The sequence below is a fragment of the Pseudomonas sp. ABFPK genome (genome assembly GCF_001586765.1).
Taxonomy (GTDB): Bacteria; Pseudomonadota; Gammaproteobacteria; order Pseudomonadales; family Pseudomonadaceae; genus Aquipseudomonas; species Aquipseudomonas asiatica.
In genome coordinates, this window is the sequence record NZ_LQXW01000067.1 from 115,343 (window position 1) to 170,508 (window position 55,166).

A 55,166-nucleotide genomic window follows, 5' to 3' on the forward strand; every position below is an offset into this window, starting at 1 on the left:
GCAAGCTGTTCGTCACCGACACCCAGGTGACCGGCTGGCGGGAAAAGGAAAACGGCCCGGCGACCTTCCGTTCGCCCAAGGAATTCCGCCCGTTCCTGCTGTCGTGGGGCGGCACCGAGACCTACATCGTCAATACCAAGATGGCCAGCTTCGGCTACGCCAAGTCCAAGTCGTACGGCGTGAGCATCTCGCAGTACACGCCGAACATGGCCAAGCGCATGGGCCGCCCGGAACCCACCGGCTGGATCATCGGCTCCGAGTTCAGCGACATGTGGTACGGCTTCTACTGCTACGAAACCCAGGACTTCGTGGTCAAGGACAGCACCTACCGCGACAACATCGTCTACGGCATCGACCCGCACGACCGCTCGCACCGGCTGATCATCGCCGGCAACACGGTGTACGGCACCAAGAAAAAGCACGGCATCATCGTCTCGCGTGAGGTCAACGACAGCTGGATCATCAACAACAAGAGCTTCGACAACAAGCTCTCGGGCGTGGTGATCGACCGTAACAGCGTCAACAACCTGATTGCCTACAACGAGATCTACCGCAACCACACCGACGGCATCACCCTGTACGAAAGTGGCGACAACCTGATCTGGGGCAACAAGCTGATCAACAACCGCCGCCACGGCATCCGTGTGCGTAACAGCGTGAACATCCGCCTGTACGAAAACGTCGCAATGGCCAACGGCCTGGTCGGCGTGTACGGCCACATCAAGGACCTGTCCAACACCGACCGCGACATCGCCCTCGACCCGTTCGACACCAAGGTGTCGCTGATCCTGGTCGGTGGCGAACTGGCGGCCAACGGCTCGGGCCCGCTGTCGATCGACTCGCCGCTGTCGGTCGAGCTTTACAAGGTATCCATGCTCGCCCCGCGCAAGGCCAACGGCATCAGCCTCAACGGCATCCTCGGCGAACGCCAGGACGAAATCCTCGACCTGCTGGTACGCCAGCAAAAGGCTGTGCTGATCGACCCGGTCGAACGCCAGACCGAAATGATCGATTAAGGAAGCCCAGACCATGACTCCACATCTGATGAAACTGCTGGGCCTGTCCGCCGCCCTTCTGGCGATCAGCCAGGGCGTGCGCGCCGAAGACGTCAAGGCCCCCACCTTCAGCGCCGAGCCTTGCTGCCAACTGTGCCCTGAAGCGCATGACCCAAGCCGCTACACCACCCGTTACCAGCAGAACTTCACCACGCTGGTGCAGGCCCAGGGCGACTGGCTGTTCCGTACCCGCGAAGACCTGCGCACCGAGTTCAATACCACCCCGGCCGGCTACAAGCGCCTGCAGCAAGTGCACGACGCGTTCAAGAAGCGCGGCGTGGAACTGGTGGTGGTGTACCAGCCGACCCGTGGCCTGGTGAACCGCAACATGCTCAACCCGGCGGAAAAGGCGGCCTTCGACTACCAGAAGGCCCTGGGCAACTACCAGGCCATGCTCAAGCGCTTTGCCAGCATGGGCTACAACGTGCCCGACCTGTCGCCGCTGACCAACGAACAGCTGGCCGCTGCCGACCAGGGCAAGGACTTCTACTTCCGTGGCGACCAGCACTGGACGCCTTATGGCGCCGAGCGCGCAGCCAGGATCGTGGCCGATACCGTGCACAAGATGCCGGCCTTCGAAGGCATCCCGCGCAAGGAATTCGAAACGAAAAAGTCCGGGCGCATGGGCAAGACCGGCACCCTGCATAACGTGGCCGGCCAGCTGTGCGGCACCAGCTATGCCGTCCAGTACATGGACCAGTTCGCCACCGAGCCGAAAGGTTCCACCGGCGGCGGCGACGACCTGTTCGGTGACGGCGGCAACGCGCAGATCACCCTGGTCGGCACCAGCCACAGTGGCAAGAACTACAACTTCTCCGGCTTCCTCGAGCAGTACATCGGCGCCGACGTGCTCAACGTGGCCTTCCCTGGTGGTGGCCTGGAAGGTTCGATGATCCAGTACCTGGGCAGCGAAGAATTCCAGAAGAACCCGCCGAAGATCCTGATCTGGGAATTCTCCCCGCTGTATCGCCTGGACCAGGAAACCATCTGGCGGCAAATCCTTGGCCTGCTCGACGACGGCTGCGATGACCGCCCGGCCCTGATGAGCGCCAGCGCCACCCTCAAGCCCGGCAAGAACGAGCTGATGGTCAATGGCAAGGGCGGCGTGATCAAAGACCTGATCAACCGCAACATGCAGATGGACATCAAGTTCGAAGACCCGTCGGTGAAGGTGCTGCAGGCGACCCTCTGGTACCTCAACGGCCGCCACGAGGACATCAAGCTGGAAAAACCGGAAACCTCCGACACCGACGGCCGCTTCGTCTTCCAGATGCGCGAAGACGAGGACTGGGCCAGCCAGAGCCTGCTGGCGTTCGAGGTGCAGGGACCGGAAAGCGGTACCCAGAAGGTCGAAGCCAAGCTCTGCAAACGCAACAACTTCGCCGTGCCTGCGCAGACCGCGCAGGCCGGCCAGTGAGGCGACCATGATCCCGTTCAAGCGAATTTCCCGCCCCGCCCTGCTCGCCCTGGCGTTGTGCGGCGGTGCCGCGCACGCCGCGCTGGTACCGCCCCAGGGTTACTACGAGGGGATCGAAAAGCTCAAGACCGGCGACGGCAACTTCCGCTGCGAAGCTGCCCCCAAACCGTATACCGGTGCCCTGCAGTTCCGCAGCAAGTACGAAGGCTCGGACAAGGCGCGGGCAACACTCAACGCCGACTCGGAAAAGGCCTTTCGCAAGTCCACCGAAGACATCACCACCCTTGAGAAAGGGGTGAGCAAGATGATCGGCCAGTACATGCGTGACGGCCGCCCGGCGCAGCTCGACTGCACCCTGGCCTGGCTGGGCAGCTGGGCCCGCGCCGATGCGCTGATGTCCACCGACTACAACCACACCGGCAAGTCGATGCGCAAATGGGCGCTGGGCAGCATGAGTGGTTCGTGGCTGCGCCTGAAGTTCTCCAATTCGCAGCCGCTGGCCGCGCACCAGGCCGAGGCCGAGCTGATCGAAAAATGGTTCGCCCGCCTGGCCGAGCAAACCGTGCGCGACTGGAGCGATCTGCCACTGGAGAAGATCAACAACCACAGCTACTGGGCGGCCTGGGCGGTAATGGCCACCGCCGTGGCTACCGACCGTCGCGACCTGTTCGACTGGGCCGTGAAGGAATACAGGGTTGGCGCCAACCAGGTAGACGAGCAGGGCTTCCTGCCCAACGAACTGAAGCGCAAGCAACGCGCCCTGGCCTACCACAACTACGCCCTGCCGCCGTTGACGATGATCGCCAGCTTCGCCCAGGTCAATGGCGTGGACGTGCGCGGCGAGAACAACAACGCCCTGCAGCGCCTGGCGCAGCGGGTACTGAACGGTTCGAAGGACCCAAGCGCGTTCAAGGCCCGCAATGGCGAGAAACAGGACATGAAAGACCTGAAGATCGACAGCAAGTACTCGTGGATGGAGCCCTATTGCAGCCTGTATGCGTGCAATGGCGACACCCTGCAGCGCAAGCGCGGTATGCAGCCGTTCAACAGCTTCCGGCTGGGCGGCGACCTGACCCGGGTCTATGACCCGAGCGCGGAATCGAAAAAGTAACGTAAAACCCCTGTGGGAGCGGGTTTACCCGCGAAAAGGCCAGACCTGCCATGTGCGGTGCCTGTGCCGGCCTCTTCGCGGGTAAACCCGCTCCCACAGGAATCTAGGTAGCCCGCCACGAACATGTGGGGGGTTTGGGGGGCGCTTTGCCCCGGATGCTGTGAACAAAAAGGAGAACCGGGATGGTCTTCTCGTCCAACGTGTTCCTGTTCCTGTTCTTGCCGATCTTCCTCGGCCTGTACTACTTGAGCGGGCAACGCTATCGCAACCTGCTGCTGCTGATCGCCAGCTACATCTTCTACGCCTGGTGGCGGGTCGACTTCCTCGCCCTGTTCGCCGGCGTGACCCTGTGGAACTACTGGATCGGCCTGAAAGTCGGCGCCGCCGGTGTGCGCACCAAGCCCGCGCAGCGCTGGCTGCTGCTCGGCGTCGGTGTGGACCTGGCGATTCTCGGCTACTTCAAGTACGCCAACTTCGGCGTCGACAGCCTCAACGCGATCATCTCCTCGTTCGGCCTGGAGCCGTTCATCCTCACCCACGTGCTGCTGCCGATCGGTATCTCGTTCTACATCTTCGAGTCGATCAGCTACATCATCGACGTCTACCGCGGCGACACCCCGGCCACCCGCAACCTGATCGACTTCGCGGCGTTCGTGGCGATCTTCCCGCACCTGATCGCCGGCCCCGTGCTGCGCTTCAAGGACCTGGTCGACCAGTTCAACAACCGCACCCACACCCTGGACAAGTTCTCCGAAGGCTGCACCCGCTTCATGCAGGGCTTCATCAAGAAAGTGTTCATCGCCGACACCCTGGCGGTAGTGGCCGACCACTGCTTCGCCCTGCAGAACCCGACCACCGGGGATGCCTGGCTCGGCGCTTTGGCCTACACCGCGCAGCTGTACTTCGACTTCAGCGGCTACAGCGACATGGCCATCGGCCTGGGCCTGATGATGGGCTTCCGCTTCATGGAGAACTTCAAGCAGCCGTACATCAGCCAGTCGATCACCGAGTTCTGGCGGCGCTGGCACATCAGCCTGTCGACCTGGCTGCGCGACTACCTGTACATCACCCTGGGCGGTAACCGCAAAGGCACCTTCAACACCTACCGCAACCTGTTCCTGACCATGCTGCTGGGTGGCCTGTGGCACGGCGCCAACTTCACCTACATCATCTGGGGCGCCTGGCACGGCATGTGGCTGGCCATCGAGCGCGCGCTGGGCATCGACACCAACCCCCAGCGTTTCAACCCGGTGAAGTGGGCATTCACCTTCCTGCTGGTGGTGGTCGGCTGGGTGATCTTCCGTGCCGAGAACCTGGAAGTGGCCGGTCGCATGTACGGCGCCATGTTCAGCTTCGGCGACTGGCAGCTGTCGGAACTCAACCGTGCCCAGCTCACCGGCCTGCAGGTAGCCACCCTGGTGGTCGCCTACATCACCCTGGCGTTCTTCGGCCTGCGCGACTTCTACCGCAACGCCCGGCCAACGCCCAAGGCCACCCCGGTGCAGGTCAACAGCGACGGTTCGATCGGCCTGGACTGGACCCGGGTGATGACCCGCGCCCTGGTGCTGCTGCTGTTCGTAGCCTCGATCCTCAAGCTTTCGGCGCAGAGCTACTCGCCGTTCCTCTACTTCCAGTTCTGAGGTTGATGACATGACCCGGACATTACGCATTACCTATTCGCTGTCGTTCCTCGGCCTGCTGGTGGGCATGGGCGTCTGGTCCACCGGTGGCCTGCAAAGCTTCCAGCGTACCGAGCAGATGACCCTGCTCAACGGCAAGCTGGCCAAGGCCGCCGAGACCCACTACGACGAGCAGTTCCCGATCAAGCGCCTGGGCACCAACCTTTGGGCGGCGATGGACTTCAAGCTGTTCAACGAAGGCCGCCCTGGCGTGGTGCTGGGCCGCGACCAGTGGCTGTTCAGTGACGAAGAGTTCAAGCCCACCGCAGGTGCCGAGCAGCTGATGCAGGAAAACCTGGCGCTGATCCGTGGCGTGCGTGACACCCTGCAGCAGCACGGCAGCCAGCTTGTATTGGCGATCGTGCCAGCCAAGGCGCGGGTGTACGCCGAATACCTGGGCAAGGAACTGCCGACCAGTCTGCATGACGATCTGTACAACCAGTTCCATGCCCAGGCACGCCAGGCCAACGTGTTCGCCCCGGACCTGATGGCACCCATGGAGCAGGCCAAGGCGCGCGGCCAGGTTTTCCTGCGCACCGACACCCACTGGACGCCGATGGGCGCCGAAGTGGCTGCGCAGGCACTGGCCGAAGCGGTCAGCCGCCAGAGCCTGCTCAACGGCGACCCGCAGGCGTTCATCACCGAAGCCGGCAGCACCGCGCCATACAAGGGCGACCTGACCAACTTCCTGCCACTGGACCCGCTGTTCAGCAACCTTCTGCCGGCCCCGGACAACCTGCAGCAACGCACCACTCGCCCGGTCGAGGCCGAAGGTGAAGCCGGTGACGCACTGTTCGCCGACACGCAGATCCCGGTTGCGCTGGTGGGCACCAGCTACAGCGCCAACCCGCACTGGAACTTCCTCGGCGCGCTGCAGCAGGCCCTGCGCAGCGATGTGGCCAACTACGCCGAAGACGGCCATGGCCCGCTGCTGCCGATGCTCAAGTACCTGCAAAGCGATGCCTTCAAGAACGCCGCACCCCAAGTGGTGGTGTGGGAATTCCCCGAACGTTATCTGCCAATGAAGAACGACCTCAGCAGCTTCGATCCACAGTGGATCGCCCAGCTGAAGAACACCCGTAAATCCGAAGAAAACCTGGCTTTGTCGTCCACCCGGACTAACCACTAATCAGAGGAACATACCTATGACTACCAAGACTTCCATTGCCAAAGCCCTCACCCTCGCTGCCGGCCTGTCCCTGGCCTCCATGCAGGCCTTCGCCGGCGCCGACGCCGCGCTGTATGGCCCGAGCGCGCCGAAAGGCTCGACCTTCGTGCGCCTTTACAACGCTTCCAGCGCACCGGCGGCAGCTTCGGTCGGCAACACCCAGATCAAACAGGTTGGTGCACAGGGCAGCAGTGACTTCAGCTTCCTGCCAGGGGGTGACTACACCGCTCAGGTCGGTGGCAAGAGCGTGCCGGTCAAGCTGGCTGCGGACAAGTACTACACCCTGGTCAACAGCGCCAGCGGCAACCCGCAGCTGATCGAAGAGCCGCCGTTCAAGAACAAGCAGAAAGCCCTGGTTCGCGTGCAGAACCTGAGTGACCAGCAACTGACCCTGAAGACCGCCGACGGCAAGACCGAAGTGGTCAAGCCGGTGGCCGCCAACGGCCGCGGCGAACGCGAAATCAACCCGGTCAAGGTCAACCTGGCGCTGTTCCAAGGAGACAAGAAAGTGGGTGACGTCAAACCCGTCGCCCTGGAGCGCGGCGAAGCCGCAGTGCTGTACGTAACGGGTTCCGGCAACGCCTTGTCGCCGGTGTGGGTAACTCGCCCCGTGGCTAGCAACTGATTCCCCTGCCTCTCAACGACTATTGGAGAAACATGATGATCCCGGTAATTCTTTCTGGTGGTAGCGGTTCCCGTCTGTGGCCTCTGTCGCGAAAGCAGTTCCCCAAGCAGTTCCTGGCCCTGACCGGTGAACACACACTGTTCCAGCAAACCCTGGAACGCCTGGTGTTCGAAGGCATGGACACGCCGATCGTGGTCTGTAACAAGGACCACAAGTTCATCGTCCAGGAGCAACTGGCCGCGCTGAAGCTGGAAACCCAAGGCATCCTGATGGAACCGTTCGGCCGCAATACCGCGCCGGCCGTGGCCATGGCTGCCATGAAACTGGTCAACGAAGGCCGCGACGAGCTGATGCTGGTGCTGCCCGCCGACCACGTGATCGATGACCAGAAGGCCCTGCAACGCGCCCTGGCCCTGGCCACCGTGGCCGCCGAGCGTGGCGAGATGGTGCTGTTCGGCGTGCCGGCGACCAAGCCGGAAACCGGCTACGGCTACATCCGTTCCAGCCAGGACGCCCTGCTGCCTGAAGGCGTGGCGCGCGTGGCGCAGTTCGTCGAGAAGCCCGACGAAAAACGCGCCGCCGAGTTCGTCCAGGCCGGCGGCTACTTCTGGAACAGCGGCATGTTCCTGTTCCGTGCCAGCCGCTTCCTCGAAGAGCTGAAAAAGCACGACGGCGACATCTACGACACCTGCGTGCTGGCCCTGGAGCGCAGCCAGGAAGACGGTGATGTGCTGAGCATCGACGAAGCCACCTTCGCCTGCTGCCCGGACAACTCCATCGACTACGCGGTGATGGAAAAGACCCAGCGCGCCTGCGTGGTGCCGATGTCGGCTGGCTGGAGCGACGTGGGCTGCTGGTCGTCGCTGTGGGAAGTGCACGAGAAGGACGACAACGGCAACGTCACCAAGGGCGATGTGGTGGTGCAGGACAGCCACAACTGCATGATCCACGGCAACGGCAAGCTGGTGTCGGTGATCGGCCTGGAGAACATCGTGGTGGTCGAGACCAAGGACGCCATGATGATTGCCCACAAGGACAAGGTCCAGGGCGTCAAGCAGATGGTCAAGACCCTCGACGAGCAGGGCCGCAGCGAAACCCAGAACCACCTGGAAGTGTATCGCCCGTGGGGCTCGTACGACTCGGTGGACATGGGCGGCCGCTTCCAGGTCAAGCACATCACCGTCAAGCCGGGCGCCAGCCTGTCGCTGCAGATGCACCACCACCGTGCCGAGCACTGGATCGTGGTGTCCGGCACCGCCGAGGTGACCTGTGACGAGAACGTGTTCCTGCTGACCGAGAACCAGTCCACCTACATCCCGATCGCATCGGTGCACCGCCTGCGCAACCCGGGCAAGATCCCGCTGGAGATCATCGAAGTGCAGTCCGGCAGCTACCTCGGCGAGGATGACATCGAGCGCTTCGAGGATGTTTACGGGCGTACCTCCACTCCGATCGAACGGGGTGTTTCGGTGAAGACCATCGCGCAGTAATGCAACCCTGGGGCCGCTTTGCGGCCCCGCTTTTTGAGCCACTCTCCATTTCGGGCTACGATGGTCAGACCCCGCGCAATCAAGGTCTGCACGTCCCATGATCATCGGTGCCTTCCTCATCCTCACCTGGCTGGTGCTGCTGTTGCGCTACCCGGCCAAGGCCCTGCCGATCTCGCTGGCTGCCGTTTGTGGCCTGGGCCTGGTGGCCCTGTTCGTCGTCTGGCAGGACACCCGCGAAACCTCGCAACTGGCCCGCCTGGACCTGCGCCTGACCTACGCCCCCGAACACTGCCCCGCCGACCGCGCCCTGCAGGTACGCATGAAGAATGGCAATGACGTGCCGCTGACCGAGTTGCGCTGGCGGGTGGCGGCGTATGCGCCGGGCGATACCGTGAACCTGGCGGAGAACACCTACAACGCCCCGCGCTACCGTGGGCCGGGTGAGCTGCAGCCAGGGGCCGAGTGGAAGGACTGCCTACCACTGCCGCCACTGCGCTCCGGGTACAGGCCGCAGACCCTGGAGTTTCGTGCAGAGCATCTGCAAGGTACGTTTGCCAACTAATGTATCGCCTGTGCCGGCCTCTTCGCGGGTAAACCCGCTCCCACACGGACTACACAGGTCTCAAATTCTGTGGGGTACCTGTGGGAGCGGGTTTACCCGCGAAGAGGCCGGCACAGGAAAAACCAATCCTCACTGACAACAGGCCCCAACCATGCCCACCGTCCTGATCACCGGTTGTTCCAGCGGCATCGGCCGCGCCTTGGCCGACGCCTTCCGCGATGCCGGCCACCACGTCTGGGCTACCGCCCGCAAACCTGAGGATGTCGAGCAACTGAACGCCGCCGGCTTCACCGCCCGGCAACTTGATGTGAACGACAGCGAGGCGCTGGCCCGCCTGGCCGAGGAACTGGTAAACCTCGATATCCTGATCAACAACGCCGGCTACGGCGCCATGGGCCCGCTGCTCGATGGTGGTGTGGATGCCCTGCGCCAGCAGTTCGAAACCAATGTATTCGCCGTGGTCGGCGTTACCCGCGCATTGTTCCCCCAGCTACGCCGCTCACGGGGCCTGGTGGTGAACATCGGCAGCGTATCAGGCGTGCTGGTCACGCCATTCGCCGGCGCCTACTGCGCCTCGAAAGCCGCCGTGCATGCCCTGAGCGATGCCTTGCGCCTGGAGCTGGCGCCGTTTGGTGTGCAGGTTATGGAAGTGCAGCCAGGGGCGATTGCCTCGCAGTTCGCCAGCAATGCCCAGCGCCAGGCCGAGCAGGTGCTGGCGACGGATTCGGCGTGGTGGCCGTTGCGCGAGCATGTGCAGGCACGGGCACGGGCTTCGCAGGACAAGCCCACCTCGGCGGCGGTGTTTGCCCAGGGCGTGTTGGCAGCGGTCGGGAAGTCGCCGGTGCCGGCGGTGGTGCGGTTGGGGAACGGCAGTACGGCGTTGCCGTTGATGGCCCGGTTACTGCCGCGGCGGGTGCTGGATTGGGCGTTGCGCAAGCGGTTTGGCCTGCTGCGCCCGCTCTGATCGAATGGTTACCTGTGCTGGCCTCTTCGCGGGTAAACCCGCTCCCACAGGTACCCCACAGAATTTGAGTCCTGTGCGATACCTGTGGGAGCGGGTTTACCCGCGAATAGGCCGGTACAGGCAAAACAGATCAGGCAATGGAACGCAGCACCCCGCCATCTACCCGCAAGGCAGCCCCGGTAGTGGCACTGGCCTGCATCGATGCCAGGTACACCACCATGTTCGCCACCTCCTCCACCGTCGCCAGCCGCTTGATCAGCGAGGTCGGCCGGTGCTCGGCAAGGAAGTTGGCTTCCAGCTCTTCAGTCGACACCCCCTGCTCCTCGGCCAGCTTGGCAAAGAAATCGCCCACGCCTTCCGAACGCGTAGGCCCCGGCAACACCGAGTTCACCGTCACCCCAGTGCCAGCCAGGGTCTCGGCCAGCCCACGCGACACCGCCAGCAACGCAGTCTTGGTCATGCCGTAATGAATCATCTCGGTCGGGATCTGCAGCGCCGACTCACTGGACAGGAACACCACCCGCCCCCATTTGCGCTCGGCCATGCCTTGGGCATAGTGGCGCGACAGGCGAACGGCGCTGAGCACATTGACGTCGAAGAAACGCTGCCAGTCCTCATCCCCGATCTCGAAGAACGGCTTGGGCTCGAAGATGCCCAGGTTGTTGACCAGGATGTCGGTGTGCGGCACCTGGTTGAACAACTTCTGCGCACCGGCCTGGGTGCCCAGGTCGGCAGCGATGCCGATGATGCGCGCCTGCGGCAGGCGTTCGCGCACAACTTTGAGAGCTTCGTCGACCCGGGCCTGGGTGCGACCGTTGAGGACCACTTCGGCCCCCGCCTCGGCCAGGCCGATGGCGATGGCCAGGCCGATGCCGGCGGTGGAGCCGCTGACGATGGCGCGCTTGCCGTTCAGGGAAATGTGCATCTGTGCCTCCTCGGTAATCAGGACAATTGCCGGGGCTGCTTTGCAGCCCATCGCGACACAAGGCCGCTCCTACATGCGGACGCGATCTCCTGTAGGAGCGGCCTTGTGTCGCGATGGGCCGCAAAGCGGCCCCAAAAAATCACACTTTCTTCACAGGCTGCTCATCAAACGCCTGCCAGCCACCACCCAGGGCCTTGTACAGCCCCACCAGCGCCTGCGACACCGCCGCAGAACTGTCGATCCACTGCTCCTCGCTGGCCAGCAAAGCCCCCTGCACCGTCAGCACATTGAGAAAGTCCACCGCCCCTTCCACATACTGGCGCTGGGCAGTTTCCAGGGCGATACGGTTCTGCCGCACCGCCTCGGCCAAGTGGTCGCGGCGCAGCTGGCTGGCGTTGTACAGGCGTAGCACATCGTCGATTTCATGCCAGGCACCCAGCACCACCTTGCGGTAGTTCAGCGCCGCTTCCTGCTGCTGTGCCTCGCGCAGCTCCAAGGTGCCCTTGAGCCGGCCACCCTCGAAGATCGGCAGCGACAGCTGCGGCCCGAAGGCGAAGCGGCGTGAATCCCAGGCGCCGAAATCGGACAGCTGCATGGCCTGGAACCCGACACTGCCCGACAGCCGGATGCTGGGGTAGAAGTCGGCCTTGGCCACGCCAATGCTGGCGGTGGCGGCATGCAGGCGGGCCTCGGCCTGGCGAATGTCCGGGCGGCGTTCGGCCAGTTCGGACGGCAGGCCAATGGCGAACTTCTGCTGCGGCGTAGGCAGTTCGCCGCCCTGCAGCAACTCGGCCTGTAGGCTGCGCGGCGGTTCGGCGGCGAGCAGGCTGAGAGCGTTGATCAGGTCATCGCGCCGCGCTTCCAGGCTTGGCAGGCGCGACTCGATCGAGGCGACCTGGGCACTGGCCTGAGCCACGTCCAGGCGCGTGGCGACACCTTCGGCCTGGCGGTTTTCGGACAATTTCAGGCTGTGCTGGGCGACCTTGAGGTTGTCGCGGGTCACATCGATGGTGTGCTGCACGGCGCGCAGCTGGATGTAGTTGCCGGCGGTTTCCGAAAGCAATGCCAGCAGCACGCCGCGGCGGTCGTTCTCGGCCACTTCTACCGTGGCATCGGCAGCCTCGACCTGGCGCCGCACACGGCCCCACAGGTCCAGCTCCCAACCGGCCACCAGGTCGCCCTGCCAGAGGTTGAAGGCTTCCTTGCCCGCCTTGCCGGACGGGTCACTCAGGCCTTCGGCACTGTTGCGCGAGCGGCTGTAGCCGGCGTTCACGTCCACTGACGGTACTTCGTCGGCAGCTACGGTGCTGCGCAGGGCGCGGCTTTGCAGCAGACGGGCGCTGGCCATCTGCAGGTCGAGATTGCGCTCGGCAACGCGTTGGATCAAGGCACTCAGGCGGGCGTCGTGGAAGCTCTCCCACCAGCGCAGTTCCAGCGGTTCGGCCTGCGGCTGGCTGGCCGCCGCCTCGCCTTGCAGCGGCGCCCACTGTTGCGGGGCCTGGCTGTCAGGGCGCTGGAAGTCAGGGCCCATGGTGCAGCCGGCCATCAGTACGGCCAGCAGCAACGGGCTCAAGCGTAATGCCGCTTTCATCGTGCACTTACCTCTTTGCCGTCCAGCTTGTCACCACGGGTGTCGATGGTCGCTTCCACCGACATGCCCACGCGCAGGCGGGCAAGCAGCGGCTGGCCGTCATCGAAAACGATCTTCACCGGGATGCGCTGCACCACCTTGGTGAAGTTGCCGGTAGCGTTGTCCGGCTTGACCGCAGCGAAGGTCACGCCGGTGGCCGGGGCGATGCTTTCCACATGGCCTTGCAGCTTCTCACCGGCAAAGGTGTCGACGCTGATGCTCACGGCCTGGCCAGGCTGTACGTGGGTCAGCTGGGTTTCCTGGAAGTTGCCGACCACGTAGGCCTGCTGCAACGGCACCACCGACAGCAGGCGGGCGCCCGGGTTGACGTAGGCACCGACACGCAAGGCGCGCTCGCCGACCATGCCGTCCACCGGCGCGGTGATGCGTGTGTAGGACAGATCGAGCTGGGCCTTTTCCAGCCCTGCCTCGGCCCGCTTAAGCTGGCCGTCGGCACTGGCCACCTGGGCGGTAAGGATATCCACCTGCTTGCGCGCCGCTACCAGTGCCGCCTGGGCATTGGCCAGGCGTGCGCGGGCCTGGTCGACCCCGCTGCGTGCCTGCTGGGCGTTCTGCACGGTGCCGGCACCTTGCTCGGCCAGGCGGCTGTAGCGGTTGACCTCATGGTCGGCGAACGCAGCTTCGGCCTGGGCCGCTTTCACTGCGGCCTCAGCCTGGGCAATCAGTGACGCCTGGCGCTCGAGCGTGGCACGGGCATCGGCGCTTTGCGCCTGAGCCACCAGCAACTGCGCCTGCGCAGCATCCAGCGCGGCCTGGTAGTCACGGGCATCGATGGTAGCCAGCAACTGGCCGGCCTTGACCTGCTGGTTGTCCTCCACCAGCACGTCCTTGATGAAGCCGGCGATCTTGGGCGCGACCACGGTGTAGTCGGCGACAACATACGCGTCATTGGTGCTCTGGCGATGGTCGCTGCCAAACATCCACGGGCCGACGATGGCAGCCAGGACGGCCACGGCAAGCACCGAGCCGATGAACAGGGTTTTGCGGTTGTTGGTCATTTAAGTGGTTCTCGAATTCATCCAGGGTTCAGGCCACCGCGCGCGGCGGATAGACCCGGGTAGGCACGAAAGGAATCAGGCAGATCAGGGCCACGGCAATGCAGGCCATGACCAGGTAGAGGTCGGCGGAGGTCAGCACCAGCGCCTGGTCGTGGATGCGCCTGGCCAAGCCGGGTGCGTTACCGTCGACCAGCGGGGCGTTGCCCAGGCTGTCCACCAGGTGGTTGGAATGAAAGTGCCGGCGCAGGGTGCCCAAGGCGTCCAGCAGGCCACCGGCGATCACTGCGGCCAGGCCTTTGACAGTGTTGAACCAGCTGGAGGCGAACGGGCCTTCCTGTGGGGTCATGCCGTTGGTGGACAGCATCAGCAGCGGCAGCACTGCCATTGGCTGGCCGAACACCTGCAGCAGGTAGAACGGGTAGAAGTCACCACGGATCCACTCGCTGGTCAGCAGGCTGCTGCCGACACAGGACACCGCCAGCATCGCCAGGCCGATCCCCAGCACCCAGCGGCAGTCCACTGCGCGGATATTGCACAGCGCCGCCGTCAACGGCAGGGCGACCAGCTGCGGCATGGCCACCAGCATCATCAGCGGGCTGGTCTGCGCCGGGCGGTAGCCCTGAATCTGCGCCAGATAGGCCGACGGAATGCTGCCAACGCCCGAGAGCACGATCAGCACACCGGCCAGGGTCACCAGGGCGAAACTCAGGTTGCGCCGCGACAGCATGCGCAACTGGAAGAATGGCAACGGCTCGGACCATTCGTTGTACATGAACAGCACCAGCAACAGCAGGCCACCGCCGAGCAGCCAGCAGATCAGCGGCGAATCGAACCAGCCCCAGCGGTCACCCAGCGACAGGCCCAGCACGATGCAGCTGATGGCGGGCAGGCCGAGCAGCACGCCGCGCCAGTCGAACTGCTTGAAGCGCTCCAGGCGCAGCGGGTCCTGCGGCAGGCCCCAACCGACGCAGAACATGGCCAGCGCCGAGGGCAGGATGATCTGCCAGAACGCCCACTGCCAACCGACGTATTCAGTCCACAGCCCTGCCAGCGGCGTGCCGAGGTTGGGGCCGAAGGTGGCGGTGAGGGCATAGCAGGCCAGGCCATAGACCTTGATGCCCGGTGGCAGGAAGCGCAGGGCCACGCTCATCAACATCGGCGGCAAGGCGCCAGAGGCAAAGCCCTGGAGCACACGCAGCAGCATCAGGCTGTGCAGGTTGGGGGCGAACGGTTGCAGCAGGCCGAGCACGGCGAACAGGCCGATGGCGCTCATGGTGAAGCGCCGCAGCGAGAACGTGGTGGCCAGCCATGGCGCGAAGGCCATGGCCGAAACCGAGGCGGCGCTGTAGACCGCCAGCAGCCAGGCGCCTTCGTCGGCACCGATGCCCATGGCCCCACGGATATCGGCCAGGGAGATCTTGGTCACCGACTCGTTGAGGCCCGCGCACAACACGGCCAGCAGCACACCGAACAGCCCGACCACTACCTGCAGGCCGAACGCAGTCTGCGCAGGCGCGGCCGGCGCGGGGGCGGCGGCAATCGCGGCAGACGGGGCGGACAGGGAACTCATGGGCAGACATCTCCAGCAACAAATTTGCGACTGGAGCAAGTCTAAGAAGGTCGAATGCTGACGAAAACTGACTTATCGGTAGGTTTATGTTGCGTCAGGCGCAATCCACTTCAAAACCGAGTCGCCTGCTTCGCGGGTGAACCCGCTCCCACAGGAACATCACAACCCTTGAGAGATGTGTTGTACCTGTGGGAGCGGGTTCACCCGCGAAAAGGCCGGCCCAGGCAGTACATCACTCAAGGGTCGACACTGCAGCAAGCCTTCAGGGTCTGCCGCAACCACCGATGCGCGGGGTCATTGTGAAACCGTGGGTGCCATGCCTGCAGCACGGTCACTCGCTCCAGCGGCACCGGGATCTCGAACGAGCGAAGCGGCAGCCCGAGCTTGTGCACGCTGTTGAGAATGTTGGCCGGCATCGGCAGGATCAGGTCGGAATCCGGCAGCGAGAAAAGCGCCGAGTGAAAACTCGGGGTAATCAGTGCCACCCGCCGCTGCACCTTGAAGTTGGCCAGCTCCACATCGATCGGCCCATTGGCCCGTCCACGGCGGGACACGCTGATCTGTGGATAACTGGCAAAACTGTGCGCCGTGATCGGCTGCTCGAAGATCGGGTGGTCGCGCCGCGCCAGGCCCACATAGTAGGTCTGGAACAGGCTCTGTACCTTGATCTCCGGCCCCAGGTCCACGGTCGAGCTGATGATCAGGTCGGTACGCCCGTCGCGCAGCACGCTGTCGTCATCGCCGCCGGGGCTTTCCGGCACGAAGCGCAGCACCGTGCGAGGTGCCTGTTCGTGCATGCGCCGCAGCAACTGGGCGCCGTACAGGGCGATGAACAGGTCGTTGGTGCGGATGTTGAAGGCCCGGTCAAGCTTGGGCAGGTCGACCTCGTCGCCACTGCGGAACACCTCGCCGGCCTGCTCCACCAACGCCGCTACCTGCTCGCGCAGGGCCAGCGCCCGCGGCGTCGGCACCAGGCCGCGACCGGCGCGCACCAGGATCGGGTCACCCAACGCATCGCGGATACGCCCCAGGGTCCGGCTCATCGCCGCCGGGCTGAGGTTCATGCGCTGCGCTGCGCCGACCACGCTGCCTTCGTCGAGCAGGGCATCGAGGGCGACGAGCAGGTTCATGTCCGGGAGTTGCATGGCCGTTTTCCGTTACAGCTGTGGGGAATGGCGATGGTAGCAGGTTGCTGGATTGCACCAGACGCAATGCGCTCGTGCGTGGTGGGGCATTTATCCTAAGGGTGGATTGAGCCAAGAATGAGGAATGGCAGGTTCGGCCTCTTCGCGGGTAAACCCGCTCCCATAGTGACTGCACAGGCTTTGAATACTGTGGCGCACCCGTGGGAGCGGGTTTACCCGCGAAGAGGCCAGAACAGACAACCCCTTAGCCAGCCTGAAACAAGGATTCCGCATGCCCAGCCCCGTCCTGATCGCCATCGACGCCTCCCCTGCATCCACTGCCCTGCTCACCCTCGCCCGCCGCTACTGCAGCCCCGGCGAGCACGAACTGCATGTGCTGCTGGCCATCGACTCGACCTTCGCCGTCCACGACCAACCCGCGCCTTACACCGCAGAAGAACTGGAAGAATACCCCGCCGCCTGCGAAGAGCAGCACCAGGCCGACCAGGCCGTGGCCGAGGCGGTGCGCGAGTTGCAGCAAGCCGGCTTCGCCAGCCGGGGCTGCATGGTGGCCGGGCAGCCGGTCGAGGCGATCGTGGCCAAGGCGCAGGAACTGGATTGTGAACTGATCATCATGGGCCACCGCCACCTGTCGCGGCTGGGGCGGATGCTGGACCCGTCGATCAGCGCGAAGGTGATTGATCGGGTGATGGTACCAGTGTTGGTGGGGGCAGCGAGCTAACTGCGCCGCTCCCACAGGATTTGCGCCAGCCCCAAGAGCAGCGCACCACTTGTGGGAGCGGGCAAGCCCGCGAAGAGGCCAGTAGCTGCACCACCTCACCCCGGCTCAGCCCTCACTCGGCTTCACCACCACCGTACAAGTCGTACCCGCCGCCAGCAAAAACCCGTCCGGCACTTCATCGATATGAATGCGCACCGGCACCCGCTGCGCCAGCCGCACCCAGTTGAAGGTCGGGTTCACATCGGCGATCAACTCGCGGCTCTGTGGGTTGTCGCGGTCGTAGATGCCGCGGGCGATGCTCTCCACGTGGCCCTTGATGCGCTCGCCGCTCATCATCTGCAGCTCGGCCTGGTCACCCACCTTCACATGCGGCAGCTTGGTCTCCTCGAAGAACCCGTATACCCAGAACGAATTCTCGTCGACCACCGCCATCACCGCTTCACCGGTACGCGCATAGTCACCCTTGTGGATATTCAGGTTGGTCACGTAGCCGTCCACCGTGGCCACGATATGGGTGCGCTTGAGGTCCAGTTCGGCGGCAGCCAGCTCGGCAAGGGCCTGCTGGTAGTCCGCCTGGGCGGAGTTGGCGATGTTGCTGGCGTCGTCGCGGTTTTCCTTGGAGATCACCAGGTTGTCCATGTCGGCACGGCGCTTGGCGTTGACCTTGCGCATCTCCCAGGTGGCCTTGCGCGATGCAACCTGCGCCTTGGCCTGGTCGACCGCCAGCTGGTAGTGCTCAGGGTCGATCTGGATCAGCAGGTCGCCCTTCTTCACCCGCTGGTTGTCCTTGACCGGCACGTCCACCACATAGCCAGGCACGTCGGCAGCGACGTTGATGATGTCGGCACGCACACGGCCGTCGCGGGTCCATGGCGTGGTCATGTAATGCAGCCACAACTGGCGACCGATCACCACGGCAGCGGCAAGCACCAACAGGGTGGCGATCAGGCTGAAGAACTTTTTCATCGAAGGATTCTCACCAGTAGAGCGACAGCGCCAGGGCGCCGAACAGGCAGACGAACAGGCTCAGGCGCAGCAGCGCCGGGTGCCAGAAGAAGCGGTAGCCATCATGGCTGGCGATGTACCGGTCCAGGCCCCAGGCCAGGCCCAGGGCGAACAGGAACATCAAGGTCATGGTGGGCATGTACACGCCATGGAAGGCGATTTCACGGGGCATGGTTTCACGGAGCATCGTGCAGTCCTTTCGCCGGTGCCAACGGCGACTGTGGGTCGAGCAGGGAAGATCGGATGAAGTGCAGGTAGCTTTGCGCGCGGCGCAGCACCGAAGTGTCGAAGTGGCGGGCGAAGGGCTCGTCGGTGGCCTGCACGCGGGCGATGGCGTGGTCCACTGCCACCAGCGCGCGTTCGTGGTTGCTGGCGCTGGGCTGCAGGAACAACCGGGCCAGGGCACGGCCCATCACGCGGATCGCCTGGCGCCAGGGCTGCGACTCGGCGTAGGCCGGGTGCACCGGCGCGCGGGCCTGCTCCTTGCGCAGCTCGATGATGGCATGGCCGATTTCCAGCACGGTGAACATCCAGCCCATCAACTGGCTCTGTACCTGCGGCTTGCCGGCTGCCAGGCCATAGGCCTGGTGCAGCAGGTCACGGGTGCGGCTTTCGAAGGCTGAACCCAGGCCGCGCAGGCGCCCGCTGATGGCGAACAGCACCTGCTCGCGCAGTTCCTGCTCCAGGCGGCTCCACAGCCAGCGGCTGTTGGGCGGCAGGATGATCGCCCCGGCAGCGGCACAGACGAACATGCCGATGACCATGCCGATGTAGTCGTTGATGAAGGTGTACGGGTCATACACGGTGAGGTTGTTCGGCACCGAGCCGATGGCGAAGAACACCAGCAGGCCGATGCCGTAGCCGGCATACGCCGGCCGAGACGAAAGGAACGCGCCCAGCACGAACACCGGCGCCAGGACCATGCAAAGCAGTGGGAAACCGTCGATCCAGGGGAACACGAAGAAGGTTTCGAAGAAGCCGACGAAGGCACCAATCGCCGTGCCGCAGGCCATCTGGAACGACATGCGCTTGGGGTTCGGCGAGGCCGCAGACAGGCCCACGGTGACGGTGGCGATCAGGGTCATCATGGCGCCGCTGGGCCAGTCGCTGAACAGCCAGTAGCTGCCCAGCAACAACAGCACCGCCGAGGCGCGCACACCGGCGGCCAACGATACCAGCCAGCTGGTCTGCGCCACGTAGGGCTCATCCCACTGCTCGCGTTCGTGCCGGTGCGCTGCCAGCGAGGCATGGGTTTCGGCATAACTGTACATCTCGTCGACGAAGCGGTAGAGCAGCTCGAAGGCAGTATGGAAGTCGAGCAGGTCGGACTCGCTCGGCTCGGTTGCCAGGTACTCGGCGCGCAAGCCGCGCACCTGTGCCTGCAAGCCTTCCTTGTAGGCGGCCAGCTCCAGGGTCAGGCGCAGCGCATCGGCGTCGGTCAGCGCCCGGCCCACGTAAGGCTGCAACAGCTCCACCAGGGTGTTCAGGCCTGGCTCGATGGCGCCGACGATCTGCAGCGGGCCGCGGGCGCGAAGGCGTTCCAGCAAACGGTGCAGGGCATTGAAGCGCGTGGTGATGGCCATGAACTCGCTGTTCATGCGCACCAGGCGACCAGAGCGCCGGCGCATGTGCGGGTCTTCGAAGGCGGTGACGTTGCGCAGGCTCTCGAGGCCCACTGCTTCAGCGACGAAGCGCACGTTGCTGCTCTCGAAGCGGTCCCGCTGGCTCTCACCGCGCAGGGCCTCGACCACCACCCCTGCGAAAACGCCAAAGCGCTGGTACAGGGCGTTGCGCATGGCGGCACTGGCCGACTGCGGCAGGATCGCGGCGCTGACGAAGGTCGACACCAGAATGCCCAGGGCAATTTCCAGCACCCGCCATACCGCCGCCATGAACGCCTGGTCAGGGTGCTCAAGCACCGGCAGGCCAATCATGGCCGCGGTGTAGCCAGCCAGCACGAAGCCATAGGCGCGGAAGGTGCGGTAGCGCATGGCACCGGCCGAGCACAGGCCTACCCACAGGGCCAGGCTGGGCAGGAACAGCTCGGTGTTCTGCGGGAATATGGCGATCAGCGCCACCATCATCGCCGAGCCGGCCAGGGTGCCGAGCACCCGGTAGAAGCTCTTGGCGAACACATGCCCGCTTTGCGGCTGCATGACGATGAACACGGTGATCATCGCCGTGCGCGGTTGTGGCAACTCCAGGCGCATGGCCAGCCACAGGGTGATGAACGCAGCGGCCAGCACCTTGAAGATGTACACCCAGGTCACCCCGTCGGTGCGCGCCCAGGCAAAGAAGCCCCGGCGCCATTCCAGGCTCTGCAGCCAGCGCACGGGCACACTGGAAGTGCTCATTCGGCGTTATCCGGCTTCTTGTCGAGAATGGCCAGGGTGGCCGGGGTTTTCGGTGCGGCCTGGCGCTCCTCTTTCGGCACATCCTGACCAGCCTGCAAGCCACCGCCCAGGGCGGTGACCAGCTCGGCATGGGCAATCAGGCGGGCAGCCTGCACCTGCTGTTGCACCTGCTGCTGGCGGAACAGCAAGGTCTGGGCGTTGAGCACGTTGAGGTAGTCCGTAAGGCCACGCTGGAAGGCGACCATGGCGATGTCGTAGGTTTTCTGCGCGGCCGCTACCGACTCGGCGGCGAAGTGCGACTGCTCTTTCATCGACTCACGGCGAATCAGCTGGTCGGAGATGTTCTTCAGCGCACCGACCACGGTCTGGTTGTAGCGCGCCACGGCCACGTCATAGCCCGCCGAGGCCACGCCCAGCTGCGAGCGCAGGCGGCCACCGTCGAAGATCGGCAGGCTGATGGCCGGGCCGACGTTGTAGTTGAACTTGCGCCCGGTGAGGAATTCCAGCGGGCCACCACCGGTTGCCATGAAGCCAAGGCTGCCGACCAGGTCGACGTTGGGGAAGAAGCCGGCGTGGGCGACATCGATGCCCCGCGCCTGGGCGGCCACCTGCCAACGGCTGGCGACCACGTCGGGGCGCTGGCCGACCAGTTCGGCCGGCAGGTTCGACGGCAGCTTCAGCGGCGCGGCCAGGGCCAGGCTCGGGCGCTGCAACTGCGCACCCTCCCCCGGGCCCTTGCCGGCCAGGGCGGCCAGCTGGTTGCGGGCCAGGGCAATTTCTTCGTCCAGGCTGTCGAGCTGGCGGTGGGTTTCCGGCAACGGTGCTTCGGCCTGGCTGACTTCGAAGTGAGTGCCGATGCCGGCATCCAGGCGGCGCTTGGCCAGGGCCAGGATCTGCTCCTGCTGTTCCAGCTCAGCCTTGACGATATCGCGCTGGGCGAAGTGCAGGCTCAGCTGGATGTAGGCGCGCACCACGTTGTTCTGCAGCTCCAGCTGCGCCTGGCGGGCTTCGGCCACGCTCATGTGCGCCTGGTCCACGGCCTGCTCGCTGGCGTTGCGTTCGCGGCCCCACAGGTCGAGTGCATAGCTGAAGCCAATGGCGGCGTTGTTGTCCCAGGTATTGGCGCCGGATAGCGCGCCCGGGCCATAGAACTGGTCTTCAGGCCAGTTGTGGCGCTTGAGCGTGGCCTGGCCGTTGGCCTGGAGCTTTTCCGCCGATTCGACCACGCCGGCCATGGCCTTGGCTTCGCGTACCCGCGCAGCAGCCATGGCCAAGCTCGGGCTGCCGGCCACGGCCAGGGCAACCCAGCGGTCCAGCTGTGGGTCGCCATAGGCGTGCCACCACTGCTGGTCGGGCCAGTGGGCGTCGGTCGCGGCTTCGCGTATGGCCGCGTCGGTGGTCAGGGTATTGGCTTGCAGCGTCTTGCTTTGCGGGGCAATGCCCCAGGTTCCGATACAGCCGCTCAAGGTGAGGGCAAGGGCACAGGCACTGAACGCATTGAGCGTTCTGATGATGCGACGCGGCACAGCTGCGATTTCCCGAGGAAGAGGTGAAGGGGCCGGGCAATTCTAGGGGGCTCCAGCACTGGCGATAAGCGTGGATTCCTGCGAATCTTTGTTACCAAAACAGCGATAATCCGCCTTTGGTCGAAGGCAACTTTTCATCTCTTTTACGTTACTTCGTGACACAATTTTGTCCTCTACATCGAGAGTGACCCATGGACACCCTGCAAAACATGCGTGCTTTCAGTTGCGTAGCCCAACTCGGCAGCTTTACCGCTGCCGCCGGGCAACTGGATACAACCACCGCGAACGTGTCGCGGGCGGTATCCAACCTGGAAGCCCATCTGCAAACAAGGCTGCTCAACCGTACAACCCGCCGCATTGCGCTGACCGAAGCCGGCAAGCGCTACCTGATGCGTTGCGAACAGATTCTTACCTATGTCGAAGAAGCCGAAGCCGAGGCCAGCGACGCCCATGCCCGCCCGGCCGGGCAGTTGAAGGTGCACTCGATGACCGGGGTCGGTCAGCACTTCGTGGTCGACGCCATCGCCCGCTACCGCGAATCGCACCCGGACGTGACCTTCGACCTGACCATGGCCAACCGCGTGCCCGACCTGCTCGACGAGGGCTATGACGTGTCCATCGTGCTGGCCACCGAACTGCCCGACTCGGGGTTCGTGTCCCAGCGCCTGGGCATTACCTACAGCATCGTCTGCGCCTCGCCCGCCTACATTGCCCGCCACGGCGTTGCGCACAAGCCTGCCGACCTACTCAAGCACGCCTGCCTGCGCATGGTCAGCCCGGTGATCCCGTTGGAGAAATGGCTGTTCGACGGGCCGGAAGGCCAGGAGATGGTCAACATCACCAGCTCGCCGTTCATGGTCAATACTGCCGATGCCATGAAGACCGCCATCCGCAGCGGCATGGGCGTGGGCGTGCTGCCAATCTATTCGGCCATCGACGGCCTGCGCGATGGCAGCCTGGTACGGGTGCTGCCCGAGTACCGGCTGCAGGAGCTGAACCTGTACGCCATCTACCCGTCGCGGCAGTACCTGGATGCCAAGATCAAGACCTGGGTGGAGTACCTGCGCAACTCGCTGCCGGAGATTCTGGCAGCCCATGAGGCAGACCTGAAAACCCATCAGGTGATGATTGCCAACTAAAAAGCTGCTGCATTGCGGGGGCGGACAATGGTAGGTTGCTAACCATTGTTTCCAGCGCCAGGCCCCTGGGAGGGCTCCGCCCTCCATTCGCAGCACAAGGCTGCTCCTACAGAAGGCCCAGCGCCTGTCCTTGTAGGAGCAGCCTTGTGCTGCGAATGACCGCATCGCGGTCAACTGCCCGGCATTTCCCTAGCCTTGCAGAGAAGAAGTTGCCGATGAAAAAGACCGTCCTGGCCTTCAGCCGTATCACCCCGGCCATGGCCGAACGCCTGCAGCAAGACTTCAACGTGATCGTGCCGACCCCCAAGCTCGGCGACATCAATGCCCAGTTCAATGAAGCCCTGCCCGAGGCCCATGGCCTGATCGGCGTTGGCCGCAAGCTCGGCCGGGCGCAACTCGAAGGGGCGGCCAGGCTGGAGGTGGTATCCAGCGTGTCGGTCGGTTACGACAACTACGACCTGGACTACTTCAACGAACGCGGCATCGCCCTGACCAACACCCCAGACGTGCTGACCGAAAGCACCGCCGACCTGGGCTTCTCGCTGATCATGGGCTGCGCCCGCCGCACCGCCGAGCTGGATGCCTGGACCAAGGCCGGCAACTGGCAAGCTACCGTAGGCCCGGCCCACTTCGGCAGCGATGTGCACGGCAAGACCCTGGGTATCGTCGGCATGGGCAACATCGGTGCCGCCATTGCCCGTCGCGGCCGGTTCGGTTTCAACATGCCGGTCATCTATTCCGGCAACAGCCGCAAGACCGCGCTGGAGCAAGAGCTGGGGGCGCAGTTCCGCAGCCTGGAGCAACTGCTGGCCGAAGCCGATTTCGTCTGCATCGTGGTGCCGTTGTCCGATGCCACCCGCAAGTTGATCGGTGCGCGTGAGTTGCAACTGATGAAGCCAAGCGCATTCCTGATCAACATCGCCCGCGGGCCGGTGGTGGACGAGGCGGCGCTGATCGAGGCACTGCAGAACGGCACCATTCGCGGTGCGGGTCTGGATGTGTACGAAAAAGAACCGCTGAGCGACTCGCCGCTGTTCAAACTGCCCAATGCCCTGACCTTGCCACACGTTGGCTCGGCTACTGCCGAAACCCGCGAGGCCATGGCCAACCGGGCAATCGACAACCTGCGTGCGGCGCTGCTGGGTGAACGGCCGCGGGACCTCGTGAACCCGCAGGTGTGGAGGAGTTGATCGCTTCCCCACATCTGTTGAAACGGGCCACCTAACTTTTACGGCGCGCTCTGTGTGTGTGTACGGAGCGCGCCACGAATAAGATTCAAAGCCATACGCGACAGGAACGTATCTGAAGCTGTTCCGCAACTGATAAAACTGCCAGTTCATCTTCTAGCGAACCGCAGCAACAATAACACCTCAAAAATTGGAGGTGTATGATGGAATCTAATCTTGGCACTATCAGACCAGACATTAGCTTTGTAAGCCCGCAATACGAAATCAGCCTCTTTTCATCCTTGAAGAACCCAGAATGGGTTCTAGAAGGAGAGAAGCTAGGGACACTGCTGGGAAAGGACGGAGGAGCTGCCACTTACACCGCCCCAGATAGTATTGCAAAGGGAGATAGCTCCGATATCATTTCGTTTTTCAAAAAGGACATTGTGACGGCTTTCGAAGATGGAAAATATTACAATGCGACCATACTAATATCCAACCTCCCTCGACCGGTCAGTTACAAGCTTGAGCTAAAGACCGACAACGACCAGAAACGGCTGGAATTTCTCGTAAACATCTTCGATAGCGGATGGACGAAAGTCCCAGAAGAACATACAGCTTGGTATACACTGGCCGGTAATGGCCGAATGAAGCAGAACGGCGATTACTATAGTTCCGGCGACCAGCCTACACCTACAGCCATTCTTGCATTCGACAAACGCCACGATAAAATTCCGGGGTTTGCAGTAATCATCCTTGACGCTGACTAGATATTCCCGCGGCAGAGCTGCTTATGGCTCGAGGCCCCGGAGTCAAGAACAATCTCTTTTGAGAACTTCCTGCACTAGGCACCTCTTGGCAAGCTCAAGAGGTGCCCGGTGCAAGCTATGTACGCTTCACTTCGCTAGCCCAGCGGCCTTAATGACTCGGCTCTTGGGCTTGCGAAACACCAGCACATTCCCCGCCATCACCGCCACAAATCCAAACAAGGCCGGTGCCGTCCACTGATACCCCTCGGCCACCGCCGACACGTTCAACGCCACCAACGGGAACAGCACCGTGCAGTACGCTGCCCGCTCCGGCCCCATGCGCCCGACCAGGGTCAGGTAGGCGGTAAAGGCGATCACCGAGCCCGGCACCACCAGGTACAGCAACGAGCCGATGTACCGCACGTTCCACTCCATGCTGAATGGCACACCGCTGACCATGCAGAACACCGCCAGCATCACCGCCCCGTAGACCATGCCCCAGGCATTGGTGGTCATGGGTTTGAGCCCGGCCTTCTGCTGCATGCTCGACAGCATGTTGCCGGCCGAGAAGCACAGCGTGCCGAGCAGGGCCAGGCCAAGGCCGTACAGGGTTTCGCGGCTGGCCGCGTGGTGGGACAGCTCGGGCCAGAACAGCAGCCCCAGGCCAAGGAGCCCCAAGGCGCCGCCGCCGAGGACGTTGCTGGCGATCTTCTGGCCGAAGAAGATCCGCGCGTTGAGTGCATTCCACAGGGTGGCGGTGGAGAACACCACGGCGATCAGGCCGCTGGCAATCCACTGGCTGGCGCTGAGGAAGCAGATGAAGTTTACGCAGAACAGGCACAGGCCCTGGGCCAGACAGATCTGGTGGCCACGCCGGTTCATTGGCTGCAGGCGGCGGGTGAGCAGCAGGAAGGCGAACAGGATCAGCCCGGCCAGGGCGAAGCGGTAGACGATCGAGACCGGAATGGCGACCACGCCCAGCTGGAGTTTAAGGGCGATCCAGGTGGTGCCCCAGATCAGGACGGTTAGCAGGTAGAGTGACAGGTTCATGGCGGCGGTTCCTTGGGCCTTTCAGGATCGGTGCCCGGCGCTTCGCGGCTAAAGCCGCTCCCACAAGGACCGCGCTGCTCTCGAGGCTGGCGCGGTCCCTGTGGGAGCGGGTTCACCCGCGAATCGAGGGCGCAGCCCTCGCCGAGGCATTTCAGTGTTCTCCTGTCGAACACCCACGCGCTTGCACAAACTTGCGCATTTGTCCCGCGGGTAGCTGTAAGCCTGGCCAAGGCGCAGTAGGATGGCTGGCAAGAGGAACCGCCCATGACGCCACTCACCCAGCTGCAAGTGTTCAACGCCATGCACGCTTCGCCCCACGCCCGGCTGGAGCTGAGCGCGCACCTGGGCGACGGGCTGGCGGCGGCGTTGTGGAGCAACCGCGACGATGCCCGCGATACCAGGCACCGAGCCATCACACCCTGTCGTGCTACATCGCCGACGGCACCGGCACCTTTCGCCGCCAGCGCCCCGGCGACAAAGGGGCGCCCGACAAGCTGTGCGTGATGCCAGCCGGGCAGGAATCGAACTGGGTGGTCAATGGCTCGATCCGCCTGGCGCACCTGTATGTCAGCGAGGCGCAATTCGCCCTGGGCTGCGTGCGCCTGCTCGACCGTGAACCGCGTGAGCTGCAACTGCAGGAAGCGACCTTTCTCGATGACCCGCAGCAGGCCAAGCGCTTTCGCCAACTGATAACCCTGGACTGGGATGAACCTGGCGAACGCTTGCTGGCCAGCAGCCTGGCGCACGAGATCGTCGACCATGCGCTGCTCAACCAGGTCGGGCTGCGCCAGGGCCTGCGGCTGAAAGGCGGGCTGGCACCGAGCCTGCGCCGGCAAATGGTCGACTACATCGAAGCGCACCTCGACCAGCCCATCACCCTGGGTGAACTGGCCTTGCGCTGCAACCTGTCCGAATACCACTTTGCGCGCATGTTCCGCGCCAGTTTCGGGCTGCCGCCGCACCAGTACCTGCTGGCCCGGCGGCTGCACCGGGCCTGCCAGCTGTTGCGGCTGGGGTTGATGCCTTTGGGGGAGATTGCCCTGTTGTGCGGGTTTGCCAGTGCCAGCCATTTCAGCAACCGGTTCCGCCAGGCGGTCGGTGCAACGCCAGGCGAATACCGTTCGGCCATTCGCGGCTAAAGCCGCTCCCACAGGGACCGCGCCACCCTCAAGGGCAGTGCAGTACCTGTGGGAGCGGCTTTAGCCGCGAAGAGGCCGGTACAGGCTGGCCTAGAACTCGAAGGTACTGGACAAGCTCACCTGCCGCGCATCGCCAATGGCCACAAAGTACTGGTTCACCGCCGAGCTGTAGTAAACCTTGTCGAACAGGTTCTTCACGTTCAGTTGCAACAGCACCTTGTGCTCGTCGAGCCTGGTCTCGTAGCTGGCAAAGGCATCGGCCAAGGTATAGGACGGCAGGTCGAAGGTGTTGGTCGGGTTGCCAGCGCGCTCGCCCACGTATCGGGCCCCCGCGCCAATGCGCAGGCGATCGCCGCCGAACAGGCTGCCATAGTCATACACCGCCGACAGCGAACCACTGTGGCGGGCCACGTTCTGCAGGCGGTTGCCCTTGAGGTCCGGGTCCTTGGTCACTTGCGCATCGGTGAAGGCGTAGCTGCCGATCAGGCTCCAGCGCTCGCTCAACTGACCGGTCAGGTCCAGCTCGACACCCCGTGAGCTGACCTCTCCAGCATTGCTGTACACCGTTTCGCGCGTACTGGCATCAAAATTGGAAACCAGCACGTTGCGCTTGGTGATGTCGAACAACGCCAGGGTTCCGGTAAGGCGGCCTGGCATGTCGAGCTTGGCGCCCAGCTCCCACGATTTGCCCTCCTCCGGCGCCACCGACGAGTCAAGCACCACATTGCCGACCAGCGGCGCGATGGTGGAGTTGGGCTTGAACGACTCGCTATAGCTGCCATAAAACGACAGCTGCTCGTCCACCTTGTAGACGATACCTGCATGCGGCACCCACGCCTGGCCATTGATGTCTGTGTTGGCCTTGAACGGGCGGCCGCGGCCGGCGTATTGGTCGAACTGCTGGAAGCGTGCACCGGCCACCAGGATCCAGTGATCATCCAGGTGCAGCGCGTCCTGCACGAACAACGCGTCGGTGCGTAGCTTGTCGGTCTGGTCGCTGTCACTGGCTTTGACGGTGGTGCCCTCCACTTCCTGCCCGTAGATCGGGTTCATGTAGCTGAAGGTAGATTGGGCGCTCTGCCGGATCAGGTCCCCACGAAAGACCTTGCGGTCTTCATGATCGACACCGAACAGCAGGTCGTTCTGCATCCCGGCCAGTTGCACATTGCCGGCCAGGCTCAGGGTGGCGAACTGGTCACGGCTCATGGCGTTGTGGGTGCCGTCGATGCTGCGCGACAGCGTGCCGCTATTTTCATTCACGCCGGTCACCCGCACCTGGCTGGCATCATAGGTTTCGCGGTTGAAGCTGTAGCCGAAGTGCAGCTTCCAGTCATCGGCCAGCTGGTGGTCGACTTCCAGACGGTACAGGTCGGAGCGCCCTTCCATGTCGTTGAAGGGCTCGTCCAGGCGCCGCGTGGCTGGGATGTCCAGCGGGTGGCCGTTGTTGCCGAACGCCGTGCCACGGTCGAAGGGGTAGAGAAACTCGCGATGCTCGTAGGCCAGCACCACCTGGGTATCCTCGCCCAGCCAGGCCAGCGATGGCGCTACCAGCGACTCACGGTGCACGCCGTAGTTGCGCCAGTAGTCCTCATCTTCGTGGTCGACGATCAGCCGATAGGCGAAGTTGCTGTCGCCCAGTGCGCCGGTACTGTCGAACCCGCCACCGCTGCCGTTCTTGCCGCTGCCGTAGGTAGAACCGCGCACGGTCAGGGCGTTGTACTGCTCGAGTTGCGGGCGCTTGCTGACCACGTTGATGACCCCGCCCGGGTCCTGGATGCCGTACAGCAGCGAGGCCGGGCCCTTGAGCACTTCGACCCGCTCGGTGCTGGCGTTGAGGCTGCGGCCCTGCACGATGGGCATGCCATCGCGCATGATCGAGCCGTCGCGGTTGTCGCCGAAGCCGCGCTTCATCACGGTATCGGAGGTGCCACCGAAATTGTTGCCCTGGGTGATGCCGCTGACATTGGCCAGAGCGTCATCAAGGTTGCGTGGGGCCTGGTCACGGATGACCTGGGCCGGTACCACATTGATGGCCTGGGGGATGTCCTGGCTCGGGCCCTGCCCGCGCATGATCGAGGCGGTAGCGGGGGGCTGATAGCTGTAGTCGTCCAGTTGCGAGGTCACGGTGATGGCCTGCAGGTTGAGGGCGCCGGAAGTGTCCACCGCTTCGAGGGTGAGCGTGCGCGAATCGACGCGGCGCCAGGCCAGCCCGGTAGTGCCCAGCAACTGTTGCAGGGCCTGTTCGGCGCTGAACCTGCCGTTCAATGCCGACGCCTGCACACCTGGCAGTTCCAGGGTGTAGACCACGCTCTGGCCGGTGGTGCGGCTGAAGGCGCTGAGTGCCTGGGCAAGGGGTTGCGCCGGCTGCGCGAAGGTATACGCCTGCTGCTGCTCGGCGGCACAGGCCAGGGGGGCGACAGCGAATGCCGGGAGCGCGGAAAGGCCGAGCCAGAGAGGGACGCAACGCGGGGTGAACTTCATGGACGCTGACCTGTGAGAGGGATATGACTGCGAATGAATCGCACTTCCACTCATTACACGGATGCCACGTCCTGTTACCTCACCCGCTATCTGAAAATTTTTTTGCCTGTGCGGGCCTCTTCGCGGGTGAACCCGCTCCCACAGGTACTGCACAGGATTTGAAACTTGCGCCCTTCCTGTGGGAGCGGGTTCACCCGCGAAGAGGTCCGCACAGGCGACTACCGGATCAGGGTCAACCGCCCCAGCACTGTCTGCCGCGAAAAGCCCATCACCTTGCCCAGCGAATCCAGCGCCAGCAACGGCTCGGCCACGGGGAAACTGCCACTGACCTTGCGCTGCCCCAACTCATAATCGAGCAACAGGATGCGCCCCGGGTAATAGCGCCCCAGGTCTTCGACCACCTGCGCCAGCGGCACCTGGTAGTAATTCAGCCAGCCCTGGCGCCAGGCCAGGCGGTTGTCGCTGTCCACCGCCAGGGTGTCGCCGACTTGGCCGGCAGCGTAGGCCGCCTGCTGGTTGGCCGTCAGTTCACGCGCTGCTGCGCCCGGCGCCGGGCTCACCGCCACCCGCCCGCTGCTCACAGTGACCTGGGCTCCCTCGTCCTGCTCGCGCACTTCGAACTGGGTGCCAAGCACGCGCACCTCGCCACCGGCAGCTTCCACTACGAACGGCGTGCCGGTATGCGTGACCTGGAAAAACGCCGCGCCATGCAACAACCGCACGCGGCGCTCGCCCTGCACAAAATCGACTGCAATCGCGCTCCCCGCATCCAGCGTCACCTGCGACTGGTCGGCCAAGGTCACCTGGCGAACTTGACCAGCACTGCTGTAGTCGGCCTGCAGGTCCTGCAGCCACAGGGCCGGGTGCCAACCACCGGCAACGCCCACGGCCAGTACCAGGCACGCAGCCACCGCCAGCGCCGCGGCCCGCTGCCGCCAGGGGTGCCTGACCGGTGGCCTGGCCATCGCATCCAGGTAACGTTGCAGGCTTGCCTGTTCTTCAGCGGCCAGGCGCGCCGCCGGGGCGGCGCTGTTCTGCCACAGCGCCTGGGCCTGGGCGTAAGCCTCACGGTGCCCAGGTTCGGCCAGCAGCCAGCGCTTGAACGCCGCGCCCTCGGCTTGCGCAGGCTGCTCGTTGATGCGGCTGAGCCATTGAAGTGCAGCCCGGGACTGCGCCTCGGTGATCGGCGGTAAACGGCTCATCGACGGGCACTCCCTGGCCGGCGTGGGGTGGACGCGGGCTCGGCAACACTCGCCTTGCACGCTTCGAGGGCGCGCATCATATGCTTTTCCACAGCACTCTGGGACAGTTGCATGGCCTTGGCGATTTCGCCGTACTTGCAGCCGTGGATACGGTTGAGCAGGAAGATCTGCCGGGTGCGCTCGGGCAAGGCGCGCAAGGCAGCGTCGATGCGCTGCAAGTCGTGATCGACCTCCACGGCCTGTTCCGGGGCCTGGGCCATGGCCGCTTCAACCTGCGGCAGCACAGCTTCGGCTGCGCGCTCGCGGCTGCCTTCGCTGCGCAGGTGGTCGATGGCGAGGTTCCCGGCGCAACGCAGCAGGTAGGTATCCAGTGCCTCGACCTTGACCTCAGGGCGACGCCAGAAGCGCAGGAACAACTCCTGGACCAGGTCCGATGCCGTCGCCCGGCAGCCGACCCGGCGGCTCACCAGGGCCTCCATGCGTGCCCGCTGGGCCTGGAACACCTGGACGAAACGCGCACGCCCGCCGCCGCTTTCGGCATCCGCCTCGATCATGTCGCCCGGCTCGCTCACCTGGTCACTCGGCGAACACGGCCAGCAACGGCCCCAGCACCACGCTGGCGGCGGCCAGGCCCAGCAACAGGCGGGGCTGGTATGGCAGGCCGAACACCCACAGGGTCACCCCGGCCATCATCACTGCGGTCCATTCCACCAAGCCATGGGCCCAGCCCCGCAGGTGCACGCTGAGCACCAGCGACAGCACCAGCAACAGCCAACCGGCACTGCGCAACAGGCGCAACTGCCCGGGGCGCGGCTTGCGCCCGAGCAGGTCGACGAAGTGCTTCTCCATGGCCAGGCACAGGGCAACGAAGCCGGCGTAAGCGATCAGTGCATTACCCAGCATCAGCTCGCCTCCGCCGTCTCAGTGCTTGGCTCCCTTGCCGCACGAGGGGCCCGCATGGCCACAGCCTTCGGGCTGTGTAACATCTTGCCGGCCAACCAGGCCAGGAACAGGCCGGTGCCCAGCGCTGTCAGGTCGAAACCAGCCATGGCCCAGTCACCCGCAGGTAGCGAATGGTTCAGGCCCTGGCCGGTGGTCAGGCCGTTGAGCAGCGGCAGCAAGGCGAAGGCCAGCGCGCCCAGTGCCAGTTGCTCGCCCCATGCCCGCCGCCCGCTACGCAGCACAGCGTGCACCAGTGACAGGCCCCAGGCGGTGAAGAAGGCGTTGACCTCCCAGTCGGCCCGGTCTGCGACACCCATCGGGATCAGGCGGTTGGCCCAGAAGAAGCCCGCCACGGCCAGCAACAGGCCGCTCATGCTGGCGATATTGAGCACCTCGACCAGGCGCAGTTCGCCCGGCAGGCGTTCGCTCCTGGCATGCTTGAGCTGGCGCTTGCCCAGCCACATCACCAGGCCGGTGCCAATCACCGCAGTACCGGCCACGCCAAAGAAGAAGTACAGCCAGCGCAGCCAGGGCCCGGCGAAATTGCCCATGTGCAGGCCGGCAAAGCTGAAGGCGGTCATCATTGCCCCACTCTCCGGTTTGCCCTGGCCCAGCAGGGCACCGCTGACGCCATCGAAGGTCCAGTTGGCGCTGCGCCGATAGGCTACATGGTCGGCCGCAGATTGGGTGAAGGTAACGCGGGCATTGCTGTCGCCGGCATTTTCCACCTGGATACGGCCGATACGCGCGCCCGGTTGCAGGGCCTGCACCTTGGCGTACAGGCTCGGCAACGGTACCAGCGGCGCGGCCACATGGGCCGCCTTGGGCGCATTGTTACGGCCGAACAGTTCGTTGAAGTACTTGCCGGTGTCATTGCCGTAGCTGGCCATGATGCCCGCCGGCATCACCATGTACATGAACAACACCAGGCTGCTGTAGCTGATCATCAGGTGGAAGGGCAGCACCAGCACGCCAATGGCGTTGTGCCCGTCCAGCCAGGAGCGCTGGCCCTTGCCGGGGCGGAAGGTGAAAAACTCCTTGAAGATCTTCTTGTGGGTGATGATGCCGGTGACCAGCCCCAACAGCATGATGAAGGCGCACAACGTCGATAGCCATCGGCCGAAAGGGTGTGGCATCTGCAACTGGAAGTGGAAACGGTAGAAGAACTCGCCTCCGCGACTGTCGCGTGCCGCCACCGGCTGCCCGGTCTGGGTATCAAGGGTCTTGGTGACGAAACCGCGTGGCCCGCCATTCGGGTCGCGATAACCCACGTTCAAGGCGGCCTCGCGTGCGTTGGGCATACGAATCAGCCAGGTGCCCGAATGCCCTGCATTGTCCTGCAGATAACGCTGGGCCACCTCCAGGCTATGGCTCGGGTCCAGCGCATGGCTTCGTACTTCTGGTTGCGTCCAGTGGGTGATTTCTTCCTTGAAATACGACAGCGTGCCGGTGAGGAAGATGGCGAACAACAGCCAGCCGAAGATCAGGCCGGTCCAGGTGTGCAGCCAGGCCATGGCCTGGCGGAAGCCTTCTTTCATGGGTTTTTCATCCAGTATGCCAACCCGCTGATCACCCCCAGCAGCACGCTTGGCGCCAGTACGCCCAGCCAGGCGCGCAAAGCGCTGCGGCAGGCAAAGCACCAGATGAACGCCAGCAGGTAGAAAACGAATGACAGCAGCAGGCCGGTGAGCGTGGCATCGACCCGTGGCAGCGGCGCTACCAGGGAAATGCAGACGCTGGCCACGGACGCCAGCAGGTAGCCACCCAGCAGCGCGGCAAGGCTGCGTGACGTCACGGCCAGGCGATAGCTGAGCGAGAGACCGGCGGTTTTGCGCGTCATGGCGATGGTCCGGGCGTTTTCGGGGCTGCAATAATAATGATTTCAATTCTCATAAGCAAAGGCCATGCGATGAGCCGCCTGCTGCCTTGAATGCAACAAGAAATTTATTTTCAAAAAGGGCTTGAATTCGTTTCGCCGTTGCCTGACCTTAGAGTCAAGAGACGCAGAAATACCAAGGGTCTCAGAGGCCTAGGCGCGTCTCCATGCGAGCAAGCTGAATAAGGATTGAATCATGCAAATCCAGGTCAACAGCAGCAACCATTTCGAAGGCAACGCCCGGCTCGACCAGTGGGTCCGCAGCACACTGCAGAACTCGCTGGAACGTTACGAAGACGACCTCACCCGCATCGAGGTCCACCTGCGCGACGAGAACGGCGCCAAGCCCGGACCGCATGACAAACGCTGCCAGATGGAGGCTCGCCCCAAAGGCCATCAACCGATTTCCGTGACCCACACCGCCACTTCGCTGGACCAGGCGGTCGATGGTGCCGCCACCAAGCTCAACCACGCGCTGGAACACTTCTACGGCAAACTGCGCAGCAAGCGCGGCGCCCTGGAACTGAGTGACCCAGACGCCTGATCGGTAACGCAAGACGCCCGGCCTGATGCCGGGCGTTTTCGTTTGTATCGATCGATGGCGCTGAACCAACAGGTAATTTCCCCGGTCAACTTCTGCATTCATTCAGCGCAGAAGCATGACCATGAACAACCCATTCGAACGAATCAGTGCTGCATTCGCCCCCGAATACCGGGTCAACCTGAGCATTGCAAACCTCGACGGCAGCATCATGCTGACCCTGTCCGACGACGCTGGCGTGGTCGCCAAGCGCCTCATCACCCAGGCCCAGCGCAATGACCCGGTGCGCCTGCAGCGGGTGATCGACAGCATCCGCCTGGGCCTGGCCATCGAGCACAACCAGAACCCCCTTCAGGTGCTGGCCGCGCTGACCCGTGACGCCCGCCACGAGCCGCGCCATTTCATCGCCAACTGAGGGCTACTTGCCCTCCTCCACTTCCTTGCCGCTGGCATCCAGTACCTTGGTCGAGGGGTAGCGGTACGAGGCGTAGCGCACCACCAGGATCGCGAACGCCAGCAACAGGATGCCGCCGCACAGGTACAACAGCCCTACGTCCGGCGCCTTGTGGTGCGAGACGTCGCCGATCAGCAGGCGGGTCAGCGCGGTGATGGCCACGTACAGCAGGAAGCGGATCGGCATGTGGTTGGTCTTGAAGTAGATGCCGACCATCGCCCCCAGCTCCAGGTAGATGAACAGCAGCAGGATGTCATCGACACTGACCCCGCCCTTGCCGAGCATGTCGAGGAACGTCATCACCGCCGCATAGGCCGTGATCGCGCCAATGCCGAACAGCGCCAGGTAATGGAATGCCTCGACGCACAGGTTTCCCAGCGAGTCGGCCGAGCCGTGCAGACCCTTTCGCAGCTTTTCTGCCCATTTGATGTTCACGATGTTCCATTCCCCGATACGTCTTGAAGGATGATGCGTCACCGGTGTGACGCTTGTGCCATGCAGTTAAAGGGCCAGGCCCCTGCCTTGGAAGGCGACCGATTGCCGCAAGGCACCTTGAGGCGTGGCAAGTTGCATGAGCTGGAGACGTTGCGGGCTTTGCTTGAGTCGGCACTGGTTCAGGTGCAGATGCCCGCTGGGCCTCGGACTTTGCACTGAGATTTGAGTGTTGCGTTGTCTGGGCTGGCCTCTTCGCGGGTAAACCCGCTCTCACAGGATCTCCACAGGCCTTGAGGTAGATGCCGTACCTGTGGGAGCGGGTTCACCCGCGAAAGGGCCCGGATGGCCAAGGCGCTGATGGATGATGCTGAGTTGGGCATGAAGCAGTAAGCCCTCTGCACCACGCTACAATTTCTGCTTGCGAAGCAATCAGCATTGCCATTACTGTATATAGATACAGTAAATCGAAACACAACCAGCAAAAGGCATAGAGGTGATGAATGGCCGTCGAAGTGGTGTACCGCAGCAGCCGCGACCCGGAGCGCTTGTTCATGGATAAGGCCGAAGCAGACCGTCACGACAAGATGCTCGAACTGGCCGAGCGCCTGGCCGAAGTACTGCACAAGGCAGTGCCCTCGCTGAGCGAGAAACAGGTCGAGGAAGCCGGTATCTACATGGCCAAGAACCGCGATGTATTCGCCCGGGCGTTCAAGAGCCAGCCGGATGCGCTGGCCGAGTTGCTCGAAGCGCCAGCGGCCGAGTAATTGCCTGCACTGGCCTCATCGCCAGCAAGCTCCACGGGGGGTACATGGCTTGCTCCATTGCTCAGGTCACCTCATTACCCTGTAGGAGCAGCCTTGTGCTGCGAAGAGGGTAGTTGAGCAACAGATATTCTTCGGCAGTAATGGCCTCTTCGCAGCGCAAGGCTGCTCCTACAAGTCGGCGCGCCAGGGGTGGGCGCTGGCTTGCCGGCGAGAGGGCCAATGCAAGAACACAAATTACATCAGCCGTAGAGCAACCGCTCCGCCAGCATCTGCGCCACCCGCGCCGGCGAGCGCTTCTCTGCCTGTGCATGGCCAAACACTTCGGTCAGCCGTGAAGGTATCCGCGCCAGGTGCGCAGTGATGGTGCCCAGGTCTTCGCCACGATGGGTAAGTGCCACGTAGATCAACCCACCGGCATTGATCACGTAATCGGGCGCATACAGTATCCCGCGCGACTCCAGCTGGTCGGCTACCTGCAAGGTGGTCAGCTGGTTGTTCGCCGCCCCCGCCACGGCCGCACAACGCAACTGCATCACGCTCTGCCCGTTCAACACCGGCCCCACACCGCAAGGGGCAAAGATGTCGCAAGGGGTACTGATCAACGCATCGTTGGTCACCGGATGGGCATTGAACTGCTCCACCGCCAGCCGCACTCGTCCAGGGTCCAGATCGCTCACCAGCAGGTCCGCCCCTGCCGCATGCAGTTGCTCCGCCAGCGCATAACCGACATTGCCCAGCCCTTGCACCGCAACCCGAAGCCCTTGCAGGTCATCACTGCCAAGGCGGAACGAAGTGGTGGCACGAATGCCGGCAAAAACCCCCATCGCCGCATGCGGTGAGGGATCACCCGAGGCCGTGGTGCTGGTCACATGCGGTGTGCTCTGGGCAATGCAGTCCATGTCCAGGGTCGAGGTGCCGCTGTCCACGGCGATGATGAAGCGCCCTTGCAAGGTGTCGATGAAGCGGCCAAAGGCCTCGAACAGCGCGGCACGGTTTTCCACATGCGGGTTGCGCATGATCACCGCCTTGCCGCCCCCCAATGGCAGGCCAGCCAGCGCCGCCTTGTAGCTCATACCCTGGGCAAGGCGAATGGCGTCTGTCATGGCGCTTTCATCATCGGCATAAGGCAGGTAGCGGCAACCGCCCATGGCGGGGCCCAACTGCTCGCTGTGGATCACCACCACAGCCTTCAGGCCGGTAGGCGGATCGGTGAACAAGTGCAACGACTGGGTACGGGTGCTTTGCATCAGCGCGAACATCGACAGGCTCCCCTACGAGGTGCTCTTTCCAGTATAGGCACGGCCCTTGGGCTGGTAGCGCCGCCGGACCACTGGACGAAACCGCGCACCACGGCTAATACTCAAGCGTGTGTGGAGAAGCCCCATGAAGCCACGTCAAGCCTGCCTGGCCTGCCTGGAACGCGAGCCCGTCGCCCTGCTGGAAGCCGCATTATGGATTGCTGCCGAGCACGACCGAAGCGTCGAGCCCGCGGCCAGCCTTGCCAAGCTGCATGACCTGCAGCGTGAGATAAGCACCAATCTGCCGATGCTGCCGCTGTGCGAACTGGCACAGCCATTGTTGCGCCAACTCAATGCCCTGGGCTTCCAGCAGGATGAATATCACCCGCTGCGCCCGCATGCCGCGATGATGGACAAGGTGCTGCAACGCCGCCGTGGCCAACCGCTGACACTTGCCATCCTCGCCCTGGAACTGGCCCGGCGTCTGTCCATACCCCTTGAGGGCGTAGGCTTCCCTGGCCATTTCCTGCTGCGCGTGCCGGGTGCCGATCACCTGCTTGACCCCTGTGGCGGCCGGCGTCTCTACCCCAACGACTGCCGTGAGCTGCTGGCTCGCCAGTTCGGCCCGCATGTAGCGCTGACTGCCGAGCACATGCGCAGTGCCAGCCCGCTGCAGATGCTGCAACGCCTGTCACGCAACCTGCGCCAGTTGCATATAAGCAACGACAACCACCTGGCGGCACTGACTGATGCCGAGCGGGTCATGCAACTGGGCCCGGTGCAGGTCAGCGACTATGTGACTCGCGCTTCGCTATACCAGCATCTGGATTGCCCGCAGGCCGAGCGCTTTGATCTGGAGCATGCGTTATTGCTGACAGAGGACCCGGTCCAGCGCCTGAAGCTTTCCGAACGTATCGGCAAGCTTCCGGCGGCGAACCGTTCCATTCACTGAGCCGGGCTGTCCGGCTGCCGGGCGGGGTGGGCCTGGGCGAACGCCGCGTGTTCGGCCGCAAGGGCGGCAACCCGAAGGATGCGCGGGAAGCTGTCGAGGTCGACGTTGAAACGTTCGGCCGCGTACAACTGCGGGATCAGATAGACATCCGCCAGGCCCGGCTCATCGCCGAAGCAGAAGCCATGATCGCCTATCAGTTGCTCAACTGCCGCCAACCCTTGGCTGATCCAGTGACCAATCCACTGGTTGACCTGGCTTTCGTCCTGGCCGGCCTGGCGCAGTCGGTTGAGCACGCTGACGTTGTGCAGCGGGTGGATGTCGCAGCCGATGATCGCCGCCACACCCCGCACCTTGGCACGCGCCTCAGCCGTGGCCGGTAACAGCGCAGGTTGTGGATAAACCTCTTCCAGGTACTCGATGATCGCCGGCGACTGCACCAGCAGCTCACCGCCATCGGTACGCAACGCCGGAACGCGCCCCTGCGGGTTGACCGCGACATAACCCGCGCCGCTCTGTTCGCCCTGCAGCAGGTTGACCGGAAGGGACTGGTAACCCAGCCCCTTCAGTGCCAAAGCAATGCGTACCCGGTAGGACGAGGTGGAACGGTAATAGGTGTACAGCTCCATGCCCCTGCCTCCTCAGTTGGCCGCGACGACCTTACCGCGGCATTCGCCGAAACCGATGCTGGCCACGCCATCACGCACGCAGCGGGCACGCAGGATGATCTCGTCGCCGTCTTCGAGGAACTTGCGCACCTCGCCACTGGCCAGTTCCACCGGGTGCTTGCCACCTTCGGTTATCTCCAGCAGGCTGCCGAACGAACCTGGCGTGGCGCCCGACAGCGTGCCCGAACCGAACAGGTCGCCCGGTTGCAGCTGGCAGCCGTTGACGCTGTGGTGCGCGACCAGCTGCGCCACGGTCCAGTACATGCTGCGGGTGTTGCTCAGGGTCAGGCGGTGCGGGGCGAGGCCCTGCTCGCGCATTTGCTCGGTCAGCAGCAATACCTCAAGCTCGATATCGAATGCACCTGCGGCCTGGTCGCGCTTGTCCAGCAGGTACGACAGTGGCTGCGGGTCGCCCTCCGGGCGTGCCGGCTGGGCACAGCGGAACGGCTCAAGCGCTTCGGCGGTAACTACCCAAGGCGAGATGGTGGTGATGAAGCTCTTGGACAGGAACGGCCCCAGCGGCTGGTATTCCCAGGCCTGGATATCGCGCGCCGACCAGTCGTTGAGCAGACACAGGCCAGCCACGTGCTCGGCGGCATCGCCTACCGGGATCGCCTGGCCAATGTCGTTGCCCTGGCCGATCCAGATACCCAGTTCCAGCTCGTAGTCCAGGCGCGCGCAGGGGCCGAAGCTTGGCTCGGTGTGCCCGGCCGGCAGAGTCTGGCCCTTGGGCCGGCGCACATCGGTGCCGGATGGGCGGATGGTCGAGGCGCGGCCGTGATAACCGATCGGCACGTACTTGTAGTTGGGCAGCAGCGGGTTGTCGGGGCGGAACAGCTTGCCCACGTTCTTGGCGTGCTCGATGCCCACGTAGAAGTCGGTGTAGTCACCGATCTGCGCCGGTACATGCAGCTGGCAGGCGCTTGCCGGGTACAGGGCGGCCTGCAGCGCCGCCTGGTGTTCGCTGTGCTCGCCCAGCAGCACCAGCAGGCGCTCGCGCAGGGCAACGCGGGCATTGCGGCCGAGGGCGAAGAATGCGTTCAAGGCCCCACCACGGGTGGCCTCGACAGCGGCCTTGGCGGCACCATCGAACAGGCCGGCGGCCAGCACCGCCTCCAGGTCGAGGATCGCGTCGCCGATGGCCACGCCACAGCGCTTGGCTTCACCCGGCCGGCTGAAGATGCCCAACGGCAGGTTCTGCAGCGGGAAGTCGCTGTGCCCGTTGGCGTGCTCGACCCAGCTACGGGCAATGGCGGTCTGATTCATGGGTTATCTCCGGTTCGGGTTGAAGGTGCTCGGCAAGGTGGCCCAGCAACTATCGTAGTCGGCCTGCAACTGCGGGCATTCAAGGGCTTGCAGGCTCGGGCGCAGCACCTGGCTGGTCTCGAACATGAAGGCCATGGTGTTGTCGATCTTGTGCGGTGCCAGGTCGGCAGCAATAGCCTTTTCGCAGGTTTCGGCGTCGGGGCCATGGGCGCTCATAACCCCGTGCAGCGAGGCGCCACCCGGCAGGAAGCCCTCGGCCTTGGCGTCGTAGGCACCATTGATCAGGCCCATGAACTCGTTCATCAGGTTGCGGTGGAACCATGGTGGACGGAAGGTGTTCTCGGCCACCATCCAGCGTGGCGGGAAGATCACGAAGTCCATGTTGGCCATGCCATGCACGCTGGTCGGCGAGGTCAGCACAGTGAAGATCGACGGGTCCGGGTGGTCGAAGCTGACCGTGCCGATGGTGTTGAAGCGACGCAGGTCGTACTTGTACGGCACGTTGCTGCCGTGCCAGGCGACCACGTCCAGTGGCGAGTGCTGCAGTTCGCAGGCCCAATGTTCGCCCAGGAACTTCTGCACCAGCTGCACCGGGCCATCGGCCTCTTCGTAGTGCGCCACCGGGGTGAGGAAGTCGCGCGGGTTGGCCAGGCCGTTGCTGCCAATCGGGCCCAGGTCCGGGATGCGCAGCGGCGCGCCGTGGTTTTCGGCGATGTAGCCGCGGGCCTCGCCGTCGAGCAGTTCGACGCGGAACTTCATGCCACGCGGGATGACCGCGATTTCCAGCGGCTCGACTTCCATCACCCCCAGTTCGGTGGCAATGCGCAGGCGGCCCTGTTGCGGCACCAGCAGCAGTTCACCGTCGGCGTTGAAGAACACCCGCTCCATCGACCGGTTGGCGCGGTAGATGTAGATGCTCACGCCGGCCGGTTTTTCCGCAGCGGCGTTGGCCACCATGGGCAGCCAGCCCTCGATGAAATCGGTCGGTTCGACGGGGATCGGCTGGGGGTTCCAGCGCAGGCGGTTGGGAGTGATGGGCCCCAGCGGGCCGGTCAGCGGCTGACGCGCCAGGCGTTCGAAACGCGGGTGCAAGGCAGACGGACGAATACGATACAGCCAGGTGCGGCGCAGCTCGCTGCGGGTCATGGTGAACGCCGTGCCCGAGAGCAGCTCGGCATACAGCCCATAGGGCGCCTTCTGCGGCGAGTTCTGCCCGACCGGCAAGGCCCCTGGCAGCGCTTCGCTGGCAAACTCGTTGCCGAAGCCGCTGAGGTAGTGAAGGTCGGGTGACGTATCGCGATTCATCGATGCCTCCGGGCTCTGGCCGAGCCGTTGCGGGCAGCTGGCTGCTGGCCCAGGGCGGGGTGGCAGCGCGTCTGCATTGTTTTTATCGTAATCAGATTACGAATAACGTAATTTGCTACGGGCAATGCGTCAAGCTATAAAGGCGCGACTCGACGAATCCGGAAGAAGATGTCCATGGCAAAAGCCAGCTCCCCCGCCGACAACGGCAAGCAGAAAGTCCGCTCGGCGGAGGTCGGCACCGACATCCTCAAGGCCCTTGCCGAGCTCTCCCCGTCCACCTCCCTGTCACGTCTCGCGGAACATGTGCAGATGCCGGCGAGCAAGGTGCACCGTTACCTGCAGGCGTTGATCGCCAGCGGTTTTGCCGAGCAGGATGCGGCCACCAACCATTACGGCTTGGGGCGCGAGGCACTGCGGGTGGGGCTGGCGGCGCTGGGCAGTATCGATGTGCTGAAGATTGCCGCGCTGCCGTTGTCTCAACTGCGCGATGAGCTGAACGAGAGCTGCTTCGTTGCCGTATGGGGCAACCAGGGCGCGACAGTGGTCAGCATCGAGCCGGCAGTACGCGCGGTCACGGTGGTAACGCAGATCGGCTCGGTACTGCCGCTGCTCACTTCGTCCACCGGGCTGGTGTTCGCCGCCTATCTTCCCGAGCGCGAGACCGTGGAGTTGCGTGACCGGGAACTGGCCGCCCTGCAGCACAGCGCCGCCGACTACCAGGCAGTACTGGCGGGCATTCGTGAACGTGGCCTGCACCATGTGCACGGGCTGTTGATGCCGGGCGTGGATGCGCTGTCGGCCCCGGTGTTCAATGCCATGGGGCAGATCGCCGCGGTGATGACGGTGGTCGGGCCGACCTCGATCTTCCATGCCGACGAGCATGGTCCGGCGGCGCAACGGTTGCTGGCAGCAGCACGGGAAACCAGCTGGCGCATGGGCTATTCGCCCGCCGACTGAGCGCCTTCGGCACTATTGCCCGATACGTAAAGGTGAATGTCATAAGCGGCTATTTTTCCTGCAGGATCAGGCGCTTATTCTTACCTCACTGGCCGGCATGAAGGGCTCTCCCCCCCGCCTTTCAGGCCTGCGAGGTTCACCGACGTAGATTTTGAAGCTCCTTGATCTGACGTCTCGATTGGCCGCTGCGGCTTGCAGCGGCCTTTTTTATCTGCCCTGAAAATTTCCGTCGCCTGTGCTGGCCTCTTCGCGGGTAAACCCGCTCCCACAGAGATATCACTACCCCAGGGGCTTGTGGTGTACCTGTGGGAGCGGGTTTACCCGCGAAGAGGTCAGCACAGGCATACAAGTTTCAGCCCAGCGGATACTTCTGCAAGTTCGCCATCATCTGCTGCAACGCCTGCAAGCTGTCCTGTGGGTGCACTGCCCCGTCGAAGTCGCCAATCCGTGCCCAGTTCTCCGCCACCTGCTCCGGAGTAAAGCCTTCACGCGGATCGAAGCCTACCCCCAGGCTGCGCTCCCAACGCACCTTGCCCACCCAACCGCCACCCACTTCGAACAACTCACCACTGCCCTGGCACTGCTCGCTGCCCAGGTACACAACCAGCGGGCTGACCAGCTCAGGCTTGAGCCGCTCGAACACCTGGGGCGGGATCAACCCTTCGGTCATGCGGGTGCCACCCGTGGGGGCGATGGCGTTGACCAGGATGCCATGCTTGCGCCCTTCGATCGCCAGGGTACGTGTCAGCCCATACAGGCCCAGCTTGGCCATGCCGTAATTGGCCTGGCCGAAGTTGCCGTAGATGCCGGACGTGGAAGCGGTGAAGATCACCCGCCCCCAGTTCTGCTCGCGCAGGTGCGGCCAGGCGGCGCGGGTGACCTTGTAAGCCCCCTCGACATGCACCTGATACACCTGCTCCCAGTCGCTGTCTTCCATCTTGTGGAAGGTTTTGTCACGCAGGATGCCGGCATTGTTCACCAGCACATCGACCCGACCGAAGCTGTCCAGGGCCTGCTCGACAATACGCGCGCCTTGGCTGACCGAATCATGGTTGGCAATGGCACTGCCACCAGCGGCGCGGATCTCCGCTACAACTCGGTCGGCGGCGGAGGCGCTGGCACCTTCACCGTGGGTGGACCCGCCGAGGTCGTTGACCACCACCCGCGCACCACGGGCAGCGAACAGCAACGCATGGGCACGGCCCAGGCCGCCCCCGGCTCCGGTGACTATCACCACGCGATCTTGCAGACAGACAGGCTCGCTCATGCTCATGGCTCCAGGCAGGTTCAGGTAGGCCGAGTGTCCGCCGCCAGCAGCGGGCGGACAATCAAGCTCACGCAGGCTGAATGCCTGGCAATAACGCAGCACGATGGTTATGGGGCCGCTGTACGGCCCATCGCCGGCAAGCCAGTTCCCACACCAACCGCGCCGGCCTCCAGGCCTGCGCTGTATCTGTGGGAGCAGGCTTGCCGGCGATGAGGACCTGTCAGGACCACGCCACTTTCTGCTGGAAACAGCTCAGCGGTTGTTCTCGAAAGGCCAGGTAATGGCGCAGCACCTGCACCGGCGCTTCGGTATGCGGGTAATGGCCGATGCCCTGCAACTGCACGGTGTCCGGCTCCGGCACCAGTTGCCGGTAGCGCTCCACCATATGTGCGCCGGAAAGCGGGTCGACCACGCCATTGATGAAACGCAGCGGCACGCCTTCGTGCTGCATCGCGCCAACCCAGCGGTCCCGGTGCAACCTGCGCTCTGGCATGTAACCCACCAGCTTGTGCAGGATGCGCGTGCCACGGTTGGCGGCTATCAGGCTCCAGAAGTCATCCAGCGCACTTTCACTCGGGTGGGTGCAAGGGCCGTAGACCTGGGTCACGTTGCGCACCAGGTCGTCGCGACCGAACGAGCGCCCTACCAGCCAGCCCAGGCGGCTGAGCAACAGCTTCTGTACCAGCAGCATGCGGCAGCTTTCGGGGAACAGCCCGCTGTTCAGGAACACGCAGCTGGCAATGCTGGCGCGCTGTTCATGATGCCGCGCCAGCATTTCCTGGGCCACACTGCCGCCGTAGTCATGGGCCAGCAGATGCACCGGCTGGTCGACCTTCAGCTCGGCGAGCAAAGCCTGCTGCAGGTCGGCCTGCTCCATCAGGCTATACACGTGATCGACCGGTTTGGCCGAATCGCCAAAGCCGAGCATGTCGCAGGCGATCACCCGGAAGCGCTGGGCCAAAGGCCCCCACAGGTAGTGCCAATCCCAGCTGGCAGTGGGGAAGCCGTGCAAAAGAAGCAGGGGCTCTCCTTGCCCTGCGGTCCAGTAGCGGATGCTCTGGCCCCGGAAGCTGAAACTCTGTCCCCGGGTACGCCAGACGCACAATGGAATTTCGGCCATGGGCATCAGAACGGTCCCGGTGAAGTGGTGTTGGCGGAATAGAGCAAGGCTGCGGTCATTGCATGTCACCTCGGCACTTACATGTGCTCTCTATGTCGAGGCTGAGTCTAGCCAGCAGCCCATCGGCTGGAACTTGCGTTGCCAGCCAGCTTGATGACTTGGCGAGTCAGTGGCACGAACGGTCAGAGGAGCACAGCCAGCAGCGGTGCCGCGAACAGGTTCAGCAGCCCGGTCAGGACCATGACCAGGCCGGCCACCGAACCCTCCTCCCGGCCTACCTCCTGTGCCCGGCTGACACCGGCACCATGGGCGCCCACACCGAACAGCGCGCCCCGCGCCAGCGGCGTGCGCAACGGCAACCAGCGCAGTAGCACGCCGCCGAGCATGGCGCCCAGTACGCCGGTGAACATCACGAACACCGCCGTGAGCTCCGGTACGCCACCCAGGTCATGGGCCAGTGGCATGGCAAAGGGCGTGGTGATCGAACGCGGCACCAGCGACAGGCTGGTCGCGCTGTCCAGCGCCAACATATGAGCCAACCCCCAGGAACTGGCGATCGAAGCGCTGCTGCCGGCGACCATGCCCACCATCAGTGCCGGCCAGTGGCGCGCCAGCATGGCCCGTTGCTGCCAGATCGGCACCGCGAATGCCACGGTCACCGGGCCAAGCACACTCATCAGCCAGTGGGTGTTGCGGGCATACTCGGCATAAGCGGTGTGCAGCGGCACGGCCACCGCCAGCAACAGTACCGGCACCAGGATCAGCGGCGACAGCAGGTAGCGCCCGCTGCGCCGGTACAACCAGCGGCTGCCCAGATACGCCAGCAAGGTCAGGGCCAGCCAGAACAGCGGCATGGGTTCAAGGCTCATGGCGCAACCTCCAGCGGCACACCAGTTCCACGGTCAACGCGGTCACCACCATTACCGTCAGGGTGCTCACGGCAATCACCAGCAGGATGCGCCAGCCCTCGTCACGGATCAGAGCGCCATAATCGAGCAGGCTCATCAGCGCCGGAATGAAGAACAGCAGCATCTCAGCCATCAGCCAGCCGGCGCCCAGTTGCAGCATGGCTGGCTTGAGCACACCTGAGGCAAACAGCAACAGCAGCAATGCCAAGCCCATCACGCCGCCAGGAATCGGCCAGCCCAGCCAAGTGGCAAGCTGGCCACCGAGCAGGAACAGAGCACAGAGGATCGCCAGCTCGACGAGCAGGCGCAGGGCTTTTTTCAACAACGCGGGTTTCATGGGGGGTTCCTCTACAGGCCCTCATTTTAAGTTTTGGCTGCCTAGGCCAGAAGCGAATTGTTAGACTGAACACCATTCCAGAATGGAATTGTGATCATGGAATTCAAACAGCTGCGCAGCTTTATCGAAGTGGTCCACCGCGGCGGTTTTACCCAGGCCGCGCAGACCCTGCACATCAGCCAGTCGGCGGTGAGCAAGCAGGTGGCTCAGTTGGAGCAAGATGTGGGCCAGCCGCTGCTGGAGCGCCAGGCCTCGCAGTTGCACCTGACCGCTGCCGGGCGCATCGTCCTGGAGCGCGGCGAAGCCTTGTTGCGCCAGCGTCAGGCATTGCTCGGCGAACTGGACGACCTAAGCCAGATGGGCCGCGGCGAACTGCGGCTGGGCCTGCCGATGCTGGGCAGCGACGCGCTGTTCGCCGGGTTGTTCGCCGAATATCGGCGGCGTCACCCGAACATTACGATCCACTTGCTCGAAGGTGGCAGTCGCAGCATCGAACAGGCGGTCAGGAGTGGCGAACTGGAACTGGGGGGCAGCCTGACGCCCAGTGACGAGGCGTTCGACTACCAGCCGTTCTGCAACGAGCCAATGGATGCACTGTTGCCTGCCGGGCACGAGCTGGCAGGCCAGGAAGTGGTAGATCTGCGGCAGCTGGCCGATACCCCGTTCCTGCTTTACCAGCGCAGTTTCGTGCTCAATGACCGGTTGCTGAAGGCGTGCCAGCAGCAGGGCTTTACCCCCAAGGAAGGCGGGCGCAGTGGCCAGGCGGACTTCCTCGCGGCGCTGGCGGCAGCGGGCCAGGGCGTGGTGCTGCTGCCCCGTGTGGTGGCGAAAGCGCTGGAGCGCCCCGGTGTGGTGCGCCTGCCCCTTCGCTCGCCGGCGGATTTGCGTTGGGATATCGCGTTCATCTGGCGGCGCGGGGCGTATCTGTCACGGGCGGCGCAGGCGTGGTTGGCGCTGGTGAGCGAGTGGCCGGTGCTCGGCAGCAAGGGATGAGTTGCCCTTGCCGGCCTCTTCGCGGGTAAACCCGCTCCCACAGGAACACCACAGCCTCTGAAATCTGTGCAGTACCTGTGGGAGCGGGTTCACCCGCGAAGAGGCCGGTACAGGCGAAAAATACCCGTCAGGCTTTAAGTGTACTCACCAACTCAGCCAACCAAGGCTCTGCATCCGCCTCCGGAGTCACCGTCTCGCTGGCATCCAGGCGCAACATCGGCTGCACTTCGCGCACGCCCAGTTCGGCAAACAGTTCGCGCATCTGCTCGCCTCCACCGCAATAGGTATCGCCATAACTGCTGTCGCCCAAGGCAATCACCGCACCCGGCAGGCCACGCCAGGCCGCAGGCAGGGTATCGCGAATGCTGCAATACAACGGCATGAGGTTGTCCGGCAGTTCGCCCATGCCAGTGGTCGAGGTCACGGCCAGCAAGGCGTCGGGGGCGAAACCTTCAAGGTCCTGCAAGGTGGCGCGCGCCGCATGCCAGGCCTCCAGGCCAGCAGCCTTGAGCAGCGATTCAGCGTGACGGGCGACTTCTTCGGCGGTGCCATAGACCGATCCGGAAATAATGGCGACTTTCATCGGGTAGAGGATTCCGAAACTGAGTGAAAACGTAGGATACTAGCATCCGGCGCTGGCAAAAGGCCGCCTCTACCAAAGTCACCATCCTCAACCCTGCTTCGCACCTTTGTTCACTCAATGGCCCGAACATGATCAATGCGCAACTACTGCAATCCATGGTCGATGCGTCCAACGACGGCATCGTGGTCGCCGAACAGGAAGGCGACGACACCATCCTCATCTACGTGAACGCGGCCTTCGAACGCCTGACCGGCTACGGCCGTGACGAAATCCTCTATCAGGATTGCCGCTTCCTGCAGGCCGACGACCGCGACCAGCTTGGCCGCGCCCGCATCCGCAAGGCCCTGGCCGAAGGCCGCCCGTGCCGCGAAGTGCTGCGCAACTACCGCAAGGATGGCAGCCCTTTCTGGAACGAACTGTCGATCACCCCGGTAAGGCACGATGCCGAACAGCGCACTTACTTCATCGGCATTCAGAAAGACGTTACTCGCCAGGTCGAACTGGAGCGGGAACTGGCGCAACTGCGCGTTCGTCAGAAACCCGACGAACGCACCTGAACCAAGTTCGCCACGCACGGTCAATCCCGTTGAAGAAATCGCCATCGAGTTCGATCATGCAAGCAGAAGCGCTCCTGACCCAGGACGAGCTGGACTTCATACAGAACATGCAGCATTCGCCGCAGTTGAACCTGGCCGACCCCATGTCGAGCCTGCTGGTCAATGGCGACCATCGCATCCAGAGCTTGCTCACCCGCTTGGTGGCCAACGAGCAGGTAACCCTGCAGGCCCAGTTCAACAACCAGCAAATCAGCTTCCCGCTGCAACTGGTGGAAGACGAGTTCCACGCCCTGCACCTGCAACTGGGCTCACCGGAAATCTACGAGGACGGCCCCATGCTGCGCCCCTGGCGCCTGTCGATGGAGAAGCCGAGCGCACTGCTCGATGCCCATGGGCAGGAAACTGGCCTGTGGGTTCGCGAGATCTCGTTCAAGGGTACATTGCTGGAAGTCCGTGGCCTGCCAGCGGCACCAGCCCACTTCGAATTGCGTTTCGCCCCTGATGGCATCCCCCCCATCGAACTGCATGGCGTGCTGGGCCGGCGCATCGGCCCGGACCTGGCAGCCTACGACCTCAGCCAAAGCCCGGCCGAAGAGATCGAACGCCTGCGCGACTACATCCTCCAGGCCCATCGCCGGGCCCACCCCGAGCTACACACTCAGGTATCGAACTGACCGGCCAGAAACTGCCGCAAACGCTGGCGCATCACGCTACCCTGCGCACCCAGGCAAGCGATCGGGCTGCCAGCCAGGCTGTCCTGTGCCAGTTCCGCCGCTTCACCCGCCAGTAACAACGGGCACTCCAGCCCTGCCACCAGGCGCGTCAGCCGCCGTGTGAGCTCCGCCGTGGGCGGCTGATGGGAAAACAGCACCAGGGCATCCGGTTTCAGGCGTTCGCAGACCAGTGCCAGTTCTGCCAGCGGCTGCCCGCTCGCCAGTGGCGTCACGCCAACTTCATCGCTGCCCAAGGTCAGGCTGGTCACCAGCAAATCCAACTCGTGGCACTGCCCCGGCAATGGCGCCAGCAGCACCATGCGGCTGCGCGGCGCACGGGCGAGTTGCAAGCGGGTATACACCCGTCCACGCAGGAACTGATCGAGGAACAGCCACTCGCTGGCCTGCCCGTAGCCGCCCTGACCGGCCGCCAGGTCATGCCACACCGGCATGAACACTTCACTGAATACCTGGTCCAGGGTGCAGGCGGCAAATACCTCGTCGAACAGGCGGTCCAGGCCGACAAGGTCAAAACGTTGTAACGCCTGACGAATCTGCTGCTGCCAGCGCCCCCAGGCGCCCGTCGCGCCACCTGCCTGCCCGGCACGGGCATGGTCGCGCGCGAGGATGCTGGCAACCTTGCTTACCGCCACGCCGCGCTCCAGCCAGCCAAGGATGCGGCGGATGTCATCGATGTCGGCCTGGGAATAAAGGCGGTGGCCGCTTTCGGTGCGGGTTGGCTGGATCAGACCGTGGCGGCGCTCCCAGGCGCGCAAGGTCACGGCATTGACGCCGGTCAGGCGGGAAACCTCACGGATCGGAAACAGGTCCTGCGCGAGGCCCGCATCGATTACCGGATTCAGTCCCTGTTCGTTCATCTGCACGGGGTTCCCTGTGTGTCCAAGTTGAACACCTAGTCTACTACGGCAATACCAGACGCTGGGGCGCAACCGTTTGCCGGCTTACAGTTGCCGAAGATCGCAGATGGGCGATAATCCGCGCCCGATTCTTGCATGCATGCCTGTGTCGCCCACCACCCCGGGCCACTCAGCCAAAGGGGCCGGCTACCCGCCAGCCCCGTTGCCAGGAGATACACGATGTCTACCCCACCCGTCACCTTGATGGTGTCGCGCCGCGCCGCCCATGGCCGCTACCAGGACTTGCTGGCCTGGCTGCATGAAGGCGAGCAGCTGGCCACCGACTTCCCCGGCTACCTTGGCTCGGGCATCCTCGCGCCCCCCCGCGACAGCGACGAATTCCAGATCATCTTCCGTTTCAGCGACGAGCCGACTCTGCATGCCTGGGAACATTCCGCCTCGCGTCGGGCCTGGTTGCAACGCGGCAACGGGCTCTTCGAACGCCCCAAGGAAGCGCGCGTGAGTGGCATCGACGACTGGTTTGGCACCAACATGGTGCAAAAACCACCACGCTGGAAGCAGGCTGTGGCCATCTGGCTGGCCTTCTTCCCGGTCTCGCTGGTGTTCAACCTGGTGTTCGGCCACTGGCTCGCTGCGCTGGACCTGGTACCACGGGTACTGCTCAGCACCCTTGGCCTGACGCCGGTGATGGTCTACCTGTTCATCCCCCTGTCCACCCGTTTGCTGGCCGGCTGGCTGCATGCGTCCCCCGCCCCTGCCGGCGCCCTGCGCAGCCGCTGAGGCCAGGCCGTACACGCGGTAGACAGTTCGGGTATGCTGGGCGGCAACCAAAGGACAGACAAGTTGACCGCCCCGAACATGAACAGCCCCATTCTCGTTACCGGAGCCAGCCAGCGCGTCGGGCTGGCCCTGGCCCTTGAACTGGCACAGGCCGGCCATACGGTGGTCAGTGCCAGCCGCAGCGTCCAGCCACAGGCGGCCCACCCGAACATCGTGCAGTTCCAGGCCGACCTGTGCCAGCTGGCCGATCGACAGGCCCTGATCGACTACTTGCACAACCATTACGACGGCCTGCGCGCGATCATCCACAACGCCTCGTTGTGGCTCGACGATGGCCTCGACAACCTCGAGACCATGTTCCGCCTTCACGTCGAAGCGCCCTACCACCTCAACCTGGCCTTGGGCGACCTGCTGGCCAAGGTGGAAAAGGCCGACATCATCCACATTTGCGACGAAACCTCTTCGCGCGGCAGCAAAAGCCACATCGGCTACGCCGCGACCAAGGCCGCGTTGCAGAACATGGTGCTGTCTTTCGCCGAAAAATATGCGCCCAAGGTGCGTGTGAACGGTATCCTGCCCGGGCTGCTGATCCTCAAGGAAGGGGGTGACGAAACCTACCGCCAGCAGACCTTGAAAAAGGCCCTGCTGGAGTTCGAACCCGGCGCCGGCCCGCTGATCGAGACGGTCAGGTACCTGCTCGCCAGCCAGTACAGCACCGGCAGCCAGGTGGTCATCAACGGTGGCCGCCACCTGAAGAACCGCATGACCTGAGAGAAGCCCATGACCCCACAGCAACAGCTCGAACTCGAGGCCGCCGCGTTCCGGCGCCTGGTCGAACACCTGCAGAAGCGCACCGACGTGCAGAACATCGACCTGATGAACCTGTCCGGCTTCTGCCGCAACTGCCTGTCCAAGTGGTACAAGGCCGCGGCTGACGAGCGCCAGCTCGACCTGAGCCTGGATGATGCCCGCGAAGCGGTGTACGGCATGCCTTACGCCGAGTGGAAAGCCCAATACCAGAAAGAAGCCAGCGCCGACCAACAAGCGGCGTTCGAAAAAGGAAAACCCCGTGACTGACCTGAACACCCTGCGCGCCAGCCTGGCCAGCGGCCAACACGTGTTTGCCGACACCCTGGCGTTCATTGCCGACAACTACAGCTACCAGCCACAGGCCTTCGACAATGGCGGCGTGGCAAATGCGGCCGGGCAGAACGAAGGTTCGTGCAAGACCCTGGGCCTGGCGCTGCTGGAAGGGCTGAGCGACCAGGAAGCGCTGCTGGCCTTTGGCGAGCACTACCGTGACGTGGTGGCCACGCCCGAGGGCAGCGACCATGGCAATATCCGTGCGCTGATCAAGCATGGGCTGGCGGGCGTCAAGTTCGCCGAGCTGCCGCTTGCGCGCAAGGCTTGAGATTTTGGGGCCGCTCCGCGGCCCTTTCGCCGGCGCAGACAGCATCAACCCATGATCCTTCCTGGGACCTCACCCGCCAACCCACCCTGCTGCAACCACTGCAAGGCCACCGGCCACAAACTTTCGCGAAAGCGGTCATGGAAGAACGCGAAATGGCCAATTTCATCGACCGAGATATCCACAGGCGCAATACGCAGGTGCTGGCGCTCGGCGCCCTGCAGATAACCCAGCAAACGCTCGGTCGCCGCCACGGTACCAAAGGGATCATCGGTCAGGCTGATGGCCAGCGTCGCCGCCCGCACCTGAGCGAACGGTAGTGCCTCCAGTGCACGCCCGCTGGGTCGGTGCTCATAGCGCGGGGTACGGGTGGTCCAATCGTGCACCACGCCGGATGGCGTGTCCTCCAGCCAACCCAGACGCTTGCCGGGAAAGTAACCGAACACGCGGGTGAGCAGCGGCATTACCACATGCCACTTGCAGAACAGCTGCCAACGCTGGTCAGCCGCATAATCACGCCAGTAGGCGAATTGCGCGCCAACCATCACCACCCGGCGAACCTTGCTCGCCGACGGTGCCAGCCCCACTGCGCACCCGCCAAAACTGTGCCCCACCACGTCCACCGGCTGACCGGGGAAATGTTCTGCTGCATGCACCAGCATGGCTTCGAAATCCAGCCGGCCCCAGTCGCTCCAGGATGCCTGAAAGCCACGCAGCGAGGCCGGGCGGGATTCGCCAATGCCACGGTAATCGTAGGTCAGCACATCGCACCCCTGGGCAAACAGGTGGTCGGCGAAACGCGAGTAGTAACGGCAGCGTACCGAGGTGGCAGCATTGATGATCACCAGCGGGCGCTGGCGGTCAGGTCGGGCGTGGCGCCAGCGAAAACCGCCGAGGCTGTAGCCGTCGGCTGCGGTATGGCGAAAGGCAGTGGCGGGTTGGGTGAGGCTGCTCATGGCACATTCCCTGTCATTGTGCGCCAAAGCTAGCAAAGATTTTATAGCCTGTACCGGCCTCTTCGCGGGTAAACCCGCTCCTACAGGTACTCCATTCCCCTCAAGTTAGAAGTGATCCCTGTGGGAGCGGGTTTACCCGCGAAAGGGCCGGTACAGGCCGACAGCGATTACAGCTCGATGCAGTCGAACTTCACATCGGTAGCCACGTCTTCGTCATAGTTGACGTCAGCGCGCTCGAAGCCGAACAGGTTGAGGAACTGCTTCTTGTAACCGGCATAGTCGGTCAGCTCGAACAGGTTCTCGGTGGTCACCTGTGGCCACAGCGCCTTGCAAGCGTCCTGCACGTCATCACGCAGTTCCCAGTCGTCCAGGCGCAGGCGGCCCTTCTCGTCGACCTCGGCCGGCGCGCCGTCGGCACGGTACATGCGGTCGCGGTACATGCGGTCCAGCTGGTCCTGGGTGCCTTCGTGAACACCCTTCTCCTGCATGATCTTGAACACCATCGACAGGTACAGCGGCATCACCGGGATGGCCGAGCTGGCCTGGGTAACCACCGACTTCAGCACCGCCACGTTGGCGCCGCCCTTCACTTCATCGGCCAGCTTCTTGTCCAGGCGCAGGGCGGTTTCGTCCAGGTCCTGCTTGGCCTGGCCCAGCGCACCGTGCCAGTAGATCGGCCAGGTGATGTCGCTGCCGATGTAGCTGAAGGCCACGGTGCGGGCGCCTTCGGCCAGCACGTTGGCACCAGCCAGGGCGTCGATCCACAACTGCCAGTCCTGGCCACCCATGACGGTGACGGTGTCGGCGATTTCCTGCTCGGTAGCCGGCTCGATGCTGGCCTCGATGATGGTGTCCTTGTTGGTGTCGATGGCGGTCGACTTGTACGGCTGGCCGATCGGCTTCAGGGCCGAACGCACCAGTTCACCGGTCTGCGGCAGCTTGCGCACTGGCGAGGCCAGCGAGTAGATGACCAGGTCGACCTTGCCGCCCATTTCGTTCTTGATCAGCTCGATGACCTTGGCACGGGCTTCGTCGGAGAAGGCGTCACCATTGATCGACTTGCTGTACAGGCCCTCGGCCTTGGCGAACTTGTCGAAGGCTGCAGCGTTGTACCAACCAGCGGTACCGGCCTTGGTCTCGGTGCCTGGTTTTTCGAAGAACACGCCCAGGGTGTCGGCCTTGAAGCCGAACGCCGCGGTGATGCGGGCTGCCAGGCCGTAGCCGCTGGAAGCACCGATGACCAGGACCTTCTTCGGGCCATCCTCGCGCACGCCCAGCTTGCGGGTGGCTTCGATCTGGTCACGGACGTTGAGCTCGCAGCCCTTCGGGTGAGTCGTGGTGCAGATGAAACCGCGGACCTTAGGATGAATGATGGCCAATGTCTGTACCTCGTCAGGTTTATGCCGGGGGAAGCGCCGCCATGGGCGATTCCGGTTGATCAGAGGGTGAGACTACCCCCGCAGGTTATCCGACACATATTACGGGGTGATCTTGGGGATGCAAAACGGTGGATTACCTGTACCGGCCCTATCGCCGGCAAGCCAGCTCCCACAAAGACGGCGCAAAACTTGAGCCCTGTGAGGGACCTGTGGGAGCTGGCTTGCCGGCGATAGGGCCTGTGCAGGCAACATCAATCTGACAAGAGAGCCTCTTTCAGCCATTCCAGGAACTGCCGGGCCAGCAGATCATCCTGGCTGTCCCGATGCACCAGGCAAGCCCACGCCGGCCCACGCACGCGCTGCGCCGACAAAGCCTGCAAACGCCCCTCCTCCACCGCCCGCCGCGCCAGCAACTGGCTGACCAGGGCCACCCCCAACCCCTCGCTCGCCGCATCCAGCAGCAGCCCGGGGTCGGAAAAGTTCAGCCCCTTGCCCTGCTGCCCCACATCCTCGCCACCCTCCAGCTGCCAGTGGCTCCAGTCCATTTCGCGCTCGCCATGCAAGGTGGTGCGCCGCGACATCGGCGTTTGCAGCAACGCCGGGTGGCAGGCCGGGTACAGCTGGTCCTGGTGCAGCACGTTGAAGCTGCACTCGGCCTGGGCACTGAGGTCATCGCGGATGGCCAGGTCAATGGTCTCGGTCGCCATGTCCGGCACTTCGAAACTGGTGAACAGCCACAAGTCGACATCCGGGCAGCGCTGGTGAAAGTCGGCCAGCCGCGGCAGCAGCCAGTGCCTGGCAAAGGCCGGGCTGGTGTTGACCACCAGTTGATTGGGCTTGCGGTACTGGTCGAGCCGGCGAATGCCCACCGCCAGGTGCTGCAGCAGCGACTGCGTGGTGCTGAGCAGGTCGTGCCCGGCGTCGGTCAGGCTCACGCTGCGGCCACTGCGGTGGAACAGCGGCTGCTCCAGGTAGGTTTCCAGGCTGCGAATCTGCTGGC

General features: G+C 63.9%; 55 protein-coding genes and 1 pseudogene (2 of these 56 running past the window's edge). 26 read left to right on the forward strand and 30 right to left on the reverse strand.

Features of this window, described 5'->3' with window-relative positions:
• The 9 genes from algG to WM94_RS26160 all read left to right on the forward strand — a co-directional run.
• On the forward strand, positions 1–1,016 hold the 3' portion of the coding sequence (gene algG / locus WM94_RS26120; protein ID WP_061552455.1) for a mannuronan 5-epimerase AlgG. Its footprint begins 544 nt before the window's first position; only the last 1,016 of its 1,560 coding nucleotides appear in the window; the start codon falls outside the window, past its left edge; it ends in the stop codon at positions 1,014–1,016.
• Between the two features lie 13 nt (positions 1,017–1,029).
• Positions 1,030–2,472, forward strand: coding sequence for an alginate O-acetyltransferase (locus WM94_RS26125; RefSeq protein ID WP_039613018.1), 1,443 nt, complete (start codon positions 1,030–1,032; stop codon positions 2,470–2,472).
• Positions 2,473–2,479: 7 nt separating this feature from the next.
• Positions 2,480–3,583, forward strand: coding sequence for a mannuronate-specific alginate lyase (locus WM94_RS26130; RefSeq protein ID WP_061552456.1), 1,104 nt, complete (start codon positions 2,480–2,482; stop codon positions 3,581–3,583).
• 182 nt (positions 3,584–3,765) lie between these two features.
• Entirely contained in the window at positions 3,766–5,223 is a 1,458-nt protein-coding gene (locus tag WM94_RS26135; RefSeq protein ID WP_061552457.1) for an MBOAT family protein, read from the forward strand.
• Between the two features lie 10 nt (positions 5,224–5,233).
• On the forward strand, positions 5,234–6,391 hold the full coding sequence (locus tag WM94_RS26140) for an alginate O-acetyltransferase (RefSeq protein ID WP_023660658.1): 1,158 nt from the start codon (positions 5,234–5,236) through the stop codon (positions 6,389–6,391).
• Between the two features lie 16 nt (positions 6,392–6,407).
• Positions 6,408–7,055 (forward strand): alginate O-acetyltransferase AlgF, encoded by a 648-nt coding sequence (locus tag WM94_RS26145; RefSeq protein ID WP_013974158.1) that lies wholly within the window; start codon positions 6,408–6,410, stop codon positions 7,053–7,055.
• A 35-nt stretch (positions 7,056–7,090) separates the two neighbouring features.
• On the forward strand, positions 7,091–8,545 hold the full coding sequence (locus WM94_RS26150) for a mannose-1-phosphate guanylyltransferase/mannose-6-phosphate isomerase (RefSeq protein WP_024087718.1): 1,455 nt from the start codon (positions 7,091–7,093) through the stop codon (positions 8,543–8,545).
• 97 nt (positions 8,546–8,642) lie between these two features.
• Positions 8,643–9,107: a hypothetical protein gene (locus WM94_RS26155; RefSeq protein ID WP_015271749.1), complete on the forward strand. Its 465-nt coding sequence runs from the start codon at positions 8,643–8,645 to the stop codon at positions 9,105–9,107.
• A gap of 151 nt (positions 9,108–9,258) precedes the next feature.
• Entirely contained in the window at positions 9,259–10,071 is an 813-nt protein-coding gene (locus WM94_RS26160; protein ID WP_061552458.1) for an SDR family oxidoreductase, read from the forward strand.
• 130 nt (positions 10,072–10,201) lie between these two features.
• Here the strand turns inward: WM94_RS26160 and WM94_RS26165 are convergent, their stop codons facing one another.
• The 5 genes from WM94_RS26165 to WM94_RS26185 form a co-directional block, all read right to left on the reverse strand.
• A complete protein-coding gene (locus tag WM94_RS26165) occupies positions 10,202–10,996 on the reverse strand; it encodes an SDR family NAD(P)-dependent oxidoreductase (protein ID WP_025340590.1) in 795 nt (264 codons plus the stop codon).
• A 139-nt stretch (positions 10,997–11,135) separates the two neighbouring features.
• Positions 11,136–12,587 (reverse strand): efflux transporter outer membrane subunit, encoded by a 1,452-nt coding sequence (locus WM94_RS26170; RefSeq protein WP_061552459.1) that lies wholly within the window; start codon positions 12,585–12,587, stop codon positions 11,136–11,138.
• Entirely contained in the window at positions 12,584–13,645 is a 1,062-nt protein-coding gene (locus tag WM94_RS26175) for an HlyD family secretion protein (protein WP_013974164.1), read from the reverse strand. The genes WM94_RS26170 and WM94_RS26175 overlap by 4 nt, the downstream gene beginning before the upstream one ends.
• A gap of 28 nt (positions 13,646–13,673) precedes the next feature.
• A complete protein-coding gene (locus WM94_RS26180; RefSeq protein ID WP_061552460.1) occupies positions 13,674–15,215 on the reverse strand; it encodes an MFS transporter in 1,542 nt (513 codons plus the stop codon).
• 236 nt (positions 15,216–15,451) lie between these two features.
• On the reverse strand, positions 15,452–16,360 hold the full coding sequence (locus WM94_RS26185; protein ID WP_015271755.1) for a LysR family transcriptional regulator: 909 nt from the start codon (positions 16,358–16,360) through the stop codon (positions 15,452–15,454).
• A 271-nt stretch (positions 16,361–16,631) separates the two neighbouring features.
• Between WM94_RS26185 and WM94_RS26190 the strand changes: the two genes are divergently transcribed.
• A complete protein-coding gene (locus WM94_RS26190) occupies positions 16,632–17,081 on the forward strand; it encodes a universal stress protein (RefSeq protein ID WP_061552461.1) in 450 nt (149 codons plus the stop codon).
• A gap of 105 nt (positions 17,082–17,186) precedes the next feature.
• Here the strand turns inward: WM94_RS26190 and WM94_RS26195 are convergent, their stop codons facing one another.
• From WM94_RS26195 to WM94_RS26210, 4 genes are read right to left on the reverse strand one after another with little or no spacing between them, the layout of a single operon-like run.
• Positions 17,187–18,047 carry an HlyD family secretion protein gene (locus tag WM94_RS26195; RefSeq protein ID WP_061552462.1) on the reverse strand — a complete coding sequence of 287 codons (861 nt, stop codon included), beginning with the start codon at positions 18,045–18,047 and terminating at the stop codon, positions 17,187–17,189.
• Between the two features lie 10 nt (positions 18,048–18,057).
• Positions 18,058–18,258 carry a DUF1656 domain-containing protein gene (locus WM94_RS26200; RefSeq protein WP_003257154.1) on the reverse strand — a complete coding sequence of 67 codons (201 nt, stop codon included), beginning with the start codon at positions 18,256–18,258 and terminating at the stop codon, positions 18,058–18,060.
• 4 nt (positions 18,259–18,262) lie between these two features.
• Positions 18,263–20,440, reverse strand: coding sequence for an FUSC family protein (locus WM94_RS26205; RefSeq protein WP_061552463.1), 2,178 nt, complete (start codon positions 20,438–20,440; stop codon positions 18,263–18,265).
• Positions 20,437–21,966 (reverse strand): efflux transporter outer membrane subunit, encoded by a 1,530-nt coding sequence (locus WM94_RS26210; protein WP_039613028.1) that lies wholly within the window; start codon positions 21,964–21,966, stop codon positions 20,437–20,439. Before WM94_RS26210 ends, WM94_RS26205 begins: the two co-directional genes overlap by 4 nt.
• 191 nt (positions 21,967–22,157) lie before the next feature.
• Between WM94_RS26210 and WM94_RS26215 the strand changes: the two genes are divergently transcribed.
• The 3 genes from WM94_RS26215 to WM94_RS26225 all read left to right on the forward strand — a co-directional run bounded on the left by WM94_RS26215 (position 22,158) and on the right by WM94_RS26225 (position 25,041).
• Positions 22,158–23,105, forward strand: a complete 948-nt coding sequence (locus WM94_RS26215) for a LysR family transcriptional regulator (RefSeq protein WP_013974172.1) — start codon at positions 22,158–22,160, stop codon at positions 23,103–23,105.
• A gap of 215 nt (positions 23,106–23,320) precedes the next feature.
• On the forward strand, positions 23,321–24,295 hold the full coding sequence (locus WM94_RS26220; RefSeq protein WP_061552464.1) for a D-glycerate dehydrogenase: 975 nt from the start codon (positions 23,321–23,323) through the stop codon (positions 24,293–24,295).
• Positions 24,296–24,495: 200 nt separating this feature from the next.
• Positions 24,496–25,041 carry a hypothetical protein gene (locus WM94_RS26225; protein WP_015271761.1) on the forward strand — a complete coding sequence of 182 codons (546 nt, stop codon included), beginning with the start codon at positions 24,496–24,498 and terminating at the stop codon, positions 25,039–25,041.
• Between the two features lie 126 nt (positions 25,042–25,167).
• On the opposite strand, the gene WM94_RS26230 is transcribed toward WM94_RS26225, so the two are convergent.
• A complete protein-coding gene (locus WM94_RS26230; RefSeq protein WP_061552465.1) occupies positions 25,168–26,070 on the reverse strand; it encodes a DMT family transporter in 903 nt (300 codons plus the stop codon).
• 264 nt (positions 26,071–26,334) lie between these two features.
• On the opposite strand from WM94_RS26230, the pseudogene WM94_RS26235 reads away from it, so the two are divergent.
• A pseudogene (locus WM94_RS26235) lies at positions 26,335–27,209 on the forward strand (helix-turn-helix domain-containing protein).
• A gap of 90 nt (positions 27,210–27,299) precedes the next feature.
• Here the strand turns inward: WM94_RS26235 and WM94_RS26240 are convergent.
• The 6 genes from WM94_RS26240 to WM94_RS26265 all read right to left on the reverse strand — a co-directional run bounded on the left by WM94_RS26240 (position 27,300) and on the right by WM94_RS26265 (position 33,674).
• Positions 27,300–29,690, reverse strand: a complete 2,391-nt coding sequence (locus tag WM94_RS26240; RefSeq protein WP_061552466.1) for a TonB-dependent receptor — start codon at positions 29,688–29,690, stop codon at positions 27,300–27,302.
• A gap of 218 nt (positions 29,691–29,908) precedes the next feature.
• On the reverse strand, positions 29,909–30,892 hold the full coding sequence (locus tag WM94_RS26245) for a FecR domain-containing protein (RefSeq protein WP_061552467.1): 984 nt from the start codon (positions 30,890–30,892) through the stop codon (positions 29,909–29,911).
• A complete protein-coding gene (locus tag WM94_RS26250) occupies positions 30,889–31,446 on the reverse strand; it encodes an RNA polymerase sigma factor (RefSeq protein ID WP_177342434.1) in 558 nt (185 codons plus the stop codon). Before WM94_RS26250 ends, WM94_RS26245 begins: the two co-directional genes overlap by 4 nt.
• Before the next feature lie 22 nt (positions 31,447–31,468).
• Positions 31,469–31,795 carry a DUF3325 domain-containing protein gene (locus WM94_RS26255; protein WP_015271767.1) on the reverse strand — a complete coding sequence of 109 codons (327 nt, stop codon included), beginning with the start codon at positions 31,793–31,795 and terminating at the stop codon, positions 31,469–31,471.
• A complete protein-coding gene (locus tag WM94_RS26260) occupies positions 31,795–33,372 on the reverse strand; it encodes a PepSY domain-containing protein (RefSeq protein WP_061552469.1) in 1,578 nt (525 codons plus the stop codon). The genes WM94_RS26255 and WM94_RS26260 overlap by 1 nt, the downstream gene beginning before the upstream one ends.
• Positions 33,369–33,674, reverse strand: coding sequence for a DUF3649 domain-containing protein (locus WM94_RS26265; protein ID WP_061552470.1), 306 nt, complete (start codon positions 33,672–33,674; stop codon positions 33,369–33,371). The genes WM94_RS26260 and WM94_RS26265 overlap by 4 nt, the downstream gene beginning before the upstream one ends.
• A 232-nt stretch (positions 33,675–33,906) precedes the next feature.
• Between WM94_RS26265 and WM94_RS26270 the strand changes: the two genes are divergently transcribed.
• Positions 33,907–34,254 carry an HPF/RaiA family ribosome-associated protein gene (locus tag WM94_RS26270; RefSeq protein ID WP_003260689.1) on the forward strand — a complete coding sequence of 116 codons (348 nt, stop codon included), beginning with the start codon at positions 33,907–33,909 and terminating at the stop codon, positions 34,252–34,254.
• A gap of 121 nt (positions 34,255–34,375) precedes the next feature.
• Positions 34,376–34,666, forward strand: coding sequence for a DUF3509 domain-containing protein (locus WM94_RS26275; protein ID WP_024087728.1), 291 nt, complete (start codon positions 34,376–34,378; stop codon positions 34,664–34,666).
• Between the two features lie 3 nt (positions 34,667–34,669).
• On the opposite strand, the gene WM94_RS26280 is transcribed toward WM94_RS26275, so the two are convergent.
• Positions 34,670–35,140, reverse strand: a complete 471-nt coding sequence (locus WM94_RS26280; protein WP_013974183.1) for a phosphate-starvation-inducible protein PsiE — start codon at positions 35,138–35,140, stop codon at positions 34,670–34,672.
• 500 nt (positions 35,141–35,640) lie between these two features.
• Here WM94_RS26280 and WM94_RS26285 point away from each other — a divergent pair, with 500 nt between their 5' ends.
• The gene (locus WM94_RS26285) at positions 35,641–35,904 is read left to right on the forward strand and encodes a YebG family protein (RefSeq protein WP_003260692.1); all 264 of its coding nucleotides are present in this window, start codon (positions 35,641–35,643) and stop codon (positions 35,902–35,904) included.
• Between the two features lie 239 nt (positions 35,905–36,143).
• Here the strand turns inward: WM94_RS26285 and WM94_RS26290 are convergent, their stop codons facing one another.
• The gene (locus tag WM94_RS26290; protein WP_015271770.1) at positions 36,144–37,163 is read right to left on the reverse strand and encodes a Glu/Leu/Phe/Val dehydrogenase dimerization domain-containing protein; all 1,020 of its coding nucleotides are present in this window, start codon (positions 37,161–37,163) and stop codon (positions 36,144–36,146) included.
• 124 nt (positions 37,164–37,287) lie between these two features.
• On the opposite strand from WM94_RS26290, the gene WM94_RS26295 reads away from it, so the two are divergent.
• The gene (locus WM94_RS26295; protein WP_061552471.1) at positions 37,288–38,094 is read left to right on the forward strand and encodes a SirB1 family protein; all 807 of its coding nucleotides are present in this window, start codon (positions 37,288–37,290) and stop codon (positions 38,092–38,094) included.
• Here WM94_RS26295 and maiA read toward each other — a convergent pair.
• Genes maiA through hmgA form a run of 3 tightly spaced genes read right to left on the reverse strand, consistent with a single transcriptional unit; the run spans position 38,088 to position 41,330 of the window.
• On the reverse strand, positions 38,088–38,720 hold the full coding sequence (maiA, locus tag WM94_RS26300) for a maleylacetoacetate isomerase (RefSeq protein ID WP_061552472.1): 633 nt from the start codon (positions 38,718–38,720) through the stop codon (positions 38,088–38,090). The two genes, WM94_RS26295 and maiA, sit on opposite strands and share 7 nt — an antisense overlap.
• 12 nt (positions 38,721–38,732) lie before the next feature.
• Positions 38,733–40,025 carry a fumarylacetoacetase gene (fahA, locus tag WM94_RS26305; RefSeq protein ID WP_061552473.1) on the reverse strand — a complete coding sequence of 431 codons (1,293 nt, stop codon included), beginning with the start codon at positions 40,023–40,025 and terminating at the stop codon, positions 38,733–38,735.
• A gap of 3 nt (positions 40,026–40,028) precedes the next feature.
• Positions 40,029–41,330 carry a homogentisate 1,2-dioxygenase gene (gene hmgA / locus WM94_RS26310; RefSeq protein WP_013974188.1) on the reverse strand — a complete coding sequence of 434 codons (1,302 nt, stop codon included), beginning with the start codon at positions 41,328–41,330 and terminating at the stop codon, positions 40,029–40,031.
• 174 nt (positions 41,331–41,504) lie between these two features.
• Between hmgA and WM94_RS26315 the strand changes: the two genes are divergently transcribed.
• Complete coding sequence (locus tag WM94_RS26315; RefSeq protein ID WP_061552474.1) at positions 41,505–42,287, forward strand: IclR family transcriptional regulator; 783 nt, start codon at positions 41,505–41,507, stop codon at positions 42,285–42,287.
• Positions 42,288–42,639: 352 nt separating this feature from the next.
• Here WM94_RS26315 and WM94_RS26320 read toward each other — a convergent pair whose 3' ends face one another.
• The 4 genes from WM94_RS26320 to WM94_RS26335 all read right to left on the reverse strand — a co-directional run bounded on the left by WM94_RS26320 (position 42,640) and on the right by WM94_RS26335 (position 45,919).
• Positions 42,640–43,554: an SDR family oxidoreductase gene (locus WM94_RS26320; RefSeq protein WP_024087730.1), complete on the reverse strand. Its 915-nt coding sequence runs from the start codon at positions 43,552–43,554 to the stop codon at positions 42,640–42,642.
• 220 nt (positions 43,555–43,774) lie between these two features.
• Positions 43,775–44,680 carry an alpha/beta fold hydrolase gene (locus WM94_RS26325; protein ID WP_061552475.1) on the reverse strand — a complete coding sequence of 302 codons (906 nt, stop codon included), beginning with the start codon at positions 44,678–44,680 and terminating at the stop codon, positions 43,775–43,777.
• A 176-nt stretch (positions 44,681–44,856) separates the two neighbouring features.
• Complete coding sequence (locus WM94_RS26330) at positions 44,857–45,543, reverse strand: LrgB family protein (RefSeq protein ID WP_061552476.1); 687 nt, start codon at positions 45,541–45,543, stop codon at positions 44,857–44,859.
• Positions 45,533–45,919: a CidA/LrgA family protein gene (locus WM94_RS26335; protein WP_015271778.1), complete on the reverse strand. Its 387-nt coding sequence runs from the start codon at positions 45,917–45,919 to the stop codon at positions 45,533–45,535. The genes WM94_RS26330 and WM94_RS26335 overlap by 11 nt, the downstream gene beginning before the upstream one ends.
• Before the next feature lie 96 nt (positions 45,920–46,015).
• Between WM94_RS26335 and WM94_RS26340 the strand changes: the two genes are divergently transcribed.
• Positions 46,016–46,912, forward strand: coding sequence for a LysR family transcriptional regulator (locus WM94_RS26340; RefSeq protein ID WP_061552477.1), 897 nt, complete (start codon positions 46,016–46,018; stop codon positions 46,910–46,912).
• A gap of 127 nt (positions 46,913–47,039) precedes the next feature.
• Here WM94_RS26340 and WM94_RS26345 read toward each other — a convergent pair whose 3' ends face one another.
• Positions 47,040–47,495 carry a flavodoxin gene (locus tag WM94_RS26345; RefSeq protein WP_013974195.1) on the reverse strand — a complete coding sequence of 152 codons (456 nt, stop codon included), beginning with the start codon at positions 47,493–47,495 and terminating at the stop codon, positions 47,040–47,042.
• A gap of 128 nt (positions 47,496–47,623) precedes the next feature.
• Here WM94_RS26345 and WM94_RS26350 point away from each other — a divergent pair, with 128 nt between their 5' ends.
• Together WM94_RS26350 and WM94_RS26355 are read left to right on the forward strand one after the other, a co-directional pair.
• Positions 47,624–48,052 carry a PAS domain S-box protein gene (locus WM94_RS26350; protein WP_003260703.1) on the forward strand — a complete coding sequence of 143 codons (429 nt, stop codon included), beginning with the start codon at positions 47,624–47,626 and terminating at the stop codon, positions 48,050–48,052.
• Positions 48,053–48,108: 56 nt separating this feature from the next.
• Positions 48,109–48,726, forward strand: coding sequence for a hypothetical protein (locus tag WM94_RS26355; RefSeq protein ID WP_024087734.1), 618 nt, complete (start codon positions 48,109–48,111; stop codon positions 48,724–48,726).
• Here WM94_RS26355 and WM94_RS26360 read toward each other — a convergent pair.
• On the reverse strand, positions 48,711–49,643 hold the full coding sequence (locus WM94_RS26360) for a MerR family transcriptional regulator (protein ID WP_039613042.1): 933 nt from the start codon (positions 49,641–49,643) through the stop codon (positions 48,711–48,713). The two genes, WM94_RS26355 and WM94_RS26360, sit on opposite strands and share 16 nt — an antisense overlap.
• A 219-nt stretch (positions 49,644–49,862) precedes the next feature.
• Between WM94_RS26360 and WM94_RS26365 the strand changes: the two genes are divergently transcribed.
• The 4 genes from WM94_RS26365 to WM94_RS26380 are packed head-to-tail and all read left to right on the forward strand — an operon-like array spanning position 49,863 to position 51,834.
• Entirely contained in the window at positions 49,863–50,423 is a 561-nt protein-coding gene (locus WM94_RS26365; protein WP_015271784.1) for a hypothetical protein, read from the forward strand.
• A gap of 33 nt (positions 50,424–50,456) precedes the next feature.
• Positions 50,457–51,194, forward strand: coding sequence for a dihydromonapterin reductase (gene folM, locus WM94_RS26370; protein WP_054572761.1), 738 nt, complete (start codon positions 50,457–50,459; stop codon positions 51,192–51,194).
• A gap of 9 nt (positions 51,195–51,203) precedes the next feature.
• Positions 51,204–51,500: a DUF1244 domain-containing protein gene (locus WM94_RS26375; protein WP_003260708.1), complete on the forward strand. Its 297-nt coding sequence runs from the start codon at positions 51,204–51,206 to the stop codon at positions 51,498–51,500.
• Positions 51,493–51,834 carry a HopJ type III effector protein gene (locus tag WM94_RS26380; protein WP_003260709.1) on the forward strand — a complete coding sequence of 114 codons (342 nt, stop codon included), beginning with the start codon at positions 51,493–51,495 and terminating at the stop codon, positions 51,832–51,834. The genes WM94_RS26375 and WM94_RS26380 overlap by 8 nt, the downstream gene beginning before the upstream one ends.
• A gap of 44 nt (positions 51,835–51,878) precedes the next feature.
• Here WM94_RS26380 and WM94_RS26385 read toward each other — a convergent pair whose 3' ends face one another.
• From WM94_RS26385 to WM94_RS26395, 3 genes are all read right to left on the reverse strand, one after another.
• A complete protein-coding gene (locus tag WM94_RS26385; protein ID WP_039613043.1) occupies positions 51,879–52,787 on the reverse strand; it encodes an alpha/beta fold hydrolase in 909 nt (302 codons plus the stop codon).
• A gap of 167 nt (positions 52,788–52,954) precedes the next feature.
• On the reverse strand, positions 52,955–54,166 hold the full coding sequence (fabV, locus tag WM94_RS26390; protein ID WP_023661196.1) for an enoyl-ACP reductase FabV: 1,212 nt from the start codon (positions 54,164–54,166) through the stop codon (positions 52,955–52,957).
• Positions 54,167–54,417: 251 nt separating this feature from the next.
• On the reverse strand, positions 54,418–55,166 hold the 3' portion of the coding sequence (locus WM94_RS26395; protein ID WP_061552478.1) for a LysR substrate-binding domain-containing protein. Its footprint extends 112 nt past the window's final position; 749 of the gene's 861 nt are visible here — the last part of the coding sequence; the start codon falls outside the window, past its right edge; it ends in the stop codon at positions 54,418–54,420.

Excerpts from the sequence above, each read along its gene's own strand:
- WM94_RS26385 (WP_039613043.1), bottom strand. The coding sequence starts at position 52,787 with ATGAGCAGCCTCACCCAACCCGCCACTGCCTTTCGCCATACCGCAGCC.
- WM94_RS26350 (WP_003260703.1), top strand. The coding sequence starts at position 47,624 with ATGATCAATGCGCAACTACTGCAATCCATGGTCGATGCGTCCAACGAC.
- WM94_RS26225 (WP_015271761.1), top strand. The coding sequence starts at position 24,496 with ATGGAATCTAATCTTGGCACTATCAGACCAGACATTAGCTTTGTAAGC.
- maiA (WP_061552472.1), bottom strand. The coding sequence starts at position 38,720 with ATGGAGCTGTACACCTATTACCGTTCCACCTCGTCCTACCGGGTACGC.
- WM94_RS26130 (WP_061552456.1), top strand. The coding sequence starts at position 2,480 with ATGATCCCGTTCAAGCGAATTTCCCGCCCCGCCCTGCTCGCCCTGGCG.
- WM94_RS26275 (WP_024087728.1), top strand. The coding sequence starts at position 34,376 with ATGAACAACCCATTCGAACGAATCAGTGCTGCATTCGCCCCCGAATAC.
- WM94_RS26205 (WP_061552463.1), bottom strand. The coding sequence starts at position 20,440 with ATGAGCACTTCCAGTGTGCCCGTGCGCTGGCTGCAGAGCCTGGAATGG.
- WM94_RS26260 (WP_061552469.1), bottom strand. The coding sequence starts at position 33,372 with ATGAAAGAAGGCTTCCGCCAGGCCATGGCCTGGCTGCACACCTGGACC.
- folM (WP_054572761.1), top strand. The coding sequence starts at position 50,457 with ATGCTGGGCGGCAACCAAAGGACAGACAAGTTGACCGCCCCGAACATG.
- WM94_RS26200 (WP_003257154.1), bottom strand. The coding sequence starts at position 18,258 with ATGCCCCGTGAAATCGCCTTCCATGGCGTGTACATGCCCACCATGACC.
- WM94_RS26265 (WP_061552470.1), bottom strand. The coding sequence starts at position 33,674 with ATGACGCGCAAAACCGCCGGTCTCTCGCTCAGCTATCGCCTGGCCGTG.
- WM94_RS26365 (WP_015271784.1), top strand. The coding sequence starts at position 49,863 with ATGTCTACCCCACCCGTCACCTTGATGGTGTCGCGCCGCGCCGCCCAT.
- WM94_RS26215 (WP_013974172.1), top strand. The coding sequence starts at position 22,158 with ATGGACACCCTGCAAAACATGCGTGCTTTCAGTTGCGTAGCCCAACTC.
- WM94_RS26185 (WP_015271755.1), bottom strand. The coding sequence starts at position 16,360 with ATGCAACTCCCGGACATGAACCTGCTCGTCGCCCTCGATGCCCTGCTC.
- WM94_RS26230 (WP_061552465.1), bottom strand. The coding sequence starts at position 26,070 with ATGAACCTGTCACTCTACCTGCTAACCGTCCTGATCTGGGGCACCACC.
- WM94_RS26355 (WP_024087734.1), top strand. The coding sequence starts at position 48,109 with ATGCAAGCAGAAGCGCTCCTGACCCAGGACGAGCTGGACTTCATACAG.
- WM94_RS26170 (WP_061552459.1), bottom strand. The coding sequence starts at position 12,587 with ATGAAAGCGGCATTACGCTTGAGCCCGTTGCTGCTGGCCGTACTGATG.
- WM94_RS26190 (WP_061552461.1), top strand. The coding sequence starts at position 16,632 with ATGCCCAGCCCCGTCCTGATCGCCATCGACGCCTCCCCTGCATCCACT.
- WM94_RS26245 (WP_061552467.1), bottom strand. The coding sequence starts at position 30,892 with ATGAGCCGTTTACCGCCGATCACCGAGGCGCAGTCCCGGGCTGCACTT.
- WM94_RS26295 (WP_061552471.1), top strand. The coding sequence starts at position 37,288 with ATGAAGCCACGTCAAGCCTGCCTGGCCTGCCTGGAACGCGAGCCCGTC.
- WM94_RS26315 (WP_061552474.1), top strand. The coding sequence starts at position 41,505 with ATGGCAAAAGCCAGCTCCCCCGCCGACAACGGCAAGCAGAAAGTCCGC.
- WM94_RS26320 (WP_024087730.1), bottom strand. The coding sequence starts at position 43,554 with ATGAGCGAGCCTGTCTGTCTGCAAGATCGCGTGGTGATAGTCACCGGA.
- WM94_RS26145 (WP_013974158.1), top strand. The coding sequence starts at position 6,408 with ATGACTACCAAGACTTCCATTGCCAAAGCCCTCACCCTCGCTGCCGGC.
- WM94_RS26290 (WP_015271770.1), bottom strand. The coding sequence starts at position 37,163 with ATGTTCGCGCTGATGCAAAGCACCCGTACCCAGTCGTTGCACTTGTTC.
- WM94_RS26240 (WP_061552466.1), bottom strand. The coding sequence starts at position 29,690 with ATGAAGTTCACCCCGCGTTGCGTCCCTCTCTGGCTCGGCCTTTCCGCG.
- WM94_RS26165 (WP_025340590.1), bottom strand. The coding sequence starts at position 10,996 with ATGCACATTTCCCTGAACGGCAAGCGCGCCATCGTCAGCGGCTCCACC.
- WM94_RS26330 (WP_061552476.1), bottom strand. The coding sequence starts at position 45,543 with ATGAGCCTTGAACCCATGCCGCTGTTCTGGCTGGCCCTGACCTTGCTG.
- hmgA (WP_013974188.1), bottom strand. The coding sequence starts at position 41,330 with ATGAATCGCGATACGTCACCCGACCTTCACTACCTCAGCGGCTTCGGC.
- WM94_RS26175 (WP_013974164.1), bottom strand. The coding sequence starts at position 13,645 with ATGACCAACAACCGCAAAACCCTGTTCATCGGCTCGGTGCTTGCCGTG.
- WM94_RS26180 (WP_061552460.1), bottom strand. The coding sequence starts at position 15,215 with ATGAGTTCCCTGTCCGCCCCGTCTGCCGCGATTGCCGCCGCCCCCGCG.
- WM94_RS26375 (WP_003260708.1), top strand. The coding sequence starts at position 51,204 with ATGACCCCACAGCAACAGCTCGAACTCGAGGCCGCCGCGTTCCGGCGC.
- WM94_RS26220 (WP_061552464.1), top strand. The coding sequence starts at position 23,321 with ATGAAAAAGACCGTCCTGGCCTTCAGCCGTATCACCCCGGCCATGGCC.
- WM94_RS26250 (WP_177342434.1), bottom strand. The coding sequence starts at position 31,446 with ATGATCGAGGCGGATGCCGAAAGCGGCGGCGGGCGTGCGCGTTTCGTC.
- WM94_RS26125 (WP_039613018.1), top strand. The coding sequence starts at position 1,030 with ATGACTCCACATCTGATGAAACTGCTGGGCCTGTCCGCCGCCCTTCTG.
- WM94_RS26155 (WP_015271749.1), top strand. The coding sequence starts at position 8,643 with ATGATCATCGGTGCCTTCCTCATCCTCACCTGGCTGGTGCTGCTGTTG.
- WM94_RS26335 (WP_015271778.1), bottom strand. The coding sequence starts at position 45,919 with ATGAAACCCGCGTTGTTGAAAAAAGCCCTGCGCCTGCTCGTCGAGCTG.
- WM94_RS26255 (WP_015271767.1), bottom strand. The coding sequence starts at position 31,795 with ATGCTGGGTAATGCACTGATCGCTTACGCCGGCTTCGTTGCCCTGTGC.
- WM94_RS26160 (WP_061552458.1), top strand. The coding sequence starts at position 9,259 with ATGCCCACCGTCCTGATCACCGGTTGTTCCAGCGGCATCGGCCGCGCC.
- WM94_RS26325 (WP_061552475.1), bottom strand. The coding sequence starts at position 44,680 with ATGCCCATGGCCGAAATTCCATTGTGCGTCTGGCGTACCCGGGGACAG.
- WM94_RS26340 (WP_061552477.1), top strand. The coding sequence starts at position 46,016 with ATGGAATTCAAACAGCTGCGCAGCTTTATCGAAGTGGTCCACCGCGGC.
- WM94_RS26195 (WP_061552462.1), bottom strand. The coding sequence starts at position 18,047 with ATGAAAAAGTTCTTCAGCCTGATCGCCACCCTGTTGGTGCTTGCCGCT.
- WM94_RS26270 (WP_003260689.1), top strand. The coding sequence starts at position 33,907 with ATGCAAATCCAGGTCAACAGCAGCAACCATTTCGAAGGCAACGCCCGG.
- WM94_RS26360 (WP_039613042.1), bottom strand. The coding sequence starts at position 49,643 with ATGAACGAACAGGGACTGAATCCGGTAATCGATGCGGGCCTCGCGCAG.
- WM94_RS26285 (WP_003260692.1), top strand. The coding sequence starts at position 35,641 with ATGGCCGTCGAAGTGGTGTACCGCAGCAGCCGCGACCCGGAGCGCTTG.
- WM94_RS26140 (WP_023660658.1), top strand. The coding sequence starts at position 5,234 with ATGACCCGGACATTACGCATTACCTATTCGCTGTCGTTCCTCGGCCTG.
- WM94_RS26135 (WP_061552457.1), top strand. The coding sequence starts at position 3,766 with ATGGTCTTCTCGTCCAACGTGTTCCTGTTCCTGTTCTTGCCGATCTTC.
- WM94_RS26345 (WP_013974195.1), bottom strand. The coding sequence starts at position 47,495 with ATGAAAGTCGCCATTATTTCCGGATCGGTCTATGGCACCGCCGAAGAA.
- fahA (WP_061552473.1), bottom strand. The coding sequence starts at position 40,025 with ATGAATCAGACCGCCATTGCCCGTAGCTGGGTCGAGCACGCCAACGGG.
- WM94_RS26150 (WP_024087718.1), top strand. The coding sequence starts at position 7,091 with ATGATCCCGGTAATTCTTTCTGGTGGTAGCGGTTCCCGTCTGTGGCCT.